At 68.1% G+C, this 56,949-nt stretch carries 56 protein-coding genes and 1 pseudogene (1 of these 57 running past the window's edge); 36 read left to right on the top strand and 21 right to left on the bottom strand.

Annotated features, from left to right (window positions below; translation table 11 throughout):
• The 4 genes from LFM09_RS34185 to LFM09_RS34170 form a co-directional block, all read left to right on the top strand.
• On the top strand, positions 1-424 hold the 3' portion of the coding sequence (locus LFM09_RS34185; protein WP_414100717.1) for a hypothetical protein. The gene continues 344 nt to the left of window position 1, outside the view; only the last 424 of its 768 coding nucleotides appear in the window; its start codon lies off the left edge, out of view; the stop codon is at positions 422-424.
• 43 nt (positions 425-467) lie between these two features.
• The gene (locus LFM09_RS34180) at positions 468-1,670 is read left to right on the top strand and encodes a hypothetical protein (protein ID WP_414100716.1); all 1,203 of its coding nucleotides are present in this window, start codon (positions 468-470) and stop codon (positions 1,668-1,670) included.
• Positions 1,671-1,956: 286 nt separating this feature from the next.
• Positions 1,957-2,241 carry a hypothetical protein gene (locus LFM09_RS34175; RefSeq protein ID WP_414100715.1) on the top strand — a complete coding sequence of 95 codons (285 nt, stop codon included), beginning with the start codon at positions 1,957-1,959 and terminating at the stop codon, positions 2,239-2,241.
• 187 nt (positions 2,242-2,428) lie between these two features.
• The gene (locus LFM09_RS34170; RefSeq protein WP_414100714.1) at positions 2,429-3,160 is read left to right on the top strand and encodes an FAD-dependent monooxygenase; all 732 of its coding nucleotides are present in this window, start codon (positions 2,429-2,431) and stop codon (positions 3,158-3,160) included.
• A 38-nt stretch (positions 3,161-3,198) separates the two neighbouring features.
• On the opposite strand, the gene LFM09_RS34165 is transcribed toward LFM09_RS34170, so the two are convergent.
• Both LFM09_RS34165 and LFM09_RS34160 read right to left on the bottom strand, forming a co-directional pair.
• A complete protein-coding gene (locus LFM09_RS34165; RefSeq protein ID WP_414100713.1) occupies positions 3,199-3,834 on the bottom strand; it encodes a DUF4360 domain-containing protein in 636 nt (211 codons plus the stop codon).
• 54 nt (positions 3,835-3,888) lie between these two features.
• Entirely contained in the window at positions 3,889-4,485 is a 597-nt protein-coding gene (locus LFM09_RS34160; protein WP_414100757.1) for a DUF4360 domain-containing protein, read from the bottom strand.
• A 140-nt stretch (positions 4,486-4,625) separates the two neighbouring features.
• On the opposite strand from LFM09_RS34160, the gene LFM09_RS34155 reads away from it, so the two are divergent.
• Positions 4,626-4,997 carry a hypothetical protein gene (locus LFM09_RS34155; protein WP_414100712.1) on the top strand — a complete coding sequence of 124 codons (372 nt, stop codon included), beginning with the start codon at positions 4,626-4,628 and terminating at the stop codon, positions 4,995-4,997.
• Between the two features lie 5 nt (positions 4,998-5,002).
• Here the strand turns inward: LFM09_RS34155 and LFM09_RS34150 are convergent, their stop codons facing one another.
• The 4 genes from LFM09_RS34150 to LFM09_RS34135 form a co-directional block, all read right to left on the bottom strand.
• A complete protein-coding gene (locus tag LFM09_RS34150) occupies positions 5,003-5,485 on the bottom strand; it encodes a MarR family winged helix-turn-helix transcriptional regulator (protein ID WP_414100711.1) in 483 nt (160 codons plus the stop codon).
• 32 nt (positions 5,486-5,517) lie between these two features.
• Positions 5,518-5,967 carry an SRPBCC family protein gene (locus LFM09_RS34145; RefSeq protein WP_414100710.1) on the bottom strand — a complete coding sequence of 150 codons (450 nt, stop codon included), beginning with the start codon at positions 5,965-5,967 and terminating at the stop codon, positions 5,518-5,520.
• Between the two features lie 249 nt (positions 5,968-6,216).
• The gene (locus LFM09_RS34140; RefSeq protein WP_414100709.1) at positions 6,217-7,581 is read right to left on the bottom strand and encodes an ATP-binding protein; all 1,365 of its coding nucleotides are present in this window, start codon (positions 7,579-7,581) and stop codon (positions 6,217-6,219) included.
• Positions 7,581-8,264, bottom strand: coding sequence for a response regulator (locus LFM09_RS34135; protein ID WP_414100708.1), 684 nt, complete (start codon positions 8,262-8,264; stop codon positions 7,581-7,583). Before LFM09_RS34135 ends, LFM09_RS34140 begins: the two co-directional genes overlap by 1 nt.
• 259 nt (positions 8,265-8,523) lie before the next feature.
• Here LFM09_RS34135 and LFM09_RS34130 point away from each other — a divergent pair, with 259 nt between their 5' ends.
• The 3 genes from LFM09_RS34130 (at position 8,524) to LFM09_RS34120 (ending at position 10,397) form a co-directional block, all read left to right on the top strand.
• On the top strand, positions 8,524-8,715 hold the full coding sequence (locus LFM09_RS34130) for a hypothetical protein (protein WP_414100707.1): 192 nt from the start codon (positions 8,524-8,526) through the stop codon (positions 8,713-8,715).
• 99 nt (positions 8,716-8,814) lie between these two features.
• Positions 8,815-9,609 (top strand): DUF4142 domain-containing protein, encoded by a 795-nt coding sequence (locus LFM09_RS34125; RefSeq protein WP_414100706.1) that lies wholly within the window; start codon positions 8,815-8,817, stop codon positions 9,607-9,609.
• Positions 9,610-9,782: 173 nt separating this feature from the next.
• Positions 9,783-10,397, top strand: a complete 615-nt coding sequence (locus LFM09_RS34120) for a potassium channel family protein (protein ID WP_414100705.1) — start codon at positions 9,783-9,785, stop codon at positions 10,395-10,397.
• Between the two features lie 338 nt (positions 10,398-10,735).
• On the opposite strand, the gene LFM09_RS34115 is transcribed toward LFM09_RS34120, so the two are convergent.
• From LFM09_RS34115 to LFM09_RS34105, 3 genes are all read right to left on the bottom strand, one after another.
• The gene (locus tag LFM09_RS34115; RefSeq protein WP_414100704.1) at positions 10,736-11,230 is read right to left on the bottom strand and encodes a methyltransferase family protein; all 495 of its coding nucleotides are present in this window, start codon (positions 11,228-11,230) and stop codon (positions 10,736-10,738) included.
• An 82-nt stretch (positions 11,231-11,312) separates the two neighbouring features.
• The gene (locus LFM09_RS34110; RefSeq protein ID WP_414100703.1) at positions 11,313-11,654 is read right to left on the bottom strand and encodes a DUF3040 domain-containing protein; all 342 of its coding nucleotides are present in this window, start codon (positions 11,652-11,654) and stop codon (positions 11,313-11,315) included.
• Positions 11,575-12,291 carry an FAD-dependent oxidoreductase gene (locus LFM09_RS34105; protein WP_414100702.1) on the bottom strand — a complete coding sequence of 239 codons (717 nt, stop codon included), beginning with the start codon at positions 12,289-12,291 and terminating at the stop codon, positions 11,575-11,577. The genes LFM09_RS34110 and LFM09_RS34105 overlap by 80 nt, the downstream gene beginning before the upstream one ends.
• Positions 12,292-12,315: 24 nt before the next feature.
• On the opposite strand from LFM09_RS34105, the gene LFM09_RS34100 reads away from it, so the two are divergent.
• From LFM09_RS34100 to LFM09_RS34070, 7 genes are all read left to right on the top strand, one after another.
• Positions 12,316-12,747: a potassium channel family protein gene (locus LFM09_RS34100; protein WP_414100701.1), complete on the top strand. Its 432-nt coding sequence runs from the start codon at positions 12,316-12,318 to the stop codon at positions 12,745-12,747.
• Positions 12,720-13,001: a TrkA C-terminal domain-containing protein gene (locus LFM09_RS34095; RefSeq protein ID WP_414100700.1), complete on the top strand. Its 282-nt coding sequence runs from the start codon at positions 12,720-12,722 to the stop codon at positions 12,999-13,001. The genes LFM09_RS34100 and LFM09_RS34095 overlap by 28 nt, the downstream gene beginning before the upstream one ends.
• Before the next feature lie 120 nt (positions 13,002-13,121).
• Entirely contained in the window at positions 13,122-13,301 is a 180-nt protein-coding gene (locus LFM09_RS34090) for a hypothetical protein (protein WP_414100699.1), read from the top strand.
• A gap of 271 nt (positions 13,302-13,572) precedes the next feature.
• On the top strand, positions 13,573-14,193 hold the full coding sequence (locus tag LFM09_RS34085) for an NAD(P)-binding protein (protein ID WP_414100698.1): 621 nt from the start codon (positions 13,573-13,575) through the stop codon (positions 14,191-14,193).
• 148 nt (positions 14,194-14,341) lie between these two features.
• Positions 14,342-14,752 carry an ATP-binding protein gene (locus LFM09_RS34080; RefSeq protein WP_414100697.1) on the top strand — a complete coding sequence of 137 codons (411 nt, stop codon included), beginning with the start codon at positions 14,342-14,344 and terminating at the stop codon, positions 14,750-14,752.
• A gap of 22 nt (positions 14,753-14,774) precedes the next feature.
• Entirely contained in the window at positions 14,775-15,023 is a 249-nt protein-coding gene (locus tag LFM09_RS34075) for a hypothetical protein (protein WP_414100696.1), read from the top strand.
• Positions 15,024-15,240: 217 nt separating this feature from the next.
• Positions 15,241-18,027 (top strand): LuxR C-terminal-related transcriptional regulator, encoded by a 2,787-nt coding sequence (locus LFM09_RS34070; protein ID WP_414100695.1) that lies wholly within the window; start codon positions 15,241-15,243, stop codon positions 18,025-18,027.
• A 47-nt stretch (positions 18,028-18,074) separates the two neighbouring features.
• Here LFM09_RS34070 and LFM09_RS34065 read toward each other — a convergent pair whose 3' ends face one another.
• Entirely contained in the window at positions 18,075-19,295 is a 1,221-nt protein-coding gene (locus LFM09_RS34065; RefSeq protein ID WP_414100694.1) for a cytochrome P450, read from the bottom strand.
• Positions 19,292-20,590 carry a glycosyltransferase gene (locus LFM09_RS34060; RefSeq protein ID WP_414100756.1) on the bottom strand — a complete coding sequence of 433 codons (1,299 nt, stop codon included), beginning with the start codon at positions 20,588-20,590 and terminating at the stop codon, positions 19,292-19,294. The genes LFM09_RS34065 and LFM09_RS34060 overlap by 4 nt, the downstream gene beginning before the upstream one ends.
• Before the next feature lie 288 nt (positions 20,591-20,878).
• Between LFM09_RS34060 and LFM09_RS34055 the strand changes: the two genes are divergently transcribed.
• The 11 genes from LFM09_RS34055 (at position 20,879) to LFM09_RS34005 (ending at position 36,631) form a co-directional block, all read left to right on the top strand.
• Complete coding sequence (locus tag LFM09_RS34055) at positions 20,879-22,357, top strand: flavin monoamine oxidase family protein (RefSeq protein ID WP_414100693.1); 1,479 nt, start codon at positions 20,879-20,881, stop codon at positions 22,355-22,357.
• Positions 22,354-25,380 carry a ferritin-like domain-containing protein gene (locus LFM09_RS34050; RefSeq protein WP_414100692.1) on the top strand — a complete coding sequence of 1,009 codons (3,027 nt, stop codon included), beginning with the start codon at positions 22,354-22,356 and terminating at the stop codon, positions 25,378-25,380. Before LFM09_RS34055 ends, LFM09_RS34050 begins: the two co-directional genes overlap by 4 nt.
• On the top strand, positions 25,368-26,558 hold the full coding sequence (locus tag LFM09_RS34045) for a cytochrome P450 (protein WP_414100691.1): 1,191 nt from the start codon (positions 25,368-25,370) through the stop codon (positions 26,556-26,558). Before LFM09_RS34050 ends, LFM09_RS34045 begins: the two co-directional genes overlap by 13 nt.
• Positions 26,555-27,988 carry an NDP-hexose 2,3-dehydratase family protein gene (locus tag LFM09_RS34040; RefSeq protein ID WP_414100690.1) on the top strand — a complete coding sequence of 478 codons (1,434 nt, stop codon included), beginning with the start codon at positions 26,555-26,557 and terminating at the stop codon, positions 27,986-27,988. The genes LFM09_RS34045 and LFM09_RS34040 overlap by 4 nt, the downstream gene beginning before the upstream one ends.
• A 1-nt stretch (position 27,989) precedes the next feature.
• Complete coding sequence (locus tag LFM09_RS34035; RefSeq protein ID WP_414100689.1) at positions 27,990-28,958, top strand: NAD-dependent epimerase/dehydratase family protein; 969 nt, start codon at positions 27,990-27,992, stop codon at positions 28,956-28,958.
• A complete protein-coding gene (locus LFM09_RS34030) occupies positions 28,955-30,064 on the top strand; it encodes a DegT/DnrJ/EryC1/StrS family aminotransferase (RefSeq protein WP_414100688.1) in 1,110 nt (369 codons plus the stop codon). The genes LFM09_RS34035 and LFM09_RS34030 overlap by 4 nt, the downstream gene beginning before the upstream one ends.
• Before the next feature lie 31 nt (positions 30,065-30,095).
• Positions 30,096-30,707, top strand: a complete 612-nt coding sequence (locus LFM09_RS34025; RefSeq protein ID WP_414100687.1) for a dTDP-4-dehydrorhamnose 3,5-epimerase family protein — start codon at positions 30,096-30,098, stop codon at positions 30,705-30,707.
• 30 nt (positions 30,708-30,737) lie between these two features.
• Positions 30,738-31,583 (top strand): SAM-dependent methyltransferase, encoded by an 846-nt coding sequence (locus tag LFM09_RS34020; RefSeq protein ID WP_414100686.1) that lies wholly within the window; start codon positions 30,738-30,740, stop codon positions 31,581-31,583.
• A 70-nt stretch (positions 31,584-31,653) separates the two neighbouring features.
• Positions 31,654-33,261, top strand: coding sequence for an FAD-dependent monooxygenase (locus LFM09_RS34015; RefSeq protein WP_414100685.1), 1,608 nt, complete (start codon positions 31,654-31,656; stop codon positions 33,259-33,261).
• Between the two features lie 181 nt (positions 33,262-33,442).
• Positions 33,443-35,341 carry a fatty acid--CoA ligase FadD11 gene (fadD11, locus tag LFM09_RS34010; RefSeq protein ID WP_414100684.1) on the top strand — a complete coding sequence of 633 codons (1,899 nt, stop codon included), beginning with the start codon at positions 33,443-33,445 and terminating at the stop codon, positions 35,339-35,341.
• Positions 35,342-35,350: 9 nt separating this feature from the next.
• Positions 35,351-36,631: an FAD-dependent oxidoreductase gene (locus LFM09_RS34005; protein ID WP_414100683.1), complete on the top strand. Its 1,281-nt coding sequence runs from the start codon at positions 35,351-35,353 to the stop codon at positions 36,629-36,631.
• Here the strand turns inward: LFM09_RS34005 and LFM09_RS34000 are convergent.
• The 4 genes from LFM09_RS34000 to LFM09_RS33985 form a co-directional block, all read right to left on the bottom strand.
• On the bottom strand, positions 36,609-37,805 hold the full coding sequence (locus tag LFM09_RS34000; RefSeq protein WP_414100682.1) for an alpha/beta fold hydrolase: 1,197 nt from the start codon (positions 37,803-37,805) through the stop codon (positions 36,609-36,611). The two genes, LFM09_RS34005 and LFM09_RS34000, sit on opposite strands and share 23 nt — an antisense overlap.
• A gap of 9 nt (positions 37,806-37,814) precedes the next feature.
• The gene (locus LFM09_RS33995; protein ID WP_414100681.1) at positions 37,815-39,026 is read right to left on the bottom strand and encodes an alpha/beta fold hydrolase; all 1,212 of its coding nucleotides are present in this window, start codon (positions 39,024-39,026) and stop codon (positions 37,815-37,817) included.
• 331 nt (positions 39,027-39,357) lie between these two features.
• A complete protein-coding gene (locus tag LFM09_RS33990) occupies positions 39,358-40,146 on the bottom strand; it encodes an SDR family oxidoreductase (RefSeq protein WP_414100680.1) in 789 nt (262 codons plus the stop codon).
• 38 nt (positions 40,147-40,184) lie between these two features.
• A complete protein-coding gene (locus LFM09_RS33985; RefSeq protein WP_414100679.1) occupies positions 40,185-40,547 on the bottom strand; it encodes a nuclear transport factor 2 family protein in 363 nt (120 codons plus the stop codon).
• Between the two features lie 78 nt (positions 40,548-40,625).
• Here LFM09_RS33985 and LFM09_RS33980 point away from each other — a divergent pair, with 78 nt between their 5' ends.
• The 9 genes from LFM09_RS33980 (at position 40,626) to LFM09_RS33940 (ending at position 50,947) form a co-directional block, all read left to right on the top strand.
• A complete protein-coding gene (locus tag LFM09_RS33980) occupies positions 40,626-41,420 on the top strand; it encodes a MerR family transcriptional regulator (protein ID WP_414100678.1) in 795 nt (264 codons plus the stop codon).
• 976 nt (positions 41,421-42,396) lie between these two features.
• A complete protein-coding gene (locus tag LFM09_RS33975; protein WP_414100677.1) occupies positions 42,397-42,723 on the top strand; it encodes a hypothetical protein in 327 nt (108 codons plus the stop codon).
• Between the two features lie 76 nt (positions 42,724-42,799).
• Complete coding sequence (locus tag LFM09_RS33970) at positions 42,800-43,972, top strand: pyridoxal phosphate-dependent aminotransferase (protein ID WP_414100676.1); 1,173 nt, start codon at positions 42,800-42,802, stop codon at positions 43,970-43,972.
• Between the two features lie 23 nt (positions 43,973-43,995).
• Entirely contained in the window at positions 43,996-44,646 is a 651-nt protein-coding gene (locus LFM09_RS33965; RefSeq protein WP_414100675.1) for an SDR family NAD(P)-dependent oxidoreductase, read from the top strand.
• The gene (locus tag LFM09_RS33960; protein ID WP_414100674.1) at positions 44,643-45,983 is read left to right on the top strand and encodes an aldehyde dehydrogenase family protein; all 1,341 of its coding nucleotides are present in this window, start codon (positions 44,643-44,645) and stop codon (positions 45,981-45,983) included. Before LFM09_RS33965 ends, LFM09_RS33960 begins: the two co-directional genes overlap by 4 nt.
• A gap of 141 nt (positions 45,984-46,124) precedes the next feature.
• Positions 46,125-48,950, top strand: a complete 2,826-nt coding sequence (locus LFM09_RS33955) for a helix-turn-helix transcriptional regulator (protein ID WP_414100755.1) — start codon at positions 46,125-46,127, stop codon at positions 48,948-48,950.
• 151 nt (positions 48,951-49,101) lie between these two features.
• Positions 49,102-49,641 carry a sigma-70 family RNA polymerase sigma factor gene (locus LFM09_RS33950; RefSeq protein ID WP_414100673.1) on the top strand — a complete coding sequence of 180 codons (540 nt, stop codon included), beginning with the start codon at positions 49,102-49,104 and terminating at the stop codon, positions 49,639-49,641.
• A 137-nt stretch (positions 49,642-49,778) separates the two neighbouring features.
• Complete coding sequence (locus LFM09_RS33945) at positions 49,779-50,450, top strand: response regulator (RefSeq protein ID WP_414100672.1); 672 nt, start codon at positions 49,779-49,781, stop codon at positions 50,448-50,450.
• Positions 50,451-50,752: 302 nt separating this feature from the next.
• Positions 50,753-50,947, top strand: a complete 195-nt coding sequence (locus LFM09_RS33940; protein WP_414100671.1) for a hypothetical protein — start codon at positions 50,753-50,755, stop codon at positions 50,945-50,947.
• A gap of 383 nt (positions 50,948-51,330) precedes the next feature.
• Here the strand turns inward: LFM09_RS33940 and LFM09_RS33935 are convergent.
• From LFM09_RS33935 to LFM09_RS33910, 6 genes and pseudogenes are all read right to left on the bottom strand, one after another.
• Positions 51,331-51,594: pseudogene (locus LFM09_RS33935) on the bottom strand (Atu4866 domain-containing protein); the annotation flags it as partial.
• Between the two features lie 24 nt (positions 51,595-51,618).
• Positions 51,619-52,995 (bottom strand): amidohydrolase family protein, encoded by a 1,377-nt coding sequence (locus LFM09_RS33930; protein WP_414100670.1) that lies wholly within the window; start codon positions 52,993-52,995, stop codon positions 51,619-51,621.
• A gap of 21 nt (positions 52,996-53,016) precedes the next feature.
• Complete coding sequence (locus tag LFM09_RS33925) at positions 53,017-53,595, bottom strand: flavin reductase family protein (RefSeq protein WP_414100669.1); 579 nt, start codon at positions 53,593-53,595, stop codon at positions 53,017-53,019.
• An 82-nt stretch (positions 53,596-53,677) separates the two neighbouring features.
• Positions 53,678-54,454, bottom strand: coding sequence for an SDR family oxidoreductase (locus LFM09_RS33920; RefSeq protein ID WP_414100668.1), 777 nt, complete (start codon positions 54,452-54,454; stop codon positions 53,678-53,680).
• A 38-nt stretch (positions 54,455-54,492) separates the two neighbouring features.
• On the bottom strand, positions 54,493-55,341 hold the full coding sequence (locus tag LFM09_RS33915) for an SDR family NAD(P)-dependent oxidoreductase (RefSeq protein WP_414100667.1): 849 nt from the start codon (positions 55,339-55,341) through the stop codon (positions 54,493-54,495).
• A 146-nt stretch (positions 55,342-55,487) separates the two neighbouring features.
• Positions 55,488-56,342, bottom strand: a complete 855-nt coding sequence (locus tag LFM09_RS33910) for a helix-turn-helix transcriptional regulator (RefSeq protein WP_414100666.1) — start codon at positions 56,340-56,342, stop codon at positions 55,488-55,490.
• Between the two features lie 102 nt (positions 56,343-56,444).
• On the opposite strand from LFM09_RS33910, the gene LFM09_RS33905 reads away from it, so the two are divergent.
• On the top strand, positions 56,445-56,949 hold a 505-nt coding region (locus LFM09_RS33905), incomplete at its 3' end, for a helix-turn-helix domain-containing protein (RefSeq protein WP_414100665.1).

The following is a 56,949-nucleotide window of genomic DNA, read 5'->3' as shown; positions in this document are numbered from 1 at the left end:
GATCCGGCAGGACCTCCGGAAGCTGACGGAGTCCGTGCGGCTCAACCCCGGTGCGCACAACGGGAATCCGATTTCCGCGAGCGAACGTAGGGTGCTGGAGACCACCCGCGAGTTGATCAGACACCACTACGAGGACCTGAGGGGCGAGAGTCCGGACGAAGAGATCATCGGCCGCGTCCTCGGTCGTGTTGTGGTCGTGGTGCTGGACGTCGAGACCGGTGGTGCACATGAGCGGGTGGCGGTGGTGGCCATCGCAAGCCGGTCCGAGGTCGCGGCCCCTGATTGTGTGGCGCAGCCTCATCGCCTCCTGCCTGTCCTTGGCCAAGAACCGGCAGTCGGTCACGGCAGAGCGGCTCGTGGAGATGATGGGCGCCTACTTCGGCGGCGACGCTGCCACATCCGAGTCCACCGATCTACCGATTGATCTGGCTGGCCAAACCCTGCGGTCAGGGCGCGAGGTCGTGCTCGTGGACTTCGAGAGAAAGCTGTTGCTGGCGGAGATGATCCGCTTCGGCGACGACGGCGCCAAGCGCGTGCGGTTCGCGGACGGTCGCGTGAACATCGGAGGCAATCCACACCGGGTGCTGAGGCGGGCATCCTCGACCGATGGCGTGTTGCGGCTGATCAACGCGAACCCGGAGCTGATCGAGGGACGTGAAATCTTCGCGTCCGGCATCAACTCGGACACCGACCCCGACGGTTCGCCGACCGCCCTCGCCCGCACCGCGCTCTGCCAGCAGCTCTGGCAACGGAACGTTGCGCCGCCCTCATGTCTGGTGTGCAATCGGCCCGTGTCCGATGCCAAAGCTCACCTCGTCGAGGTCGACGAGGAGGACATAGACCCTGCGGTCGGTCTTGTGCACGGCTTGTGCCTGCGGCCGACGCATCGGGTGATGGGTCAGCTCCGGAGCGAGCTGTTCGAGACCTCTCCGCACTTGAAGGATTTCGACTACAACACCTGGTTTCGCGTGCGCCCCACTGGTCAGGGCGTCTTCAACAGCAAGGAGTCGGTCTCGCGCGGGCCCGTTCTGATCGGCTGGAAACCGGATAGGGACCGCTACACCTTCGGTACCTGGGGAGTGGCGCACGAGTTGGAGGACGGCAGACGGTACTACCTGCGCAACCGAGGTCGTGTGCAGCGCTACTCGAGAGCAGGTGCGCTTGAAGCGGCCGGCACCATGAACGAGCACATCGCCGGGGCGCTGCTCCGCGACGACCCGTTCTGTGTCGGGAGGGACGACACCTTCGGGCTCTACTCCCACCTGGTCCGGGTCGCTGGCGGCAGCCAGCCTGTCCGAGTGGGAGAAGCGTTCGTCGTCGAGCTCGACCGGGCCACCATGATCGCTCACCGGACGACCGAGAACTACTACGCGCCACTCGTCGTGCTCATCGATCGCGTCAACGACGTGCGGTTCACCTTGCTGGGCAGCTTCGTGTTGCTCACCGATCCGCTGGCGATGAGCGATGCCGGCGCGAACTGGACCGCGGCGGGCTTCGACGTACCGGAACTCGCGACCGTTCTGATCGAGTCCGACGACCAGTTCGACGCCTTCGTCGCCGGAGCGTTCCTCGACGGAACCGGCGTGGTGGTCGATCCCCGGTTCGACCAGAAACAGACGCTCGTGGGCGGTGCGGTTGTCGAGCAGTTCAGTGCTGTGGCTCAGCTCTGATCGGCTCGATCGGTCCACGCCGGATGACCCCGCGGCGTTCTCCCGGCAGCGGCGGAAATCGAGTGTTCAGAGACTGTCCTGAGCGGACTGGGTGCGAAGGTCTTCCAGAAGGCTCACGCGGAGGGCGCCACCCATGACAGCCCAGGCCTGGCCATCGCCTATGCGCTGAGCCTCGGCGCCCGACTGGTCGCCCCCGCCTTCGCGCCGAGCCAACTGACCCTGTGCGTGCCGAGAAGTACGTCCGTGCAGGTCAGCGGCATCGGCAGGGTGTCGATCATCATCCGGCATGATCGCGGCCGTGCTGGTCCGCTTTGCCTACCTCGCAGTCTCCCAAGCCTTCGCTTCGCTATGGCTGTTGCGCATGAGCAATCGTGAAAAGGACATCGAGATTCTCGCGCTACGCCATCAGCTTGAGATCTTGCGCAGACTGCTCGGCGATCAGCGCCCGCGACTGCGGCCTGAGGACAGGGCGTTGCTTGCCGCCTTTCTCGAGCCCTTGACCCGCGAGGCGTTGCGCCGATTCCGACTGCTGGTTAGCCCGGACACGGTGCTGAGTGGCATCGCGACTTGATGAAGGGTCGGCATACCTGTGCGAGCGTGAACCGGGCGCCCGCGCACGGTCGCTTCGATCCGCCGGCTTGTCCTACGGCTGGCAGGCGAGAACCCGTCGTGGGGATGTCGACGTATCCACAGTGAACTCGCGCTGCTTGGTGTCGCCATCGCGGCTTCCACGGTGTGGGAGATCCTCAAGACCGCCGGTGTCGATCCGGCACCGCGCCGGACGAGTGCGGGAGCTGGCGTTCGGGTCCGAGGAGCAGTTCGTCCGCTATCTGGGCTATCACGTGGCGGCGTTTTCGGCACAGGACGTCGGCCTGAGCAGGCGCATCGGCGAGCGGTACCAGATGCTCACGATGCCGAACCGCATGATCGGCTGTTACGCCGTGGGCGAAGGCGGGTTCGCCTCGTTCTTCCTCTACCGGACCGACGACTGGCGGCTGCCGGACGACCCGGCGGCTGCGCTCCGCGACCGGTTCGGTGACCTCGGCTGGGTGGTGCCCGAGCTGTTGGAGGCGTCGTCCGGAGACGTGTACTTCGACCAGGCGGCACAGGTGGAGATGGACAACTGGCACCGTGATCGGATCGTCCTGGTGGGGGATGCCTGCGGAGCGGTGTCGTTGTTCGCAGGGCATGGTGCGTCGCTGGCGATGACAGGCGCGTACGTGCTGGCAGAGGAGCTGGCCGACGGCAATGTGGAGGAGGCGCTGGCGCGGTACCAGGCACGGATGCGACCACCGGTCACGCGCACGCAGGAGTTCGGCCGCCGGTTCACCGAGTGGATGGCGCCTTCGTCGAGGTGGCGGATCGTTCTGCGCGACTGGATGTTCCGGCTGGCAGGTCTTCCGTTCGTCCGCACGCGGATACTCGCCTCCGTGCTGCCACCGACCGGCAACGTGCTCGACCGTCCACAACAGGACCGTGCGCTGTCCTGAACCCCTGCAGTCCAGAACAGCGCACGGCGGCTTGTGTTCTACGTGCAGCGCTTCCACGCGAAGTGGTAGGTGGTGTTGATGGAGCCGTCGGTGGAGTCCATCGTCATGAAACTCGTGGTCGTCTTGGGATCCGAGGAGCCTGCGCTCACCCGCAGCTCGGTGTTGATGTTGAAGTTTCTCCTCTCTCCGCACGGGTGGTAGACGATCGCGGCGACCTCGACCTTGTCGGTTGCCTGCCAGTCGTCGCTGAGCGGACCTCGCCAGTTGTGCGTCTTGCGCCTGGTGTCCGACATGCCTTGGAAGTAGTAGCTGGCGCGTTGCACACCGCTCGCGCCGCGTTCGAGGTGGCCGAAGCCGCGGTAGTCGGTCTGGGCGATGCCGTAGGTGAAGCCCTGTGGGACGTTGACTCTGAGGTTGAGCTGGCAGTTCTTGCGGAAGTCGGTGGGCTTGGCGCCAACGCCGACCTGGGCCAGGTACTCGCTGTAGGTGACGGTGAACGCCTTGTTGTCCGGTGAGACCGCGACGGCCGCGGTGCCCGCGGGGCAGCCGGATCCGTTGACGGTCACCACGTCGATGGTGATGTGATCGGGCGGGGGAGTGTCACCGGGGGCGCCGCCGGGCGGGATGACGATCGTCGACATGGCCATGGCCGCTGCGGCCAGGGTGTGCAGCATGGGGAAACCACCTTCGTCTCGTTCGCGAGGAATGGCGGCGGAAGGTGACGAACGTCAGCACTTCTTCCAGGAGAAGTGGTACTTGGAGCTGAAGCTCGCGTCGGTGGAGTCCATGGTCATGAAGCTGGCGCCTCCCTGGACCCGCAGCTGGGTGTTGACGTTCAGCATTCGCTGCTCACCGCACGGTGCGTACACGATCTTGCCCACCTCGGCGCGGTCGGTGGCCTGCCAGTTGTCGCTCATCGGGCCGTTGAAGGTGTGGGTACGGGGCGTGTTCTGAGACTCACCCTGGAAGTAGTAGTTCGCGCGTTCCACACCGTGTGCGCCAGCGGCGAGGTGCGCGAACCCGCGGTAGTCGGCCTGAGCGATGCCGAAGGTGAATCCCTGCGGATAGTTCACGCGCAGCACGAGCTGGCAGTTCTTGCGGAAGTCGGTGGGATCGGCGCCGGCACCGGTCTGGGCCAGGTAGTCGCTGTAGGTCACGGTGAAAGCCGTGTTGTCGGCGGCGGCCGCGACGGCCGTCGTTCCGGCCGGGCAACCGGAACCGTTGACCGTCACGACGTCGATCGTGACTTTCCCAGAAGGAGCGGCGGCCGGTGTGGGGGTGAGCGCGGCCAGCGTGAGGGCCGCTGCCGTCATCGCGGTCAGCATGGTCATCCTCTCGGATCTCAAGCTGTGTGACGGCGGATAGCGGTAAGGCTATTGACGAATCGCGCGGCCGTCCCTTGCGAACTCCCTACGATCCACGCAACGCCTCGTAAGCTTCACTTGCTCATAGCAAAGATTGCTGTGTGCGTGAAGAACAGCGTTGTCGATCGGAAGCCAGAACAGGAACTCTCACGTTCCTCGCGGGCGTGTGGCTGATCGCGGCTCCTCCACTGCTCGATTTCCAAGCCGCACAGCATGTTTTCCGGCCTTACTGGACTTCGCTGGGCCTCGCCGTGGTGATCATGCTGGCGGGGATGCTGCGCGCAGTGGCGCCCTTGGACGTTCCATGGCTGCGCACGGTCAACATCGGTCTGGCGGCAGCGCTTGTCGCGGCGGCGTTCCTCGCACGCGCCGACGTCAGCTCTGTTGTCCAGATCAACCAGATCGTGATCGGGACGATGATTGCGCTGGTATCGCTGGTAGTCGCCATCGACGCTGGGAAGTGGCTGGGCTGAGGTGGTCAGATCCAGCCGAGGTCTCCAGCGGTCACTGCAGGTTCGTCGCCTGCTTCGGTGAACGCGGTCAACGCCTCGACGAGTCCCCGTCGTTCATCCTCGGACATCGTCGCGACGATCCTCCCGATCACCGCGCGGCGCCGCCGCGTCACGCCGCGCACGACGCGGCGACCTGCGTCGGTCAGCTCGGCGACGACCTCGCGGCGCGTAGCCGGGTTGGGCTGCCGGGCGATCATTCCCGTCGCCACGAGGCGGTCGACCATGCGGGTCGCGGTGGACGGGTTGACGTCCAGCAGTTCGGCCAGCGAGCTGAGCTTCAACGGTCCTCGGCTGTCCAGGATGACGAGCATCCGGAACTGCGGCAGGGTGATCGTGTCCTCGACCGCAGCGAGCGAGCGCGCGGACACGGCGACCAGCAGGCGTGACGCGGTGAGCACGGCGTCCGCGAGCGCGTCGATGTCATTCGCACTGGCCTTGGACCGAGTCATGCGACTGTTGTACCGCAACCACGGTGCTGTGATCACCGAGCGGGTTGGTGCACTGCCTGTTTTGTGCGTCTTTCGGCGGCAACGACTGTTTGCAGTGCGTCCAGTGCTGCCTCGACCCAAGCGTCGACCGAGCTCACTGATGCACCGGGCGGGCCGGTGAGTCGCACGCTGACCGCGCTCCGATCGAGGGTGAGCCGCAGCACCTGCAGGGTGCCTGAGCAGCTGGTCGTGGTTTCGCTTCCCCACGTGATGCGCAGCCGGTCCCAGTCGACGGTGACCCTGCGCTCGACGTCGACATCGTTGTGGCGGCCGGGAAACCAGAGCCGGATGAGGTTGGGGCCGGACAGCTCGACCTCCACGGCGTCGGGCAGCCAGGTGGTCATGTTGTCGAGGTCGGAGACGACGTCGAAGACGGCCTCCGCGTCGGCAGGCATGGAACGGCTTCGGGTCAAAACGAGGTCCTTCCGGCGGATTCCTCCCATCCTGTCCGAATTTGCGCGGGACCGAACCTGACGAGTCGCTAACGATCGCTCACGGAGTGGGCGTCGGCGCCGTCGACGTGGCGGGAGTGCTCGAACTCGATGCGGGCGTCGAGTGGTGCGGGCGCTGCGTCACGACGGGGGTGGGTGCCTCGCCGGACACCGTCGGTGTGCCAAGAGGCTCAGGTTCGTCCTGAGTGGACACCCCGCACGAGGCGATCAGTAGGCACGCCACGACGGCCATGACGGTTCTCATGCAGCTGCCTCCGGGAGTTCCACGATGAACCGCGCTCCACCACCGGGTCGATCTTCGATCCACACGCGACCGTGATGACGGCGGACGTGCTCGGCGACGAGCGCCAGACCGAGCCCGCTGCCGGTGTCGGCGCCGCGGCTGCCTGCTCTGGCGCCGCGGGTGAACCGCTCGAACACCTGCGTCCGCATGTCACTGGGGACACCGGGGCCCGCGTCGTCGACCTCCAGCCGGACGTTCCCGCGGTGATGGAGCACCGCGAGCCGGACAGCACCTCCTGCGTGCTGTTCGGCGTTCTCGATCAGGTTGCCGATCACCCGATCCAGCCTGCGCCTGTCTCCGAGCACAAGCGGGGGTGGCGGCTCGACGACGATCTCGACGTCCGGATCCAGTCGCAGGCTCGCGGCGCCTCGGACGAGTGCGCCGACATCCAGCGGCTCGAAGTCCTCACGGTCGGCCTCCTGGTCAGCGCGGCTGATCTCCATCAGGTCGACCACCATGCGTGCGAACCTGTCCACCTCGGAGGTGAGCAGGCTGAGTGCCTTGCCCGCGGTGCCGGGCAGCTCGGCCTGTCTGCGACGCAACACGGCGGCCGCGTTGACCATCGTCGTGAGCGGTGACCGGAGTTCGTGGCTGACGTCGCCGGCGAACCTGGCGTCGCGCAGCACTCGTTGCTCCAGTGCGTCGGCCGTGGAGTTGAACGTGTTCGCCAACGGGCCGAGGTCCGGGTCGGCCTGGTCCGGCAGCCGTGCTTTCAGATCTCCGCCGGCGATGCGGGAGGCCGCGGCAGTGAGCTCGGTGAGCGGCCTCAGTGCGCGTCTGCTGGCCCACGAACCGAGCCCTACGCCGATCAGTCCGCTGAGCACCGTTCCGGCGATCAGCAGGCCGCTGAGGAACCGGAACGTGCGGTCCAGCTGGACCAGCTGGAAGAGCTCTACGTACACACCCCGCCCGTCGGCCAGCGACTGGGCCACCGCGATCACCGGTATTCCGTCCGCGCGCAGACGTTGCCTGGCCGGAGTGCCGTCGCGGGCCATCGCGAGCAGGTCGCCGGGCACGACGGCGGGGTCGACCTGCCGTCCGCTGGTCAGCACCTCGTCCGCGCGGAACAGCATGATCGTGGAGTCCGGATTGGTGGTGAGCCCGGTCAGCAGTTCGGTCAGTCCGTCCGAGTTCGTGCGGACGGCCTCCTCGACCAGGCGGAGGTTGACCTGTGCCTGGCGGGTCGTGGCCTGCAGGCGCTGTCTGAGCATGTAGTCCGACGCCAGGTTCCAGGTGGCGATCGCCAGCAGACTGGTGACGAGCACCGAGCCGAGGCCGAGCGCGGCGGCTACCCGCCAGCGCAGCGACGGACGGCGAGACATCACCTCGGCGGCCCGATCTTGTAACCGGAGCCGCGCACGGTCAGCACGAACACCGGGTCTTCAGGATTGTGCTCGACCTTGGTCCTGAGCCGGCGGATGTGCACGTCAAGCAGCCGGGTGTCGCCGTAGTAGTCGTATCCCCACACCCGCTGCAGCAGTTGTTCCCTGGTCACGATCCGGCCGCCCGCTGAGGCCAGTTCGGCGAGCAGGCGGAACTCGGTGCGGGTGAGCCGGATTTCCTCGTCGCCGCGTTTGACGACGCCTTCGTCCGGCCAGATTTCGAGGTCCTCGACGCGGTAGGAGATGTTCTGCCTCGGGCCGCCGCGCCGTCGCAACAGCGCTCGGATGCGCGCGGCCAATTCGCTTGCGACCAGAGGTTTGGTCACGTAGTCGTCGGCGCCTGCTTCCAGACCGGCGATGACGTCGGGTGTGTCGGTGCGCGCGGTGACGATGATGATCGGCAGATCTCCCTGCGCCCGCAGGCTTCGGCACACCTGAAGACCGTCCACACCGGGCAGCATGAGATCGAGCAGCACGACGTCGAACGTGTCGGTGTCGAGGCGGCTCAACGCGTCCTCGCCGGAGACGGCCTCGTCGACGTCGAAGCCCTCATCGGCGAGGGCGAGTCCGAGTGCCTGGCGGATGCGCTCGTCGTCGTCCACGAGCAGCACGGAGAAATCCATGTCCTGCTTTTCCTCGTTGGTTTCTAGTGCTGCTTCTATCACGTTGCCATGGTGACCGCATCTCGACGGAAATGCGTGTCTTCGGAAGGAGTTCGTAAGGTTGCACAGTGCACGCGTCCGGCATGCTTATCGCCGCGGGTGAACGCCCGTAGTGGGCGCGTGCCTGCGCGCGCTTTCGGGGAAGGTCAGGCGTCGGCCGTCGAGACGCGGCTGACGCTTGTCTCGGGACGACGAAAGGTCATCACGAGTCGTGACGGGCATGCCCACCACCGACGACGGCCTCACGGGAACCATTCTCGTGTGCGACGGATGCGGGCGTTCTCGCCGCACCAGCGCCACAGGTCGAATCGCGTGGGACCTGCTCTGGCTGCAGGCCGATCAGGCAGGCTGGACCGGTTCGGATCGCCCGCTGGGCCCGCATTATTGCACCGTCTGTGTTGGTAACGGCTGAGTAACGTTTGCACGGTGCAATAATCGGGATCGTCCGAATCATCCGTATCCCTCCGTGTCGGCACACACGTTCACCGCTGTACGCGGAGGGAGATCCACAGTGCTCACACGTCTCGCCCAGGTGGTGACGGCGATCGCGATCATCTGTTCGCTCTCGGTCCCGCTGGCATCGGCGCAGCCCGACTTCGGGTCGGAGTACACGCAGACCCAGTTCGGTCCCATGGGACCTGCGGGTCGTGACATGCTCGTGAAGGTGCGGTTGGCCGGGCTGTGGGAAGGGCCTGCGGGACGGCTCGGTCTGCAGAAGTCCGCCAACCCGCTCGTCAAGGAAGCCGGTCGGCATCTGATCGACGGGCACGCCGAACTGGACGCCAAAGTCCTCGAACTCGGCCGCACGCTCAACGTTCCGCTGCCCAGCGAGGCCAACGTCGACCAACAGGGCTGGATCGCCGAAATGACCAACGCCCCGGCAGGAAGCGTCGAGTTCGACCGCATTTTCGCCAACCGCCTGCGCGCGGCACACGGAGGTGTCTACAAGTTCCTCGCGGTCGTCCGCACCGGCACCCGCAACACCCTCATCCGCGACTTCGCCAAGCGGTGCATGGAAGTCGTGCTCGACCACATCCAGGTCCTCGAAGCGACCGGCATGGTCGATTTCAACGACACGGAAGCGATTCCGCTCGCCGCCATTGCTGCTCCGCTGGCCAGTTCCGCGCCTGTTCCGACTGTTCCTCAGGCTGTACCGAATGTGCCCAGGACCCAGAACCTCGCCCAGGACAACGACAGCGGCGGCACCGATGCATTGCTCGGAGTCCTCGTGATGGCCGCCGTGGTGGGTGGGATCTATCTGTGGACCGGTGGACGTCCGCGCGGCTCGCGTTCGAAACGACAGTGAGACCTCATCGAAAGGGCCTCGCAAGGTTGCACTGTGCGGGTTTCCGGCAGACTGTCGGAGGCGGACGCGAACCGGTCGGGCGAGCGTCCGCGCCAAACCACCACGGGAGATCCGGGTACCGGCCGGAAGGATCGGCGGCCGGTACCCGCCCGCGCACGATGAAGGAACGTTGGATGCGCTCACACGCCGTGCTCATCGGCTACAGCGCCCGCGGCCGTGTCGTCCTGAGCGCGCTGTTCGCCGGAGGACATGCGACGGACTTCACGGTCGTCGACACCGATCCCGAGCGCGTCGCGCAGGCCGGAGTGGACGGTGTGCATGCCGTGGCAGGTGAGGGCTGGCGCCTCGACGTGCTGTGGTCGGCCGGCGTGCACAACTCGGACCACATCGTCGTCGCCGTCACGGACGACGCCCTGGCCCTGCGCATCACCTCGGTCGTGCGCAGTCTCAACGAGACCGCCACGATCACCACACTGGTCCAAAGCACGCAACTGCACGAGCTCATCGAGTATCTCGGTGCTGACCACGTCCTCGTCGCGGACCGGGTCGGCGAGTGGGCACTCAAGATCGAAAGCCTTCCGTACGAAGAGTTGCCCGACCTGGAGTGGGCCGTGGTGGAGCGGCCGGTGATGCCGGACGAGGTCGGCAGTTCGCCGCTGGAGTGCGGCAACGACGTGCTGGCCGTCGTGCGGGACGGTCGGCGGCTCTGGGTGGAGGACCCGGCGGTCGGGGAGTTGTTCGGCGACGACAGGTTGGTTGTGCTGAGCTGCACGTCGGTGGGCGACTGAGCGGACCTGCGGCTGCACAATCCTCGTCGCGTTGGGGTGCGGACGCACGGATCCTGATGCCCTCGCTGACCTACCTCTGCGTGACGGCGTCCCAGCCTCCCCTGTGTGGCGCCAGCGGCGCGCATGACGGTGAGGCGGTGCCGAGCAAGCCGGTGCAACAGGTCGGCGACCGTCTCGGGCACGTCCCTGCCGTCGAGGTCGCGTCGCGCGTCGAGCACCGCGGTGGTGGGACGTCGGTGGTCATGCTTCCTCTTGCGGACGCTCTCCGTCGTCCTCAGAGAAGACGCGGTGACGAACCTGACAACTCGTAAATCAGCCAAAAAGTTGGTCTATGCAGATCAGCTCTGGCGCCACGGGCGCAGCCGCGGCCACCATCCCGGAACCGCGGCGCGGTAGGTGTCGTACTGGGCACCGAAGTCGCGGCGCAGCACGGGTTCCTCGTGCCAGTGGACCATCGCGGCGAACGCCAGGCTCACGACCACGGCGTAGGGCAGCAGGATCCACTGTCCGAACAGGAGCGCTTGCCCGAGGATGAGCGAGAGCACCGCGAGGTACATCGGGTTGCGCACATGTCGGTACAGCCCGCCGACCACCAGCCGGTCGGGCGGGGCCACGGGTGCGGGCGTGCCGAAGCCCTCAGTGACGAATCGGGCGAAGGCGGAGATCAGCACGGCGAGTGCGATCACCAGCACGACTACGCCGAGAATCCGGAAGGGTAGCCAGAACGGTTGCATCTGCCAGCGGGTGAGCAGCCAGGGGATGAGGCCGGCGACGCCACCCGGTGCCAGCACGAAGAACGCGGCGGAGCCGAGTGCTGCCTTCCTGGTCTGCATGGCGCAAAGGCATACCTGCCGAGAACCATCAGCGGTAGCTCTTGTCCGCGTTCTGGCACGGTTTCTCACCCGGATGGACTACCTAGCGACGGTGGCGATCTCGTACCGCGTGCAGGGTGACCTTCACTGGATAGATGGCCGTTACGGCGGTGCCGAGGGCCGTCAGCGGCCAGGAGGATGCCGTGACGCCCGCGGCCAGCAAGGTCAGTCCGGCGACATAGGTCGTCAGCAAGCCGATGGCGAACAGAGCGGTGCCGGACATCCGGAGATGCCACCGCGGCCTGCTGAGCTTCGTGGCGAATGCTGGGTCTTCTTGCGCGAGGTGTTGTTCTATCGCGTCCAGCTCACGCTTTTCGTGCTCCGTGAGTCCCACCTTGCCTCCCGGTTCTGAGGTGCCCGGTTCCTTGCCCCGCGCGCCGCGCATACGGGCGCAGTGTGCGTTCCCACCAACTCAGAGCCTGATCGGAGTCGGTGAAGATGTCCAGTGCGTCACCCAGCAGTTCGGCGCCGCCGAGTGCGAGCGATACGTAGCGCTCGGCGTGCGGTCCGAGGTACCACGCGGCGTCACCGATCAGCACGATTCGCCTGTGCACCCATCGATCTGTCCGCGCCCAGCCGCTGCTCGGTTCACCGTGCACTCGCGACACGAGTTCGGGTACGAGCCAGCCGAGGTCGGCGAACTGCTGCTGCCGGGGTGTGTCCGGTGCGTGCCGCCAGGCGAAGGACACGGCGGACTGCTTGTCCCGCAGGGGATGCAGTCGAAGGGATCTGGTGGCGAGCTGCATCGACACGGCGCACGACGAAGCCAGCTTGATCCGGCCGGACAGCGTCGACCAGCGCGGCAGATCGTCGCCAGGAGGGGAGAAGACTGCGTCCCTGATGGCGGAGCACGCTCCGTCGGCGCCCACGACCAGGTCGAACCAGTCCTCGTCGCCGTTGGCGAACGTGGCGGTGACGCCGCAATCGTCCGCGACGAGATCAGGCACTCGCGTGTCGCGGCGGCGCGCTGCCGCGCCGATGACGTCGTACAGCACGGCGACGACGTCGTCCCGGTCCAGCACCGGGTGCCGTGGAGAAGGCTTGGGGTGCACCGAGAGCGGTACGTGGGCGCCGTCGACCTGGACGAGAGCGCACCGAGGTTGGTGTGCCTGGGCCGCTTCGGCAGCTCATTGGCGCTCGAGCTCGCCGCCCGCGGAACCGGGGTCCTCGGCATCGACTCCAACCCCAAGATCGTCCAGCAGCACGCACAGGAACTCACCCACGCCGTCGTCGCCGACACCACCGACCCGGAGGTGATGAGACAGCTCGGCGTCGACCAGTTCCAGCGCGCCGTGGTCGGGATCGGAACCGACCTCGAAGCCAGCATCCTCACCACCGCCCTGCTGGTGGACTTCGACATCCCCCACATCTGGGCCAAGGCCGTCAGCCGTCAGCACGGTCGCATCCTGCAACGCATGGGCGCGCACCACGTGTGCTGCCCGAGCACGAGATGGGCGAGCGCGTCGCCCACCGCGTAACCGGCAGAATGCTCGACTTCATCGAGTTCGAGGACGACTACGCGATGGTCAAGACCCGCGCTCCGGCAGAGGCCGTCGGTATGCCGCTGGACCAGAGCCGTCTGCGGTCGAAGTACGGAGTGACAGTGGTCGGAGTGAAGCGACCGGGCGAGGGCTTCTCCTACGCCACCGCAGACACCGTGATCAACCGAGGCGACGTGGTGATCCTGGCCGGCCGGACCTCCGAGGTCGAACGCGTGGCCGACCTGACCTGACACAGGTAGAACAGCATCACCCACGCGATGCCCGACCGGGCGATGCCGAGCATCTGCTTCGTCTGCTGCGCCAGCCCACCCAGGCGAAGGTCGCGACAGGACGTTTGCAAGGCTGTGGAGATGCGCCGATTCGTGTTCGACTCCAGTGGTGTGGTCCGCCCGCGGGCTCTCATCGGCATGTTGGCGGTAGTTCCAGTAGTGGTGCTCGCGCTGGCTTCATGGGGTGGATGGGCGGGGCTCATCACCATTGCCGTGATCCTCGCAGGTGGTCTCGCCGTCATCATGCGCAGTGACGGCTGAGCCGGGCGAGTTGCTCAAAGCGCTTGGTGTGCAGGTGTTGCGGCTGCTGCCCGGGAGGAGCTGATCTTCTCCGTCGGCGCCCTCATCGAAAGGACCTCGCAAGGTTGCACAGTGCAGGCTTCCGGCACACTACCGACGCGGACACATTCGGTCGGGGTGAGGGTCCGTGCCAGACCACTCCGGGGAGAACGGGCACCGGCCGGAGGATCAGAGGCGGGGCTACCTGCGACGCGGAAACGTCGTTGAGGTAGTGGTCGATTGGGGAGCAGTCATGAGTTCGCGCACCGTGCTCATCGGCTACAACGTCCGCGGTCGACGGGTCGTCGCGGCCTTGCGTGAATGTGGGCGCACGACTGGCTTCACCGTGGTCGACTCCGATCCCCAGCGAGCAGAACAGGCCGTCATGGCGGGCGTGCACGCGGTAGTAGGTCCGTGCTGGCGTCTACGCACATTGTGGTTGGCGGGCGCGCACATCGCCGACCACATCGTGGTCGCGGTGCCGGACGACGACATGGCACAACGGATCATCTCCGCGGTGCGTTCGATCAACGACGATGCCACGATCATCACCGTCGCCCGCAGCTCGGAACAACACCAGATGGTCGAGTACCTCGGCGCCGATCACGTCGTGAATGTGAGTCAAGTCGACGAGTGGGTTCCTGATGCGGAGCGCCCGCATGACGGTGGCAAGGCGTTTGCTGATCTCGAGTGGACGGTCATGGAACGCGCGGTGACGCACGACGAGATCGGGTGTTCGCCGCTCGACTGCCGGCATCAAGTGCTCGCCGTGGTGCGACGCGGTCGACGGTTCTGGGCCGAAGACCCGGCTGTCGCGGTGTTGCGTGGCGAGGACAGGTTGCTCGTGGTGAGCCCCGGGTCGCCCAAGGGGTGACGAAGCCGGTTGCATCACCATCGCCAAAGCGCAATGAATTCGCAAGGTGGCCAAGCCTCCGCATCCGTGCTCGAAACCGGTCAGTCGCGGATACCGTGCGAAGAGCGCGCAGCAGGACGGTGCGCGCTTATTCGGAGGCACCCAACTGATGACCGCCGGTGACGGCCCAGCGGCAACGGTGCTCGACCTGGCCGTCGAGCCGACCATCAATCTGTCGGCAGTGCGCGGCCACATAGCCACGGCACTGCACGATCTGGGCGAAGACCACCTCTACGACGTCGTGCTCGTCGTCACCGAACTGGTGAGCAACGTCCTGGACCACACACCCGGCACGGGGCGACTCCGCGTCTTCTGGCACACCACACGGTGCGAGATCACGATCGAAGTCGACGACCAGTCGCCGGCGCAGCCGGTGCACGGGCATTCACGACTCGGCGACACCAGAGGCCGGGGCATCGTGGTTGTCGACAACCTCGCACGCGAGTGGGGCACCCGTCCACTGCCTGACGGCGGCAAAACGGTGTTCGCGTCGGTCCCTTGCCCAGACGACGAGAACTAGCCCGATTCACCAGCGCTCGATCATGTTCACCATCCGCACACCGGTCGAGAAGCTCGACCCGCGCCCAGGCGCCAACGGCCACATGACCGGCAGCCACACGATGCTGCTCCCGGCCACCCATCTGCACCTCGTGGAGTCGGCGGGCACGTTGATCGACGGCGGGCTGACGTTCTGTTCGGTGTTCGCCGAACGCGGTGAGTACCGGCTGTTCCTGGAGTTCTCCCACGGCGGCAGGCCGCACACCGCCGTCTTCACCGTCGCGGCCGGGTAGCCGCCTCACCTCTGTCCTCAGCGCGTCCCAACAGGTTGCTCAGAACTCCCTCAAGTGTTGGCAGGACCCACGCCCGACGATGAGTGGTGTCGGTGAACGGGGGAGCCGTTCCCGGTGTGGATGCCCGCGTGCATGAGCAGGTCAGCGCCGAGTGGTGAGGTCGCCGGCACGCCGGGCATCCCGGGAACGACGGATGCTTCATGGGGAGACAACAACTGTGAACAAGGCTGCACGCAAGCCAAGTGCCGCACCCGTGGTCGAGGCGAAAGCGGTGCACGGCCGCGAGGAGCACATCGCACAGATCACCGCGAACCTGGGGAGGGTGAGTTGCGACCGGCGGAGCAGGGTGCTGCTGGTCAAGGCCGCACCTGGAGGCGGGAAGACCCGACTTCTCACGGAGGCGACGAAGGTTGCCCGAGGGAAGGGTTTCGCACTCGTCGATGCCACCGGTTCCACTCCTGCTCAGCTGATCGCGCGCCGGCCTGCTAGCGCGCCGGACGTGGCCGAGACTGCGTGGAATCGGCTCCGTGACGTGCCGGAGCACCTGCCTGTTCTCATCACCTTGGACGACCTGCACCTGTCCAGCGCTTCGGTGCTCACCGCGCTGTGCGACCTGATCGTGGCGGTCAGGGGCAGGTCGATTCTTTGGCTGCTCTCCTTCACCTCGGAGCCCGGCGGTGCGCCGTCCGAGCCGGTCAGGACCTGCCTGAGCAAGCTTCGGGGCAGAATCGCCGTGGAACCGGTGCGCAGGCTTGGTCCGCTGTCGGGCGACGAGTTGGCGCAGCTGGTCACCGACCACACCGGCGCTACCCCCGACCCGGCGCTGCTCGCGCTGGTGGAGAGCGTCAACATCACGCCTTGTGTGGTGATCGAGTTGGTGCGCGGCCTGCTCGAGGACGGCGACATCCGGGTGGCCGACGGCCGCTCGCAGCTGGTGTCGGCCACGTTGGCGGGGAACGGAATCGGCCTGCCCTCTCCGGTACCGAGACGCGTGTCGCTGCTGATCGAGAACAGCCTTCGGTGGCTCTCCGAACCCACTGTCAGAACTCTCCGGCTGGCGGCCGTGCTCGGATCGCCGTTCGCCCCGGAGGATCTGTCGGCCATGCTCGACGAGTCACCGGTCAGCCTGCTGTCCGCTGTGGACGAAGCCGTCGATCGCGGGTTTCTGGTCTGTGGCGAGGACAACCTCGCGTTCAGAGCCGAGCCGATCTGGCGCGTTCTGCTCGACTCCGTGCCGACCCCCGTCCGGGCATTGCTGCGCCGGCAGGCAGCGGAGCTGATGCTGTCGCGCCCAGACGGTGTCGAACGTGCCGCGCTGCAACTTGCGCACGTCGCCCGGCCCGGCAACTCCGAGGAACTGGACGTCATCGCCGAGGGCGCCCGCAGAATGGTCGTCGGCGACCCCTCGACAGCCGCGTCGCTGGCGACCCGCTGCATGCAGTTGCTGGAGCCCGAACAGGCCGCACGGGTGCGACTTGCCAGCACGGCGGTCCAGGCACTCACCAGGGCGGGTGAGCTGGACGAGGCCGTAGCCGTGGCGAAGAGCACGATCGAGGAGGCCACTGACCCGGCTGTGCCAGGGGACGCCGAAGACATCGCGGTGTTGCGAGCCTCCATGTCAACCGCGCTGTTGCTGCAGGGCGACACGAAGTCCGCTGTCCGTACGGCCGACGAGGCGCTCGTTCAGCAGGACGCCCCGTCCCGCGAGGCCGTGGCCGCCCACCTCGCTGCCTCTCACCTGAGTGGCGACAGCTCGGCGGTCGAACGAGCACGGGAGATCCTCCGCGCACCCGATCGCCACGACAACGCCGTACGGGTCGGTGCGATGACCGTTGTTGCGTTGGATCAATGGGGTAGCGGCCACGTGGGGGATGCCGTGAGCACCCTGCGTGGCGCCGTCGCGCTCAACCACGCGGCAGGGGACGCGCAGATCCTCGATCCACGTTGGTACCTCGCCCTTTCTCTCGTGAGGATCGGTGAGTACGAGAACGCCGAGGTGGTCGTGCAGGGATTTGCCCGAGCCACGACCCCCACGGCTGAGGCCGCACTCCGAGCGAGGCTGTACCTCGTCACGGGGCAGCTGGACGAGGCTGAAGCGGCCGCGAAAGCCGTGGTCGGTCCGGACGACCGGCAGCCGTCTCTGCTCGCTCCGCAAGCCTGGCTGACGCTGGGCCATGTGGCGTTGCGCCGGGGTGCGCTCGCCGAAGCGGAGAACTGCCTGCGGGCTGTGGAGAAGGACTGCTGGCAGCTCGGCACCCGCCCCTGGCGGGCGGCCTGTCTGTGGTTGCGAGCGCAGGTTGTCGCGGCACAGGAAGGCCCTGCGGCGGCGGTCGAAGTGCTGGCAGGAACCGGGTTGCGAGACGGGGCGCTGCACTGGGTCGTGATGGAGGAACCCGCGGCAGCGTCTTGGCTGGTCCGCTGCGCGCTCGCGGTGCACCGGAAGGACGTCGCCCGAGCGGTGGTCGACACGACGGAGTACATCGCTGCGCGCAACCCGCTCATTCCCGCGGTGCGTGCGGTGGCCGCACATGCGCGCGCGCTCGTCGACAGGGACGTGGATGCGGTGGCCGAGGCAGGCCGGTCGCACCGGAATCCGTGGGCTCAGGCCGCGGCGGCTGAGGATCACGCCGATCTCCTCGCCGTCCGCGGTGATCACGAGACGGCGATCGCCGAGCTGGACCGTGCCATGAACGCCTACAGCGGGCTCGGCGGAGAACGGGACGCCACCAGGGTGCGGGCGCGGCTGCGTGAGCTCGGGGTGTTGCGCAGGCACTGGAAGCACGCGAAGCGTCCTGTCTCCGGCTGGGAGAGTCTCACCCAGACCGAGCGGAAGGTCGCGGAGGTCGTGGCGAGCGGGCTCACCAACCAGCAGACGGCCAGGCACCTGTTCATCTCGCCGAACACGGTCGGGACGCACCTGCGGCAGGTCTACCGCAAGCTCGGGATCCGATCCCGTGCGGCCCTGATCCGACTCGAGACCTCGCGTGTCGTGAACTCGTCGTGAGTACTTCAGGCCTCCTGGCGGAGCGCTGAAGTACTCACGACCACGACCTAGCCGGTCAGCAGTGCGGGCAGGACGCTCATCCGGCGGATCATCCACTCGGACTCCCACTCGACGGCGGTGTCGGCGCTCAGCCGCGCCTGCGGAAACCGGCCCAGGAAGCCGCTGACGGCGAGCTGTGCCTCCAACCGGACCAGTGAGGCGCCGATGCAGTAGTGCGCACCGAGTCCGAAGGAGAGGTGTCCGAGTCCCTGTCGCGCGGCGTCGAAGCTGTCGGCCTCCTCACCGGGTTCGCGGTTGGCCGCCGCGATGCTGACCTGCACGGCGGCACCCTTGGGGATCAGGTAGCCGCCGAGCTCGATGTCCTCCAGGGGGAAGCGCCAGGTCGGGTGCGGGAACGGTGGATGCACCCGCAGGGTCTCCTCGATCCACGCCTTGATGTCCTCTTCGGTCCGCGGCCGTTCCGTCGGGGGCCGGCGCAGGGCCTCGTACAGCGCCGCGGAGATCAGGCTCCCGGTCGTCTCATAGCCGGTGATGATCATCCCGAGGGTCCAGACGATGACCTCGCCCTCCGTGACCGCGGCGTCCGGCCCGTCCGACGAGGCCAGCAGGCCCGTGATCACGCCGTCGCGCAGCGCGGACGGGTCACGCACCCAGTCCTCGACAGCGCCGAACAGCGCTCCGATCGCCTCTTTGCGTGCGGGGTAGTCGGCGGAGTACAGCATGACATCGGTGATGCCGCGCAGTCGTCGCTCCGCCACCTCCGGCAGGCCCAGCATCTCGGAGATGAACGCCAGCGGGATCTTGTGCGTGAAGTCCGTGACCACGTTGACCTCGGTGGCCGCTGTTCGTTCGAGCTCGTCGAGGAACCCCTCGACCTTGACGGCGACCCGCTCGCCCCACCGCTCGGTGTTGCGTGGACTCAGCACCGGCGCGTGGATGCGGCGGATGCGCGCGTGGTCGGCGCCGTCGCTCATGATCATCGCGCGGGCGTACTCCGGGGGTGGCTGAGAGCCGACCATCAGGCCCGGCTTGCGCATCCAGTCCGGAACGAGCGTGATGTCCTTGCCCATCATGGGATGCGTGAGCGCGGTCTTTGCGAGTTCGCGGTCGCACACGACCCACGCGTGCCGGTCGAGGTAGGGGATCCGCACGACCGGTGCAACCCGCGCGGCCGCGAGCAGTTCGGGCATGCAGTCGAACGGTCCGGGATCGACGGGCATCGTCGTCAGTGGCGCTTCGGCCAGGTCTGCATTCGTGTTGACACTCACTGAGCGGTACCTCCGGTGGGGACTCGGCCTCGGGCGGCCAGGGATTCGACGAGGTCAGCTGCCAGCTGTGGGGCGTCGGCGTCTTGGTGCTCCTCAGCCAGTGCGCGCGCCCGCCGCCGATAGCGTTCGTTGTGCAGAACGGTGGTCACGGCGTCACGCAGGCTGGTCTCGGACACCGCTCGCCGGGGCAGCACGACGCCCGTCCCCGACCAGTCGATCCGGGCCGCGACGTCGGGGTTCTCCTCGGTGGCCGGCGCGGCGACGAGGGGCACACCGTGGGCGAGGGCGGCGTTGACGCCGTTGTAGCCGCCGTTGGTCACCATCACGTCCACACGCGGCAGCAGGTGGTGGTAGGGGATGAACCGCTCCAGCCGCACGTTGGCAGGCAGCGGTCGCAGCAAGTCGACGTCCAGGTCGCTGCCCGTGGTGACGACGACGAGGAGGTCCTGTCCTGCCAGTGCCCTGACGGCTGGCACGAGCAGCCGCTGGACGTCGTTGGCGGTGGTGCCCTGGGTGATCAGCACCACCGGCCGGTCTCCGTCCAGGTCCTCCCACCAGCCGGGCGGATCGAACCTCTCCGGCGGAAGCCCGAAGAGCCCGCCGACGAAGTGGGTGCCAGGCAGCAGGTCGCGGCGGGGGAACTCGAACGAGGGCACCGTGCTCACCAGGTAGAGGTCCGGTGGGCGCGCGATGTTCTCCATCGCTCGCGACCGCAGGCGCGGGAGGCCTGCCTCGGCCCTGGTTCGATCGGCCTCCCGCCTGAGATCCCGCAGGGCCACCTGATCTCCGGTGAACCGCAGGAGGGTGTTGCGGACTCGGCGCAACGGTGAGGTGCTCGGCGGCAGCCCCATGCCCAGCGGCCCGGTGTCCGTGCTGCCGAGGATGTAGATCGAGTTGCTCAGCCAGGCGAGGGGAATCCCAGTGCGTTCGCTGGCGAAGCACGCGCCGTAGCACATGTCGTCGGCCAGGATGCAGTCAGCGGGAAAGCGGTCCAGCAGGGCGAGCAGGTCGGCCAGCTGTCCGGGCGCCGTGCGGTAGAAGATGTCCCGGATACCGATCTTGAAGCTGGCGAGCCCGGTCAGCCCGGCGTGGCCGGGGAAGGCCTCCTCCCGGCTCCTGCCGCCGAAGTCGAGCCCGGCGCTCATGGGCTCGAAGATCGCCCCGGCCTGTTCGACCTGTCGCTGGAAAGCCCGTCCGGTGTACCAGCGCACCTCGTGGCCGCGCTGGGTCAGCTCGCGGGCCACCTCGACCATGCTGACGACATGGCCGGGCGCCGGTGTGGTCGCGATCAACACTCGCGTCAACGTGGCCTCCGTCGGATTTGGGTTGTCCTGGGCCAGTTTCAGCCCACCCGCCTCCCGCGGAAGGGGGTGCGGCGAAACCTCACGCGACCAAGTGAGATGCAGCCCCTCGGCTCCCTCGAACGCCTCTGCTGGGCACCCGGCGAATCACCTGTCGTCCTGCCCCGCAGGTGATGTGGACAGGCTCTCCTGGCGCGAAAAATGGTTGGCGAGTCGATCCGACATCGCCATTTCTTGAGCCCATCCGCTCATGTCCTGGCCGCGCCTAGTGGAGGAATCTGAGTGACGCCCTTGCAGGAGAGAGGTGGGCGAAAGCGGGTTACCGTCATCGGTGCCGGCATCGCCGGCCTGGTGACGGCCTACGAACTGGAGCGGCTCGGACACCAGGTCGAGATCGTCGAGGCGAGCCACGACATCGGTGGCCGCATCGCCACACATCGTTTCGTCGGCCGCGACGGCTCGGGGCCGTTCGCCGAACTCGGGGCGATGCGGATCCCCGCCGGGCACAGGCTGACCAGGCACTACATCGCACAACTCGGTCTGCAGCACCAGGTTCGCCCGTTCCTGACGTTGTTCTCCGACGACGCCGCGTACCTGCCGGGGCCCGCCGGCCACATCCGGGTGAGGGACGCGCACGCCACGCTCGTGAAGGAGTTCGCCGCCGGATTGCCGAACCGGTCTTACCGGGAGAACACGCTTCTTTTCGGTGCCTGGCTGGACGCCACCATCAAAGCGGTGGCCCCGCGTCAGTTCTACGACGATGTGCACAACGAGATCGGCGCGGAACTGCTCGACCTCATCGACAGGATCGACTTGACTCCCTTCCGATGCGGGAGCACGGGCAACAGGATCGACCTGCCCGCCTTCTACGCCGCCAACCCCTTGATCAGATCGCTGTGCCCGCCACACCTCGAGCGCTTCCTCGACGACGTGCTCGACGAGACGGGTCCGGGCATCGTGCGGCTGCGCGACGGGATGGACCTGCTGCCGCGCGGGCTCGCCGCCCGCATCCGGGGCCCGATCTCCACCGGCAGCATCGTGGAGGGCATCGACGTTCGTGGCGACGCCGTGGTGCTGCAGGTCCGCCAGGGAGACAAGACTTTCGCCAGCACCTGCGACTACGTGGTCTGCACCGTTCCGTTCACGGTGCTGAGGACCATGCGGCTGACCGGTTTCGACCAGGACAAGCTCGACATCGTCCACCAGACGAAGTACTGGGCTGGGACGAAGATCGCCCTGCACTGCCGGGAGGCGTTCTGGGAGGCCGACGGGATCAGCGGCGGAGCGTCCTTCACCGGTGGCCACGTGCGCCAGACCTACTACCCGCCGGTCGAAGGTGACCCGGCGCTGGGCGCCGTGTTGCTCGCGAGCTACAGCATCGGACCGGATGCCGACGATCTCGGCCTGCGCAGCGATGAGGACCGCACCGCACTGGTCATCGACGAACTGGGCAGGATGCACCCCGAGCTGCGCCGGCCGGGCATGATTCTCGGGACGGCCGGCCGGGCCTGGGGCGACCATCGCTGGTCTCGTGGCGCGGCCACGGTCCGTTGGGGTCAGGAAGCCGCCGTGCGCGAGGCCGAGCGGCGGGAGGCGACTCGTCCGCAGCAGCGACTTTTCTTCGCGGGTGAGCACTGTTCGTCGAAACCCGCGTGGATCGAGGGCGCCATCGAGTCGGCGATCGACGCCGCGCACGAGGTCGAGTGGTACGAGCCCTGGTCGAGCCACGTGTTCGCCACCGCCTGGGAGCGACCGGCATGAGCGTCTTCGACCTGCCTCGGCTCCATTTCCGCGGAACGGCCGTCTCGCACCTGCCCACCGGACCCCGCAACGGCCTGCTGGACCTCGCCACGAACACCGCGCTCACCGCGGACGGCACGCCGTTCCCGGCGGAACGTCCCGCCGGGGAGTACCACGACCACCTCGACCGGTCGGGACCTCGCTACGACGCCACCGGCCGCCCGAACACGGACGGTCCCTTCAGTGCCGCCAAGGGCACGAACTTCGCGGGCAGCGGGCATTTCTCGATCGACGCGCGGATCGTCGCCGCCGAGGTGCGCGCGGGTGAGATCGACACCTCGGACCCGGTCATCGGACGTGCGGTTGACATGTGGGGCCACTACAACCCTTATCTCGCGACCACGGCGAACCGCGCCCGTGTGTTCGACGTCGACCCGTCGTCCGACCGCACCACGACGCTCGTGGTGGGGCAGTTCGGTTTCGGGCGGGACGGACGCTCCCACGACGTCGGGTACCTGGCCACCGGAACCGTGCGGGGCTTCCAGCCTCCGCGCTGGCACAACGACTTCCACGGCCCGGACGCCGGCGACCACTGGCTGGCGAAGGAGCTGCGCAGGTCCGTGGTTCACCAGTTCGTCGTGACCGAGGACGACCTGACGTGGCTCGACGATGCCGCGGTTTCCCCTGTCGTGCAACGGTTCCTGGAGGCAGAGGCGGCAGGCCTGGCGGTGCAGTTCGCACTCAGCCACCTGTCCGCGCCCGCCGCGCCCGACCAGCCGGGGCGCTGGCTGCTGCGTGGAACCATCGCCCCCTGGCACGAGCACGAGCTCCGCACGTACCCGGCAGGCCGCCTGCTCCTCCCGGAGGCCGAAGAGGCAGGCGCTCTGCACAGCGCGTCCGTCGAGCTGGCCGACGACCACGTCACCCTCAACCTGATCACCGCGCTGCCCACCTCCTCGGCCGGTTCGCCGGTCGACGTCGGAGATCTCGAACTGCGCACGGTCAGCGGCAGGCTGGTGGCCAGGGTGCCCAGGCAGGCCTATCTCGGCCCGGACTACGACCTGGCCTGTGGAGTCGTGACGGTCGCGGCGGAGTCCGCGGCCGACGAGGGACTGTTGCTGGTGGCCGTCGATTCCCGGATGTCGTTGCGGGAGCAGGAAGTCAACATTCAGACCGACGACGCGAGCCTTGTTCTTGAACATCCGCGCACCCCGGACGACGCGGACCACGACGCCGAGGTCCTGGTGCGGTCCTACGTCCGCGGCCGTCCGCGCGCGGTCCACGGGATCACCGTGCGATCGGACGTCGACATCGTCCGCCTGGGCGCCGAGCCAGGCTCCTCCTTCGTGGACACCGACGACACCGGCCTGGGCCGGTTCACATTGAGGGGCGCGAAACCCGGTACCACCACGGTCCGGTTGCCGATGGGCGCCGGGTGCCTCGCGGTCCGGGTCCTGCCCGACGACTGGCGACTGGACGCGATCGACGACGACGAGGTGAACTTCGAGCTGGTCCATCGGGAGGTCTTCGCCTTCTACGAGCACATGTTCTCGTTCATGAAGGAGGAGGTCTTCAGCCTCGCGGACCGGTGCAAGGTGGAGACCTACGCGAAGTTGATCTGGCAGATGTGCGATCCGCGCAACAAGGCGATGACCTACTACATGCCGCCGACGCGCGACCTGTCCGAGCCCAAGGCACGGCTGCTGCTGAAATACCTGCGGGCTCAGCAGAAACCGGACGCCGTCCTGCTGACGGTGCCGACGGCGGACCGCAGTGGGCACACCCGGATCACCACACGGGATGAGCTCGTCCGCGTGTTGCGCGAAGCGGCGGCCGTCGAACTGGCCGTCATGCTCCAGTACCTGTACGCGGCCTACTCCGTGCCGACCCATGGCGCAGGTCTGGAGTACGTGCGGCGCGACGTCTGGACACCCGAGCAACTCCAGCTCGCCTGTGGTGACGGTGGCGAAACGCTCGACGAGGGCATCCGCAGCATGCTGCTCACCATCGCCAGGGAAGAGATGATCCACTTCCTGCTGGTCAACAACATCCTCATCGCGCTGGGCGAGCCGTTCCACGTGCCGTGCATCGACTTCGGCACCATCAACCACGAGCTGCCGGTGCCACTGGACTTCTCCCTCGAACGGCTCGGGCTCGGCAGCGTCGAGCGGTTCACGCTGATCGAACAGCCGGAGAACCTCGTCGACGACCTGCGGCGAGGAGACACCGTGTCGCCGGACGACCCTCACCCGTACGGCTCGCTGAGCGAGCTGTACGCCGCCATTCGCGACGGACTGCGGCACATTCCGGACCTCTTCGGAGTCGAGAAGGGCAGGGGAGGAGGGGAACACCACCTCTTCCTGCGGGAGTCGATCAACCAGCACCATCCCGATTACCAGCTCGAGGTCGACGACCTGCCCAGCGCACTGTTCGCGATCGACGTCATCACTGAGCAGGGCGAGGGAGGCGTCCTCGAACCCGGAGCGGACGAGGAGTCGCACTACACCTCGTTCCTGCGGATCGGAGAACTGCTGCGCGACGCGCCGACCAGCGGCGCCGGACCGTGGCGCCCTGCCTACCCGGTGATGCGGAACCCGACGCTGCGGCACGGAGATCCCGCCAGGGAGACCGTGACCGACCCGGACGCCCGCACGGTCATGGAGCTGTTCAACCGCGCGTACTTCCTGACGTTGCAGCTCATGGCCCAGCACTTCGCCGAACGCCCGGACGGCAGCCTGCGGCGTTCCGACCTGATGAACGCGGCGATCGACATGATGACAGGCTTGATGCGCCCGCTGGCCGAGTTGCTGGTGACCATGCCGTCGGGACGGCGTGGCAGGACCGCCGGGCCGTCGTTCGAGCTGACCGAGCAGCCGGCACCGGTGTCGCGTCCGGACGTGGCCAGGCGCGCCCTCGTGCGGCGCCTTGACGAACTCGCGGCCGACTGCGGCAAGTGCGCGCTGGTGCCGGCGAAGGTCGGGGAGATGAGCGCTTTCTGGGCGGACCACTTCCGTTCGCAGGGAGCGAACCCGTGTTCGGCCTGACCGGCTGGAGCCGGGAGGACATCGCCGATCCCTACCCGGTGTACCGGCGTTGCCGCGAGGCCGCCTCGGTCCACAAGGGACAGTCTGGTGCCTTCTACGTGTTCTCCTACGACGAGGTCTCCCAGGTGCTGTCGAGCAGGTCCTTCGGTCGTGAGGTGCCTGTCCCCGCCGAGGGGCGGGCACTGCGGGCGATCGTGGAGAACTGGCTGGTGTTCATGGACCCGCCGCGCCACACCGAACTGCGCTCCCAGCTCGCCAAGGAGTTCTCCCCGGCGGTCGTCGCCGGACTACGGCCCCGCATCACGCAGATCGCGCACGAGCTCCTGGCGCGACTGAACGGGCAGCGGGAAGCCGACCTCGTCGAAGGGTTCGCCGCACCACTGCCGATTCTCGTCATCTCCGAACTGCTCGGCCTTCCGGCGGAGCACCACGCCTGGCTTCGCGCCACCGCGATGGCGCTCCAGGAAGGCAGCAGCTCCCGGCGCAGCAGCGCTGGCCAGGCGCGAGCCGAGGCGGCCGCCCAGGAGTTCGCGGCCTACTTCCGCGAGCTGGTGCGGCTGCGGCGCGGCGAGGATCGCGGCGACCTGCTCACGATCCTCGTGCGTGCCAGGGACAACGGCGTGCCGCTGAGCGTGGACGCCATCGTGGGTACCTGCGTTCACCTGCTCACCGCCGGGCACGAGACCACAACCAACTCTCTGACGAAAGCGGTGCTGGCTCTGCGGGCGCACCCCGGCGTGCTCGACGACCTGCGTGAGTCCCCCGAGTTGACGCGGGCCGCGGTCGAAGAGCTCCTGCGGTACGACCCTCCTGTCCAGGCCGTGACGCGGTGGTCGAGGCAGGACCTCCGCCTCGGCGGGCACGAGGTACCCACCGGCAGCCGGGTGGTGGCACTGCTGGGGTCGGCGAACCGGGATCCCGCACGATTCCCGCATCCCGATGTGCTGGACGTGCATCGGCGGGCTGACCGGCATCTGGGCTTCGGCCTGGGCATCCACTACTGCCTCGGTGCGGCTCTCGCGCGTGCCGAGATCGAGATCGGACTCCGGGCGCTGCTCGACGGTGTTCCTGCGCTGGGCCACGGAGACCACCAGGTCGACTACGCCGACGACATGGTCTTCCACGGACCCTCCCGGCTGGTGCTCGACCTGTCCGGCACGAAAGGAAAGCATCCATGACGCAGCCGGCCGCCACGGCCTGCCTCGCTTCACCCCGCGCCGTCGCACGTTCCCGCACCGATCGCGGGCAGGGTGACCGCATCTCCCTCTCCGCCGCGATCACCCACGGGGCGTACCTGTGCACCGAAGACGTCCGCTCATGGCTGGCAGAACGCCGTCTGGCAGGGGACTTCCACGTGGAACGAGTCCCGTTCGACGCGCTCGACCAATGGCGGTTCGAACCCGGCACCGGCAACCTCGGCCACCACAGCGGGCGGTTCTTCACCATCGAGGGCCTGCACGTGGTGGAGCGCGACGGACCGCACGGAGACGGGCCGCGCCGAGAGTGGCAGCAGCCGGTCATCAGGCAGCCAGAGGCAGGCATCCTCGGCATTCTGTGCAAGGAGTTCGACGGGGTGCTGCACTTCCTGATGCAGGCCAAGATGGAACCGGGTAACCCCAACCTGGTGCAGCTGTCCCCGACCGTGCAGGCCACCCGCAGCAACTACACCAGGGCCCACGGCGGCACGGACGTCAAGCTGATCGAGCACTTCCTCCGGCCGGAGCGCGTCATCGCCGACGTGCTCCAGTCCGAACAGGGCTCGTGGTTCTTCCGCAAGGTCAACCGCAACATGATCGTGGAGACCGTCGACGAGATCGAGGCGGACGACGACTTCCAATGGCTCACCCTCGGCCAGATCGCCGCGTTGCTGCACGAGGACCTGACGGTGAACATGAACGCCAGGAGCGTTCTGTCCTGCCTGCCCTTCCCGGACAGCATGCCGGAAGCGCTGTTCTCCGACACCCAGCTCCTGTCATGGTTCACCGGTGAACGGTCGCGCCACGATGTGCGCGCCCGCCGCATCCCTCTCTCGTCGGTGTGCGGCTGGAAACAGGGTCCGGAAAGCATCGAGCACGAGGAGGGCCGCTACTTCAAGGCCGTTGCCGTCGCCGTTCGAGCGGGGAACCGCGAGCGGGTCCAGTGGACCCAGCCGCTGTTCGAGGCAGTCGGTGTGGGAGTGGTGGCATTTCTCCTGCGCGACATCGGTGGCGTACCGCACGTGCTGGTGCACGCCCGTGCCGACGGTGGCTTCCTCGACACGGTCGAGCTGGCCCCGACCGTCCAGTGCACGCCACGCAACTACGCTCATCTGTCCGCAGTGGATCGACCGCCGTTCCTGGATCTGGTCCTGAACGCGCCGCTGTCACGAATTCGCTACGAGGCCGTCCATTCCGAGGAGGGCGGGCGCTTCCTCAACGCCAACAGCCGTTACCTGGTGGTCGACACGAACGACACCCAGACGCCGCTGAACCCGCCTCCCGGCTACGCCTGGGCCAGTCTGGCCCAGCTCACCGCGCTCACCCGGCACGGGCACTACCTCAACGTGGAGGCCCGCACCCTCCTGGCGTGTCTCAACGCCACGGCGGCACAACCGAGAGGAGGGGCGTGACATGGACAGCACACCAGTCGTCACCGTGCTCGGAGCGTCCGGGTTCATCGGCTCGGCCGTCACCGGCGTCCTGGCGGAGCTTCCGATCCACCTGCGGCTCGTGTCGCGCGGCGCGATCACGCCACCGCCCGGCCGGGCCGAGATGACCGTGCTCACCGCTGACCTGACCGATCGGGCGGCGCTCACGGCGGCGGTCGCCGGCTCCGACGCGGTCATGTACCTGCTGCTGGGTGACGGTGGGTGGCGTGCGGCCGAGACGGACCCGGCCGCCGAACGCGTGAACGTGGGGGTGATGCGGGACCTCGTCGACGTGCTGCGGCCCCGCAGTGACTCTCCTCCTCTGGTCGTGTACGCGGGGGCCGCCTCTCAGGTCGGCGTCCCACCGCGGGAGCCGCTCGACGGGACCGAGCCTGACCGCCCGGCGACCGCCTACGACAGGCAGAAGCTGATGGCCGAGGAGATCCTGATGAAGGCGACGGCGCAGGGACGCGTGCACGGCATCAGCCTGCGCCTGCCGACCGTGTTCGGACCTGCCGGCCATGGTGTGGTGTCCGCGATGGCTCGCCGGGCACTCGACGGCGAGCCGATCACCATGTGGCACGACGGCACCGTGCGACGGGACCTGGTCCACGTCGACGACGTCGCGGCGGCCTTCCTGGCCGCGCTTGCCCATCCGGATCTCCTGGTGGGCGGTCACTGGCTGATCGGTGCCGGCGGAGGAGACGAGCTCGGCGACGTTTTCCGGCTCGTCGCTCAGGCCGTCTCGGAGCGCACCGGGCGAAAGCCCGTCGCCGTGACGTCCGTGGCTCCACCGGAGCAGGCTCCTGTCACGGACTTTCGCAGCGTCACGCTCGACTCGTCGGCGTTCCGGGCGGCCACCGGCTGGATTCCGCGAATTCCGCTTTCCGAAGGGGTGCGCCGCACCGTGGCCGCTCTCACCCACCACAGCGATGGAGAGGTTCGCGCATGACCGTGCGTGTATGGGATTACTTGCCGGAGTACCAGGCCGAGCGGCAGGACATCTTGGAGGCCGTGGAGATGGTCTTCGACTCCGGCCAGCTCGTGCTCGGCGCGAGCGTGCGCGGCTTCGAGGAGGAGTTCGCCGCCTATCACGGGGCGGGGCACTGCGTCGGGGTCGACAACGGTACGAACGCGATCAAGCTCGGCCTGCAGGCGCTGGGCATCGGGCCTGGCGACGAGGTGATCACCGTGTCGAACACCGCCGCGCCGACCGTCGTGGCGATCGACGCCGTGGGCGCGACCCCTGTCTTCGTCGACGTCCGCGAGGACGACTTTCTCATGGACACCAGCCAGGTAGCTGCGGTGATCACCGAACGGACGCGGTGCCTGCTTCCGGTGCACCTGTACGGGCAGTGCGTCGACATGGCCCCGTTGAAGGATCTTGCCAGGCGGCATGGTCTGTCCATTGTGGAGGACTGTGCGCAGGCGCACGGCGCTCGACAGGGTGGCACGATCGCGGGCTCGTTCGGCGACGTGGCGGCCTTCTCCTTCTATCCCACCAAAGTCCTCGGCGCGTACGGCGACGGCGGCGCGACGATCACCTCGGACGAGAGCGTCGCGGAACAACTGCGGCTGCTGCGGTACTACGGGATGAAGGACCGCTACTACACGGTTCAGACCCCCGCCCACAACAGTCGTCTGGACGAGGTTCAGGCCGAGATCCTCCGGCGCAAGCTCAGGCGTCTCGACGCCTACGTCGCCGGCCGCCGCTCCGTCGCCCAGCGGTACGCCGAGGGCCTCTCCGACACCGATCTCGTCCTTCCCGGGATCACTGCGGGCAACGAGCACGTGTACTACGTGTACGTGGTGCGCCACCCCCGGCGTGACGAGATCATCGAGCGTCTCAAGGCCCACGACATCCACCTGAACATCAGCTACCCGTGGCCGGTGCACACCATGACCGGGTTCGCCCACCTCGGGTACGGCAAGGGTGCGCTGCCCGTCACGGAAGCGCTGGCGACCGAGATCTTCTCGCTGCCGATGTACCCCTCGCTCGCCTCCGCCACGCAGGACCGTGTCATCGACGCGTTGCGCGACGTGCTGGCGTCGCTGTGAACCCCTGTCCCACCAAGCCACTGGAGCAGATGTGAAAGCCCGCGAACTCGCCGTCGAAGGGGCGTTCGAGTTCACCCCCACCATCTATCCCGACGACCGGGGGCGGTTCCTCTCGCCGTTCCAGGAGGAAGCGTTCACCGACGCACACGGCGGCCCGCTCTTCCGGGTCGCGCAGACCAACCACAGCGTGTCCCGGTACGGCGTCGTGCGCGGGATCCACTACACCGCAACGCCTCCAGGCTCCGCCAAGTACGTCTACTGCGCGCGGGGCAAGGCCCTGGACATCGTCGTCGATCTCAGGGTCGGCTCGCCCACGTTCGGTCGATGGGACGTGGTGGTGATGGACCAGCAGGACCACCGGGCCACCTACTTCCCCGTGGGGGTCGGCCACGCGTTCGTCGCACTGGAGGACGACACCGTCATGTCGTACATGCTTTCCGGCAGCTACGTACCGGAGAACGAGCTGGCGCTGTCGGTGTTCGATCCGGACCTCCGGCTTCCTCTCCCCGGCGACCTCGAACCGGTTCTCTCCGAACGGGACCGCGCGGCGGTCACGCTCGCCGAGGCGCGGACCCGAGGCCTGCTGCCCGACTACGACCGATGCCGCCAGATCGAGCGGGAACTCCTCCCGCTGGCCGGCTGACCCCCCCAACCAACCCGAAAGGTTCTGATCATGACCCGTGCCGCCCAGACCCTGCCCGTGCCGGACGCCGTCGGCGAGCTGTACGACCGGCTGACGCTCAGCGCGATGAGGGACGGCAGCTTCAACCCCAACGTCCACATCGGATACTGGGACACGCCCGACTCCGAGGCGTCGGTCGACGAGGCGATGGACCGCCTCACCGACGTGTTCATCGAGCGGATGAAGCTGGACGCCTCGTCTCGCGTCCTCGACCTCGGCTGCGGGGTCGGAGGCCCCGCGCTGCGTGTCGTCGAGCGCACCGGTGCACGTGTCACCGGCATCAGCATCAGCCACGAGCAGGTCCGGACCGCGAACCGGCTCGCGTCCGAGGCCGGGTTGGCCGCCCGCGCCGTCTTCGAGCACGGCGACGCGATGAAGCTGCCGTTCGCGGACGCCTCGTTCGACGTTGTGATGGCGCTGGAGTCGATGTGCCACATGCCGGATCGTCAGCAGGTCCTCGCCGAGGTGTGCCGCGTGCTCGCCCCCGGCGGACGGCTCGTGCTGACCGACATCTTCGAGCGCTTCCCGCGCAAGGAGGTTCGGCACGGCGGGATCGACAAGTTCTGCCGCGACCTCATGTCGACCACCGCTGACATCGACGACTACGTCCCGATGCTGCACCGCGCCGGGCTGCGGGTGCGCGAGATCCTCGACGTCACCGAGCAGACCACGTTGCGCCTCGCCGAGGAGCTGGCGAAGCTCGCGCTCGGTGGTGAACGCCCCGCGGCGCTGGACGAGGGCAACTTCCACTTCTCCGACGACGACTTCAAGCCGTCCGACTTGGCGGGGGCCGACGACTTCGGCTGCCTGTTGGTCACCGCGGAACGCCCTCGCTAACCAGCTCGTGGGTGGTTTCCGTTGCCTGAGCGACGGAAACCACCCACGACCCCGAGAAAGGCAGGACCACATGACGGACACCGACGTGCTGATCGTCGGCGGCGGGCCGGTCGGGCTGGCGCTGGCGCTGGACCTCGCCTACCGCGGGATCGGCTGCGTGGTCGCCGATGCCGGTGACGGAGTGGTACGGCACCCCAAGGTGAGCACGATCGGTCCGCGCTCGATGGAGCTGTTCCGCCGCTGGGGTGTCGCAGAGGCCGTCCGCAACGCGGGATGGCCGGTCGACCACCCGCTGGACATCGCGTGGGTCACCAGGGTCGGCGGTCACGAGGTGCACCGGTACCACCGCGGCACCGCAGCGAACCGGCCGGTGTTCACGCACACCCCGGAGCCGGACCAGATCTGTCCTGCCCACTGGCTCAACCCGGTGCTGATGGAGGCGGTGGGAATCCACCCGCACGGTCCGCTCCGGCTCAGGACGACGGTCGAGGACGTGCGGCAGTCCGACGACCGGGTCGAGGCCACTCTCACCGACGGTGCCACGGGCGAGGTCGACACCGTCCGAGCACGGTTCCTGGTCGCGTGTGACGGAGCTTCCTCGCCGATCCGGCAGGCCTGCGGTATCGATGCTCCGCCACGCCACGAGACGCAGGTCTTCCGGAACATCCTCTTCCGCGCCCCGGAACTCAAGCAGCGACTGGGGGACCGGGCCGCCCTCGTCTACTTCCTCATGCAGTCCCAGGCACTGCGTTTCCCGATGCGTTCGCTGAACGGCAGCGACTTGTACAACCTGGTCGTCAGTGCGGATCCCGGCCTCAAGCAACGAGACGCCCGCGAACTGATCAGCGAGGCCGTCGCGCTCGACACCCCGGTGGAACTGGTGAGCGACGGTGACTGGCACCTCACCCACCGGGTCGCCGACAGCTATCGGTCCGGCAGGATCTTCCTCGCGGGCGACGCCGCGCACACGCTCTCACCTTCCGGCGGCTTCGGCCTGAACACCGGCATCGGTGACGCCGCCGACCTGGGCTGGAAACTCGCCGCCGCACTGGAAGACTGGGCCGGAGGTCACCTGCTCGACACGTACGAGACCGAGCGCCGGCCGATCGCGGTGGAGAGCCTGCGGGAGGCCAATCTGAACCTGCGCCGCACCCTGGACAGGACGGTTCCACCCGAGATTCACCTGGATGGCCCGGAGGGGGAGAGGGCGCGTGCGGACCTGGCGCAGCGGCTCGAGAACAGCGGGGCACAGAGGGAGTTCGACGCTCCGGAGATCCACTTCGGACTGTGCTACCTGTCTCCGCTCGTCCTCGACGATCCGCACGCCCCGGCGCACGTGGGCAAGCCGGACGCCGGCTGGCGTCCTGGCAGTGATCCCGGCAGCCGCGCCGCGCACGCGTGGTGGGACGCGTCGACCTCCACACTGGACCTGTTCGGACGCGGTTTCGTGCTGCTGTGCTTCGCCGAGGACCGCGGGCTCGAAGCGGTGGAACGGGCGTTCGCCGATCGGGCTGTGCCCCTGACCGTGTACCGAGGAGGCGACCAGAAAATCTCCGAGCTGTACCAACGGTCCTTCGTCCTGGTCCGTCCCGATGGTCACGTGGCGTGGCGCGGCGACGAGTTGCCTTCGAATCCCGCCGCCCTCGTCGACACCGTGCGTGGAGACCGAGCCCGGTAGTGCTTTGCCGGGCCGGGCAGGCCCGCCAGCCTCGGAGCCGAACTTGCGCCCCACAACGTCGACCGGTCTCAGGACTTCCTCATGGATTCCTCAGAGTTCGACCAAGCGGTGGCCCCACAGACGATCCGAGGATTGAGCCGTCCGGTCCGCCCAGGGCCGGCACGGCACCGGAGGATCGGAATTGAGCATCGACACGAACGCCAGCGCGACGGCCAGCGGAGCCGAAATGGCGGAGCCGCACGGCCACACGGGTCTCGGACGCGGCTCCGTGGTCGGTCCGAGGCGGGCCACGACGTTCTGCGAGGCGTTTCAGCAGACCGCGGTCGTCGCGCCGGACGCGGTGGCGGTGCGGACGGTCGGGGACACGCGGACCTTGACGTGGCGGGAGTACGCGGACGAGGTCCGTGCGGTAGCCGCGGGGTTGAGCGCGCTCGGCGTCGGACGTGGTGACACCGTCGCGCTGATGATGGCAAACCGGGTGGAGTTCTACCCGCTGGAGGTCGGTGCGCAGCATCTGGGCGCCACATCGTTCTCGGTGTACAACACCTTGTCCGCCGAACAACTCGCTCATGTGCTCGCCAACGCCGGTGCGAAGGTGGTGCTGTGCGAGGAGCAGTACGTCGACCTGGTCCGGCGGTCCGGGGTTCCGGTCGAGCACGTGGTGTGCGTCGACGGTGCCCCCGCGGGCGCCATCACCGTCGAGGAACTGGTCGGCCTCGGTTCGTCGGGATTCGACTTCGACGCGGCGTGGCGGGCGGTCCAGCCGGACGACGTGTTGACCCTGATCTACACCTCGGGCACGACAGGCGAGCCCAAGGGCGTGGAGATGACGCACGAAAGCCTGCTGTACGAGGTGTACGCGGTGACCGAGGTGCTGCCGGTGGAGTTCGGTGACCGGATCACGTCGTTCCTGCCTTCCGCACACATCGCGGACCGGGTGTTCTGCCTCTACTTCCACGAGGTGCTGGGCAGCCAGATCACCGTGGTGCCCGATGCGAGGCAGGTCGCCGCCGCGTTGCCCGACTGCCGGCCGACGATCTGGGGCGCAGTGCCCCGCGTGTGGGAGAAGCTCAAGGCGGCCATCGAGGCCGCGGTGGCGGCCGAGCAGGACGAGACCAGAAAGCAGGGGCTGCAGTGGGCGCTCGGGGTCGCGGCGCGCAAGGCCGAAGCCGACCTGGCCGGAGCAGAGCTGTCCGAGGCTGAGCAGATGGCTTACGCCAGGGCGGACGAGCTGGTGCTTTCCGGCCTGCGCACCAAGATCGGGCTGGACCGGGTGAAGTGGACGGTGTCCGGTGCGGCGCCGATCCCGAAGGAGGTGCTGGCCTTCTTCGGCGGGCTCGGCGTGCCGATCTCGGAGCTGTGGGGCATGTCGGAGCTGAGCTGCGTGGCCAGCGTGGTGTCGCCGGCCGAGCACAGGTTGGGCACGGTCGGCAGGCTGCTGCCGGGGATGGAGGGCAGGATCGCCGAGGACGGGGAGTTCCTGGTGCGCGGACCGCTGGTGATGAAGGGGTACCGCAAGGAGCCGGCGAAGACCGCCGAGGCGATCGACAGCGATGGCTGGTTGCACACCGGTGATGTGATGACCATGGACGGCGATGGTCACCTCTCTGTCGTCGATCGCAAGAAGGAGCTCATCATCAGCGCCGCCGGCAAGAACATGTCGCCCGCGCACATCGAGAACGTCATGAAGGCCGCTTGCCCCTTGATCGGCGGCATCGCCGCGACAGGCGACAGGAGGCCCTACAACACCGCCCTGATCGTGCTGGACGCCGAGACCGCGGCCGCCTACGCCGTCCGGCGCGGGCTCCAGGACGTGTCTGCCGCGGCGCTGGTTGCCGACGCGGACGTGATCGCCCGGATCGGGGCGGGGATCGCCGGCGGCAACACCAGGCTGTCGCGCTCCGAACAGGTCAAGCGGTTCCAGATCCTGCCGACCTTCTGGGAGCCGGGCGGGGACGAGCTCACCCTGACCTCGAAGCTGCGGCGCAAGCCCATCGCGGAGAAGTACGCGATCGAGATCGATGCGCTGTACGCCGACTCCGCGGGAGTGGGCGTGCACGAACCCGCACCAGCTCACTAGGCGGACACCATGGGTGTGCGTGCGGGCACCAGCGCGATCGTCATCGGTGCGGGGCTGGCAGGTCTGGCGACCGCCCGGGTACTGAGCGACCACGTCGACGACGTGCGCGTCCTGGAACGGGACCGCCTGCCCCTGGAGGCCGTCCCGCGCCCCAGCGTCCCGCAGGGGCGGCATGCCCATGTGCTGCTTGCCTCCGGTCAGAGGCAGTTGGACGACTGGTTTCCGGGACTCGCCGACGAACTGACGGCGGGCGGCGCGGTCAGTGTGCCGGCTGATCTCGGCTTCATCTCCTCGTCCATGAGCCAGCCTCTGCTGGAGCGAACGATCCGCGGGCTGCTGTTGCGACAACGGCCCAACGTGTCGGTCAGTGACGAGACGGCGGTGGACGGCCTGCTCGTGGAGGACGGCCGGGTGGTCGGCGTCGAGGTCGACGGTGTGCGGCACCGGGCCGACCTGGTGGTGGCCTGTTCCGGTCGCCACACCCGTTTCCTCGACCAGTTGGCCGGAACAGGGTTCCCGGCACCGCCGGTGTCCGAAGTCCGCATCGACGTGGCGTGCGGAACTTGCGTTGTGCCGCGGCAGCCGGACGATTTCGCCGGTGCGCTCGCCGTCGCCGTCGATGATCCGGCCCTCGGCCACCGAGTCGGCCTGATGGTGCCGGCGGAGGGCGACCGGTGGATCATCACCCTCGCTTCCTTCCACGACGACGGACCCCCGGCCGATCCGGCCGCCTACGAGGACTTCGCCCGGTCCCTGCCGTTGCCGCTGATCGCCGACGTCCTGGCACAGGCCGAGGCCGCGACACCGGTCATGACCTACCGGATGCCCACCAGCCAGCGTCGCCACGTGGAACGGTTGAAGCAGACCCCAGCGGGGTTCCTCGTGCTCGGCGACGCCATCTGCAGCTTCAACCCCCTTCACGCGCAAGGGATGTCGTCTGCGGCTCTCCAGGCCCGAGCTCTCGGACATGCCATCTCCCGGCACGGCTCCGCCTCACCGCGCTTGCCCGGTGCTTTCTACCGGCGGGCCGCCAGGGTGATCGACCTGCCGTGGCGGATCGCGGCAAGAGCAGATCTCGCCGACCCCCGCATCAGTGGGCCCGACCTCGTCGGCACCGACCTCGTCGACCGCTACCTCGACAAGGCGTTGTGGGCAGGCCACACGTCGGTTCCGGTGGCACGTCGAACGATGCAGGTGCAGCATCTGCTGGCCCGGCCGGAAACTCTGATTACCCCGGCCATGATCGTCCGGGTGCTGCTGACCGCGGTCACTCGGCCACGAAGGCGTTGAGGTGGGACAGGAATTCGGGCCAGGCCGGTTCGGACGCGGTGAGCAGATGGTTGCCGCTGTCTAGAAGGACCAACTGGCTGTTGGGAATGAGGGCGGCCAACTCGCTGGCCTGTGTGGCCGGGACACGTGCGTCGTTGCGGGAGTGCAGGATCAGCGTCGGGCACTGCACCCGATGGGCGATGCGGGAGACGTCGATGTCGGCGAACTCCTCCAGGAACCGCACTCCGTTGGACGGTGAGGTCGTCTGCCGCTGGAAGGCGGTGAAGTCGTCCCAGTCCTGCGTTGTGCCATCGGGCAGGAACTGCGAGGCGAAGATCCGCAGGAAGCCGGGATCCTGGTGACGCCACCCCACTCGGGCCACCTCCAGGTCGATACCCGCCGCCTCACGTTCGTCGTCGTCGCGGGCCCGGACCAGCCGCCCGCGGGCATACGCCCCGGCCAGGATCAGGTGGCTGACCCGCTCGGGACGGCGTACGGCGTAGGCGACGGCCACCGCACCTCCTTGTGACACCCCGAGCAGCGGGAACCGGTCGAGTCCGGCCGCCTCCACCACGGTGTCGAGGTCGTCGACCCAGTCGTCGAACGTGAAGCTGGGCACGTCCCAGTCCGACATCCCGCATCCCCGCTCGTCATAGCGGATCAACTGCCGGTCGCGGGCGAGACCGGACAACCAGTGCGACCACACCGGGGTGGTCCACTCCAGATCGAGGTGGGTCATCCAGTTCGCCGCCTTCAGCAGCGGTGGGCCGGAGCCGACAGTGGCATAGGCGATCCGGGTGCCGTCCTCGGCCCGGCAGAAGCGGATCACCTGACGGCTCGCACCGTCCGGCACTACGGTGCCCGCGGGCCTGGGCCGGGCCACCGCGGCCGGAGCCACGAACTGGTAGCCGCGCCGGTGCACCGTTCGAATCGACTGCTGCTGTTCGCCGGTGTCCCCGATGGCGAGACGCACGGTCCGCAGGGCCGTGGTCAGCGCGGCCTCGCTGACGAAACGGTCGCCCCACACCACGTCGAGCAGCTCATTCTTCGGCACCACCCGATCCCGGTGCGTCACCAGGTGACACAGCAGATCGAAGGCACGCGGCTCCACGTGGACCAGCTCGCCCGCTCGACACAGCTGGTGACCCGCGATGTCCAGCTCGTACTCGCCGAAGCGCAACACTTCCCCCGCCATCGACGCAGCTTACTGATCTTGCTCGGCCAGGAAGGTGTGCAGCTCTTCCAGGAACCGCGGCCAGGCGGGCTCGTCGGCGGTCAACAGGTGGTTGCGGCCGTCGAGAACGACCAACCGGCTGTCGGGGATGAGCTCGGCCAGTTCCGTCGCCTGCGAGAGCGGAATTCGCGGGTCGTCGCGGGAGTGGACGATCAGCGTCGGGCAGCGGACCCGCCGAGCCAGGTCCGCTACGTCGAGTCGGGTTTGTTCCTCCAGGAACCGGGCTCCGTTGGCCGCTGAGACCGAGCGCCTCTGGAAGCTGGTGAACGTGTCCCACTTCTCCGGAGTGTCGTCGGCGAAGAACTGGGCTCCGAAGAACCGCTGATAGCTGTGGTTCTGGGCGTGCCACCCGGCGAGGGTGAGCTTCAGGTCGAGTGCGGCCTCGGCCCGTTCGGTGGCGTCGCGTGCCTGGGCGATCCGGCCGCGCGCGTAAGCCGCGTTCAGCACCAGTCGGCTGACTCTCTCCGGCCTGAGTGCGGCGTAGGCCGCCGCCAGAGGACCGCCCTGCGAGACGCCGAGCAGCGGGAAGCGGTCGAGTCCCGCCGCGTCGGCGACGGCGTCGATGTCCTCGATCCACTCGTCGAGCGTGAAAGTCGTTGTCCAGTCGGACAAGCCGTATCCCCGCTCGTCGTACCGGATCAGTCGGCGGCCACGAGTGAGGCCCTCGAACCAGTGCGCGAACTCGGGCACGGTCCGTTCCAGGTCCATCTGGCTCAGCCAGTTGGCGGTTCTCATGAGGGGCGGTCCCTCGCCGGTGGCGGCCCAGGCGAGACGCGTGCCGTCCGCCGTCCGGCAGAACCGGATGACGTCGCGGGACCAAGAGGTTTCGACAGCGGCATTGGTCGAAACAGGGGGCTCGGCTACCTCTGTGTTCGTCGAAGCCACGAACTGATAGCCGCGGCGGTGCACGGTGCGGATCAACTGTTGTTGACTGCCGGTGTCACCGATGGCCAGGCGAACGGTGCGCAGTCCGGTGGCGAGGGCTGCGTCGGAGACCGGCTCCCCACTCCACACGGTCGTCAGCAGTTCCTTTTTGGACACCACCCGGTCGCGATGCGCCACTAGATAGCACAGCAGGGCAAGGGCTTTGGGCTCGATGCGGACGGGTTGCCCGTCGTGGCGGAGCCGACCAAGGCCCGGGTCGAGGTCGAACCGTCCGAAACGGTAGATCGCCGAGCTCACAACCAAAGCCTACTGTCTCGGCAGTCGTAGACTCGTCCGCCGGATGCCGGTAGCGCACTGCTGCGTCCGCGACTTACAGCGGGTGGGCCACGCCTTCGCATGACCCACCCGACCTGTGCGTGCCGAGAAGTACGTCCGTGCAGGTCAACGGGCATCGATGGGTGGTGGTCGTCATCCGGCATGATCGCGGCCGTGTTGGCCCGTTTCGCCTATCTCGCCGTTTCCCACGCCTTCGCCGCGCTATGCCTGCGTTCGAGTCCTGCTTGCGCAGGAGGGGCTCGGCAGCCGGATCGAGCTGTCAGCGAGTGGCCGCTCGGAACCGCCTCCTGGCTCAGACGGTCGGAACAGTCCCGCCGTCGATCACGTACTCGGCGCCCACGATCGCCGAGGCGCGGTCCGACACCAGGAACCCGACCAGGTCCGCGATTTCCTCGGTGTTCGCGAATCGCCCCAGGGGTACTCCTCCCAGGGAGTCGTAGATGGTCTGCTTGGCCGCTTCACGCGTGAGTCCGTTGCCTTCGGCGATCCGGTCCACGAATCGTTCGTAGGCTTCGGTCTCGATCCCGCCGGGGCTGATCGCGTTGACCCGCACGCCACGCGGCGCGAGCTCGTTGGCAAGTCCCTTGCTGTACGTGCGCAGAGCGGCCTTCGCTGCCGCGTACGCCAGGGACGCGTCGTACTGGGGTAGTTCACGCTGGATCGAGGTGAAGTGCAGCACCACGCCCGCCCCAGACTCGATCATCGCCGGGAGAAGAGTTCGATCGAGCCGCACCGCTCCCAGGAAGTTGAGGTTCAGCTCGGTGAGCCACTGATCATCGGTGATGACCGCGAATCCACCGGCCGGCGTCGACGCACCTCCGACGACGTGCACCAGGATGTCGAGGGCGCCGCCTGCCTCAGCGATTCGAGCGGCCACGGCATCGGTGCCCTCGATCGTCGTCACGTCCGCTTCGACGAATCGGTCAGGGTGCTCGTACCCGTCGGGCATCGTTCGCGCCGTCACGTACACGTCGGCACCCATTTCTCGCAGCCTCTCTGCGACGGCCTTGCCCGAGCCCTTCGAACCGCCCGTGACCAGCGCCCGGCGACCGTCGAGACGATCGCGATCTGAACCAGACAATTTTCTCTCCACTGAAGATCGACGTGGCGCCAGTTCGGTCAGGCTGTGTGGTTGGCGATGACGAGTTCGGCGACGAGGCCATCCCGCAACGCGAACCGGTAGTCGAGTTCGGCGACGCCGCCCGGGAAGGTGCCCTCGAGCCGCACGGTCACCACCCAGTGGTTGTCGTCGATTCGGTGAGCGCCGATCTGTTCGGTCGTGTACTCGAACTCGAACCCGGCGTCCCGCAGGAACGCGTGGACCTCTTCTCGGCCTCGGAAGGTCTCGCCCTGGTCGACGATCACCGCGTCCTCGGTGAGGAACGACGAGGCGGTGTCGGCGTCGTGGACGACGTGGGCGGCGAAGAACTCGCGCACGGTGGTCGGGAGCAGATCGGACGGGAGATCGGTGTGCTGTGTCATGAGCCCATCGTGTGACCTCACGGTGCGGGAGGGTCAAGCCGTGGACTCTCCCCCTGGGAGAGAGTCCAGAATGCGGGGGTGCTGACCATCGGGGAGTTCTCGCGGCTGACCCACTTGAGCGTGCGGACCCTGCGTCGGTATCACGAGGCGGCCCTGCTGGAACCCGCCGTGGTGGACGAGACCACCGGTTACCGCTACTACGGCGTCGACCAGATCCCGACCGCGCAGGTCATCCACCGGCTCCGCGAACTCGACGTCCCTCTGAGCGATGTTCAGCGAATCCTGCGGACCCCCGACCCCGGTGTCCGGGCGGCTCTGGTCGCGGACCACCTGCAACGCCTCGAGGACGAGCTCGACCGCACCCGGGCCGCGGTCGTGTCGCTGCGCCGCCTGCTCCGGCCCGACCCCGCGCCGATCGACGTCGAGCTGCGTGCGGAGCCTGCCCGTACTGTCGCGGCGGTGGAGGCCGTAGTCAGAGGTCGCGACGTCGCGACCTGGTTCGCAGGCGCGATGGCCGAACTGGAGGCGGCTGTTGGCGCCGCCGTGACCGGACCGCCGGGCGGCTGCTACGACAACGCCCTTTTCGAACAGGAGCGCGGTCACGCGCTCGTCTACCTGCCGACCGCTGCGCCACCTCGCACCGGACGCGTGCACCCCGCAACTCTCCCGGCCGCGGAACTGGCCGTCACCACCCACATCGGCGAGCACGACGGCATCGAGGTCACGTACGGCGCACTCGGGACCTGGGTGGTGGAGAACGCGATGTCGGTGGCCGGGCCGGTGCGGGAGGTCTACGCCGTCGGCCCTCGTGACGCAAGCGATCCCGCTGCGTGGCGCACCGAGATCGGCTGGCCGGTCTTTCGCGTCACCTGAAGCGGTCAGTGCGGAGCGGAGTCTTGGAACAACGAGACAACCGCCTTGATCGCGGAATCACCGCCGAGGTGAGCCTCGAGTCATGTCAAGAGGCCAGGGGTGGCGGCATTTCCTCAGTCGGTTAGTGATCCAGGTACGTGTCGCCGCCCTGGCCGGACCTCGGGGAGGGCACCACCCTGCGCGAGGTCGTTGTGTGGAGGGCCAGACGGGTCTGACCTGCGGATTCGTACCGGCAGCTTGGTTGTGGAGGCGCGCTTCGCGCTGGTGCGACCGGATGTGTCAGGAGCCGGCGGAGGGTAGGTGCTGACCCGCTCGGCAGGACCAGTCGTTACGGACACGCCTTAGCTCCGTGTGCCGTGAACGTCCGCTTCTGCCGATGAGCGGATGTTCCGCACACAGGCTCCGGGCGTCCTTGCATTCGTGACGCGGTCCGGGTTGCGACGTTCGGTGACCGCGGCCGGTCCGCGTCAGTGTTCCGAACGCGCCTACGTCGGCAAGGCGGCTGCGGAGAGGGCGCGTAGATCGTCGAAGGCTTGGGAGAGGTACACGTCCAGGCTCGGCGCGGGGGGTCGTTGATCCAGGCTTCGACAGCGTGCTGGCGGCGTGGTGTGCCCATCCGGACTTCCACGTGATCAAGTAGATGCCGCGGCGCGGTCCGCTTCGGGCTGAGCAGGCGCGGGCGCGCGGGTTCACCGGCCCGAGGAGGACTTCACCGAGTTCCAATGGCTGACGTCACGGAGCACGCCCAGTGAGTTCCCGTTTTGACGCTCGCACCAGGGCGCGGTGGTGAACTGACAATGCTCATCGATATCGGATCTCTCTTCGAGTAGTCGGATCCGGCCAATTAGCGCGCTGATCAAGCCCTGCTCGGCCAGTTGCGCGGAATGTCCGTCACACGCAGAGTGATGCTGATCGGTTCGAAAGGATTCACGAATCGAGACGACGCTGCGCGTGATTGTTCAGGGCTGTCTGGTCGGTGAGACGCGTAATTCCGATCAACGGGAACGGCACCGCGGCGCTCAAAGCGGTCGCTGGCCATCTGGCCACGCAGTTCCCCGACCTGAAGTACGACATCAAGCCCGTGATCGCCGAAGGTGACCTGGTGCGGGTGCGCTCCAACGTGATCCTCACGCCGGGCAGCCGGGGAACAGCGGTGGTCGACATCTTCCGGGCCGAGCCGCAGGACGCGATCAATGGCCGCGCCGCCGAACCGATCGTCCGCGATGCCGACCAGCTGCGTCGACTCCGCTCGCACGCCGCGAAATGTTCTCTGTCGGTGCCCGTCCGCGCGGTGTTGGTGTGAAACCATCGGCCATTCTGAGTGGGCCGTTGGATGCCAGTGCTGGATTCGATCAGGCCGGAACACAACTCTTCACCCCATGACAAAAGGGTTGTCCAGTCGAACATCGCATTTCTTCCTGCCGAAGCAGTGGGCGTCGATGCGCCGCGCCGAGCAACTGGAGCGCGCTACCGGCAGGCATGTCATCCACCTGGAGAAGGGAGACTTCCAGGGAGAGGAGTTCCGGCCGGCGCCGCACATCCTGGAAGCGTGCGCGAAGGCGTTGCGCGACGGTCACGTGCGGTACGTGCCCGGTCCAGGTCTGCCGGAGCTGCGCGACGCCATCGCCGAGGAGGTCACGCGCCGGGGCAGGCCGACCAGGAGGGAGGAGGTCCTGGTCACGATGGGCGCGAAGCACGCGTTGACGCAGAGCCTGCTCACGCTCGTCGACCAGAGCGACGAGGTGATCTTCTCGAACCCCGGCTACCCGCCGGACGAGTTCTGGATCACCTACGCCGGTGGGGTGGTGAGGTACGCGCCGCTGCTGGAGCCGGACTTCCGGTTCGACCTCGACGCGCTCGCGAGGCTGATGACGGCGAAGACGAAGCTGCTGATCATCAACACGCCGCAGCGGCCGAACGGCATGGTCGTCGGGGAGCTGGAAAAGATCGCCGCTCTGTGCATGGAACGCGACGTGATGGTGATCTCCGATGAGATCTTCAGCCACATGGTGTACCCGCCCGCCGCGCACCGGACGATCGCCGCGGTGGACGGCATGGCCAAACGGACCGTGCTGGTCGACACGTTCAGCAAGAGCTACATCATGACCGGGTTCCGGATCGGCTGGTGCGTCGCCGACGCCGACCTGATCAGGACCATGGACATCTTCCAGCAGAACTCGGTCACGAACGTGCCGGCGTTCGTGCAGACGGCCGCGCTCGCCGCGTTGACAGGGCCGCAGGACCACGTGCTGGCCACGCGCGCACGGCTACAGGCCAAGCGGGACAAGGTGGTCGCGGCGCTCAACGCGTTACCCGGCGTCACGTGCCCGACACCGGAAGGATCGTTCTACGTGTTCCCCGACATCCGAGGCACCGGCATGACCGCCCAGCAGTTCACCGACCATCTGATCGACCACTACTCGGTGGGCGTCGTGGCGGGAACGGCGTTCGGCAGTCTCGGTGAAGGACACGTGCGGATCACCTACGCGCTGCCGGACGACCTGCTCGACGCAGGGTTGGAGCGGATCAACCGGGCAGTGAACGACCTGTGACCTTCGGCGGTAAAACCGTTCTCGTGACCGGTGCGGGCGGCGGTATCGGTGCCGAATACGTCAGCGCCTTCACCGCGCACGGGGCGGCCGTCGTGGCACTGGACCTGCCGGAGTTCGACGTCACGTCCGAACGGGACTGGCAGCTGGCGGTGACGAAAGCGGGCCCGGTGGACGTGCTGGTCAACAACGCCGCGGTGTACGGCGACATCGGGCACAAGCGGCCGTTGACCGAACTCACCGTCTCCGACTGGGACCGGGTGCTGACGGTCAACGTGCGCGGCACCTGGCAGGGCATCAAGGCCGTGGTGCCCGCGCTCACCGAGGGCGGCAGCATCGTCAACATCTCGTCGGTGGTGGGCCGGATCGGCGCACCGGGCTTCGCGCACTACGTCGCCTCGAAGAGCGCGATCGAAGGCCTGACGCGCGCGGCGGCGCGGGAGCTCGGTCCACTGGGAATCCGGGTGAACACCGTCGCACCGGGGCTGGTCAGCACCGACGCCACCCGCAGTTTGAACACGCCCGACTACGTCGCGGCGGCAGCGCAGCGCCGGTCGCTGCGACGCGAGATGACACCGCACGACCTGGTGGGCGCGGTGTTGTGGCTGGCCTCGCCCGCCTCGGCGTTCGTCACCGGACAGACCCTGATCGTCGACGGCGGGGAGGTGTTCACGTGACCGTGCGGCCGATCAACCCCGCCACACTCGAACCACTCGAGACCGTTGAGTCCACGACGATCGAGCAGCTCGACGTGGCGGCGTCCCGTGCCGAGGCCGCACTCGCGGGAGCGTGGCCTGTCGACGCCAGGCGACGCGCCCGAGTGCTGCTCGACTGGGCGTCCGTGCTCGAAGCGCACACCGGCAAGATCGTGCACGCGCTGGTCACCGAGACCGGCAAGCCGATCATCGAGGCACACGTCGAAGTGCGCGCGTCCCTGGATGCCCTGCGCTACAACGCAGGCCTCGCCGCACACCTCGGCGGCCACGCGGGGACGCTGCCGGACGGGACGGCGTCGCACCTGGTGCGCGAACCCGTCGGGGTGACGACCTTCATCGTGCCGTGGAACTGGCCCTTGCTCCTGCTGTTGCGTGACCTCGCTCCCGCGTTCGCCGCCGGGGTGACCGCGTTGGTCAAGCCCGCGCCGCAAACGACACTCGTCACCGACTTGGTGCTGTCGCTGGGTTTCCAGGCCGGATTGCCCACTGACGTCGCCCACCTGATCGTCGGGCACGCGGACGTGGGACAGGTCGTGGTCGAGCATCCGCTCGTGCGTGCCGTTGCGTTCACCGGCTCCTCGACGACCGGGGCGGAGATCCTGCGGGCGTGCGCGACGGGCTTCAAGCGGCCGCTGCTGGAGATGGGCGGCAAAGGCGCGGTGGTCATCTGCGCGGATGCGGATGTCGGCCTCGCCGTGAGCGCGGCGGTCCAGGCGGCGGTGATCACGTCGGGCCAGATGTGCATGGCGTGCACCAGAATTCTCGTCGACCGATCGCTGTACCAGGCGGTGCTGGTGAAGGTGCGAGCAGAACTGGAGACAGTGCGGGTCGGCGACCCCGCCGACCCGCGCACCCAGCTCGGGCCGCTCATCTCCCCGGCCGCGGGCGAACGCGTCGAGCGATACCTCGGCAGGTCGTGTCGTCTGCCCGGATTCGCCGGCTATTTCATGCGCCCGGTAGTCGTGACCGATGTCGATGTCGACTCGCCGCTCGTGCAGGAGGAGGTGTTCGGCCCGGTCATGACCGTCGAGCCGTTCATCGACGAGGCGGACGCGGTGCGGCTGGCGAACGCGACGCGGTTCGGCCTGGCGACCGGTGTCTGGACCCGCGACATCGGCCGCGCCTGGCGATTCGCACGGGCGATCCAGGCGGGCACGGTGTGGGTGAACGGCTACAACCACTCCTATCCCGAGGTGCCCAGCGGTGGGTTCAAGTCGTCCGGGCTCGGGCGCACCCGCGGCGTGGCCGGGGTGGAGCAGTTCACCGAGCTGAAGCACGTGCACTTCTCCCTGAAGTGACGGCGATGGCCGCAGGCCAACCGAGGGGGAATTGGCACCCCCGTACCGCTTGCGCTGCACCAACCGGGCCGCGCCTTCGTGACGATCGTCCAAAATGGACAGAACTGGCGGCTCGGCGATCGAGAGGACTAGCATTGCCGTCTGAGTGGACGTGCTGTTCCGGACTCACGTCTGGAGGGTGGTGCAGGAACGTCCGATAACGAACCTCCGCCAGGCCAGCTGGTCGGCCGCGATCACGAGATCGGCCGGTTGCGCGGTCTGCTGGCCGCGCTGAAGACAGGCCGCGGAAGTGTCGTGTGGATCGAAGGCGAACCCGGCGTGGGGAAGTCCGCGCTGATCGCCACAGTGCTCGCGGAGGCTGCCGAGGCCGGCTGCCGGACAGCCCTCGCGGTCGGCGACCAACTCGTCCAGGGTCTTCCAGTGCGTGCGCTGCTCGACGGTCTCGGCCGTGCCGGCGACGTGGCCGAGCTGGACTGGGATGTGGCGGTTGGCGGCGATCCCGTTCCCGTCGCGGTGGAGCGGTTGCTGTCGCTGGTGGATCGCTGGTGTGCGCGGGCGCCGGTCGTGCTGGCTTTCGACGACCTGCAGTGGGCTGACGAGGCGAGTCTCCTCGCCTGGCGTGAACTCGGCCGGCTCGCGGATCAGAACCGGCTGTCGCTCGTCAGCGCCTGCCGGCCGGTGCCGGTGAGGCCTGTGATCGCGCGCCTGCGCAGAACCACATTGCAGCGTCGTGCCGTGCACCTGCCTCTGGGACCGCTCGACCCCACTGCGGTCGTTGCCCTGACCGCGCTGCTGGCCGGAGGCCAGCCGGGGCCGGGACTGCGCGCGGTCGCGACGCAGGCCGGCGGAAATCCGCTGTACGTTCGTGAGCTGGTCGACGCCTTGCTGCGGGACGGGCTGCTGCGGCTCGCCCGTGGAAGCGCGGAACTGTTGTCCGACGGCGAGTTCGCCGGGATGTCACCGGCGGGCGCGATCGCAGCCCGGATGGACTTTCTCACCTCTGAGGCGACGAACACCCTCCGGATGGCCGCGGTGCTCGGTCACGGGTTCTCCGTGTCGGATCTCGCCACCGTCACCGGACAGCAGGCCAGTGAGCTGTTGCCTGTTGTGGACGAAGCGATAGCGGCCGGCGTGCTGGCCGAGGACGACGACCGGCTGGTCTTCCGTCACGGTCTGATCCGTACCGCCCTGTACGAGGCCGCGCCCGTCAGCGCTCGGCTGGCGATGCACCGACAGGCGGCACAGGCGCTCGCGGAGGCGGGGTTGCCCGTCGACCGCGTGGCGGGCCACCTGCTGTTGTCACCGGAGTCCTTCGACGGGTGGGTGCTGGACTGGCTGGTCGATCACGCGGTCGAACTTGCCCACCGCGTGCCGCAGGTCGCTGCGGAGCTGTTGCACGTCGCCGTCGAAAGGTGTGGTGGTGAACCCCGGCAGGCGAAGTTGCTGTACGGGCTGGCCACCGCGCTGCTGTTGCTGAACAGGTTGCACGACGCCGAACGGGTCGCCAGGCAAGCTCTCGCGCAGGCGGCTGAACCAGAGGCGATGGCGGAAGTCGCGTGGGTTCTCGGCCGGACGCTCGCCCGGCTGCGGCGCCACTCCGAAGCGTTGCTGGTGTGCGAGCAGGTCGCGGCACAACCCCGGATACCGGCGGTGTGGCGGGCCAGGCTGAATGCGTGCCGCGCCTACGCGCTGGCGATCTCGGAACAAGGCGTGGCGGCGAAGGCGGCGGCCGAGCGAGCCCTGACGGAGGGCCAGCGTCTGGCGGACGGGACGACCACCGGGTACGCCGCGCTGTCGTTGTACATGCTGCTCGACTACGCGAGCGGCCTCGTGTGTTTGGAACAGGCACTCGCTGACATCGGTGAGGCGCCGGAGACGATGGATCTGCGCGTGCCGCTCTTGGTGAACCGCAGCACGTGTCTCGACGAGCTCGGCCGTCACGATGAGGCCGAGGCGGTCATGGGAGAAGCGCTGACGCTGACTCAGCGACGGGTCACCTGGCGGTTGGCGACCGTGCGCTGCACGGCTGGCTGGCAGTATCTCGACATCGGCCGCTGGGACGACGCGAAGGCGGAGTTCGAGTCGCTGGCCGATGAACCCGACGAATACGTGCGCTGGGTGCTTCTCGGTGGTTTGGCGTTCATCGCGTGCCACCGCGACGAGAAGGCTCTCACTGTGGAGCTGTTGGCCGCCGCGGACCGCATGCCCCAGCCGACAGGTTTTCTGCTCGGAGCTACCAGCCACCTGTGGATGGCACGTGCGGTCGACGCAGAACAACGCCGCAACATCGCGCAGGCCGCGAAGATCTTCATCAGGACGGTCGGCATCGAGGATGGTGTCCGTTACTACGACAGGCATCTCTGGTTGCCCGATGTCGTCCGGCTTGCCCTCGCGATCGGCGATGCCGATCTCGCACACGCGGCGGTGGCGGCCGCCGAGGCCGACGTCGCCGCGGAGCAGCTGCCGAAGCGGCACCTGGCTGCCCGCCGGGCCAGAGCCGTGCTCGACGGCGACATCGCGCGCCTGATGGAGGTGGCCGACGACTACCGCGTCGTGGGACGACCGCTCGAGCTGGGTCAGACGTGCGAGGAGGCAGCGGTCCTGCTCGCCAGGGAGGGAGAGCGAGCATCGGCTCGTGCCTGGTTGACCGACGCGGTGTCGGCCTACCTCCAACTCGGTGCCACGTGGGATGTTCGTCGTGCCGACGGTCGGCTGAGACAGCTGGGAGTGCGGCGCGGCCCGCGGGCGATCCGGCATCGCCCTGCAACCGGGTGGGAGGCGTTGACCCCGACCGAGCAACGAGTCGCCGAGCTCGTGACCGAGGGTCTTTCCAACCCGGACATCGCTGCCGAGATGTTCCTGTCCCGGCGCACCGTGCAGACCCACGTGTCCAATGCGCTCGCGAAACTCGGTGTCGCGTCGAGAACCGAGATCGCCCGCGAAGCGGCTCGGCGCAACCCTCGGTGAGGCTCGTTCGGTGTCAGGGCGCGAACTGAGACGGCGCGCAATGCAATAACTCGGCGAGGTGGCGGATACGAACATCCTCGGCGTTCACGAAGCTCCAGGTCTACCGACAGCGTGGTCGGCTATCGGTTGTCGTGGCCGTCGAGGAGCGTGGATGTCCAGTTTGTGGCCCCGCACGCACGAGCACGTACGGGACGAGGCGTTCATCCGCGCACTCTACGAGGAACACAGCTGCTGGCTCATGGCTTATGCGGTACGCGCTACCGGCGACCACTGGCTGGCGGAGGACCTGGTGCAGGAGACATTCCTGCGCGCCTGGCTACATCCGGAGTCGTTCACCGGGGACGCCGAGGCACATGGCTGGCTGTACGTCGTCTTGCGCAACCTGATCTTCGATCGCGCCCGCTCACGAGCAGTGCGTGCGGCGGAGATGTCGACGCCCGGTGACTCGCCCTCGACCACGCCGGTGCAGCTGAACCACGTACAGACCACAGTGGACTCGATAGTGGTGTACCAAGCGGTGAGGCGGCTGTCCGAAGACCAGCGCCGGGTCCTCTACGAGTTCTACTTCCAAGGAAGAACCAGCGCCGAGACAGCCGCCGTGCTCGGTGTTCCGGAGGGAACGGTCAAGTCCCGAATCCACTCCGCACTGAGAGTTCTCCGCAGGATGGTCGTCGACCGGCGGACGGACTGACGGACCCTCATCCGCTCGCCTGCATTCGGCGACCGATCACCGCACGCAGCGACCGCTCAGCGCGGAGACCAATCCGGCCACCGGGTATCCCCGGTGTTCTGTCCATTCGCAACAACGAAACCCTGAGCAGGAGAAAAGTGGAGCAGGACAACAGGATCACTGTCGGGATCGCTGATGACGAGAGGTCGACCCACGTCGGAGTGCGGGACGTGTTGCAGCGCACCGAGGATGTCGTCGTGGTCGGGGAGGCTCGGGACGGCGCGGCTGCCGTCGAACTCGCCAGAAGGTGCCGGCCGCGGGTGCTGCTACTGGACGCGGACGTGCTGGGATCGGGCGGCCCCGCGGCCATCCGCCTTGTGCGGCGCGACGTCCCGACCACCAAGATCATCATGCTGGGCGCATCGGCGACGAGCGACGTGACCGTTCCCGCTTTGCGCGCCGGCGCGGCGGGCTTCCTGCGCAAGAGTGCTTTGCCGGACGATTTCGTCCGCGCGGTGCGGAGTGTCGCCGCCGGTGGTGTAACGTTGTGCCCAACTGCCACGCGCAATCTGATCGATCAACTACTCGCGGCCGAGACGGAGCCGCCGCAACGCGTGTACGAACGGGTGGGCACGCTCACCGAACGCGAACGTGAAGTGTTGATCCACGTCGCCCGTGGCATGACCAACGCAGCTATCGCTCGCGCCCTTTGGATGAGCAACAGCTCCGTCAAGGCCTACGTCAGCCGTATTCTTATCAAACTTCGTTGCGACAGCCGTCTCCTTGCCGCGCTGATGGCACACGACGCCGGGTTGATCAATCGCCCGTGAGGCTCGTCCGCGCCTTCCGTGGCAATGGTGTCGGTGGTGCCCGCCAGGGCGTCCAGGCTCATCACGGCCAGGACACCGGTGGGATTGATGTTCTTTCCGGTGTCCGATCTGGATGGTGCTGCCGCACGAGCGAGAGCAGTCTTGACGAACTCGATCAGCTCGTCGGCCTCGCGGGAAGCTTGCCACGGCAGACAGAACAGGGAGTCCTGATAGAACGGTGGCCGGTGCGATCGCGGCCGGTCGCGAGACGCTGAGCGAACTCCGCCGCTCCGTTGACGTCCGATGGGAACGTGTCGGCAGCGATGACGACGCGCCGCGCGCTGGAGGTGGAGGCCGCGGGCGGTTCGGCGGAGGTCGAGGCGGTGAAGTTGGAGAACGCGCCGGAGGTGGTGCGCGCGGAGGTGCTTCGCCTGGCCGGCCTGCTGGGCACGACGCCACTGCCGGAACCGCGCGTCGGCTTCGCTCAGGTCGACGCTCGACGCTCGACGTTCGGCTGACGCGGTCGAGCACGGGTGGGTGGTCAAGCTGTTGGACACGGGATCCCCTCGCTTTGGTGCTCACCGAGCACACTGCGCGAATTCCTTGGTACCGCTTGGAAAAAACTCCAGGCCAGAAGCCGAAGGGCTCATGACCCGAAACGGGGAAGTTGTCTGCTTCAACGTCACCGGCTTCGCAGATCGCGAAGAAGTACTCGAGTTGGCGCAGGCGCACGACAGCGGTCAGTTCACGAGTTCGGGTAGGAGGTGGTCCGCCGATTCCTGGAGTTCTCCTCGCAGTACGTCGAGGTCGACGTCGACGAGGGCGCGATGCCGTCTCGGATGAGCGTCGCGGCGGTGAGGTCGAGCGCCTCCTGCGCCGTTCTCGTGTGGACCTCGCACCGTTCACGGTGCAGTACGAGGTGTTCGTGGTAGAGGATTCCGTCGCGGACGTCGCCCGTCGCGGTGAACCCGAGGTCGTCGAAGTAGTCGATGTGGTCGCCGTCGACGGTGTACCGGCCGGTGTAGGCGCGTTTGCGGCCGTCGCGCTCCTCCTCGTAGCGACCGGTGGGCAGGAGTTCCTGGCGGATGCGGCCCTCGGCTGTGACCCACATGCCGACGTGGGGGTGCGGCGCGGTGGCCGGGGGGCGGGTCGCGTCCTCGAACATGGTCTTGGCCCTTCTGCGGTGTGTTCAGCGCGGGTGAGCGGCTGTGAAGATGCGGTCGCGTGAGGCTCGGACGTCCTGCCTGAGCGCGGGCACGTCGACGTCCAGGACGGTGCCGTTCCACTTGCGGACGTGTCCCGCGATGAAGACGCCGTGGATGTTGCGGGGGTCGGAGCCCAGGACGAGCGTGCCGATCGGGTCGTTGAGCGGCATGTTGTTGAGGTCTTCGGCGTTCACGAGCAGCAGATCGGCCTGTTTGCCCGGGGTGACGGAGCCGGTGACGTCGCCGAGGCCGATGCTCTTGGCGCCGTGCAGGGTGGCGAAGTCGAGGACGTCGTGGACGCCGATCCGGGACGGCGTGGTGGTGGTGCCGTAGGCGGCGTTGACGGCGCTCATGCGCTGGATCGCGTGCAGGGCCCGCATCTGCGTGAACATGTCGCTCGCCAGGGCGACCTCGACGTCGATGCTCAGGCCGGGGCGGATGCCGGCGGCGAGTGCCTCGTCGATGGCGGGGACGGCGGTCTCGAGCCCGATCTGCGCTTCGGAGGTGGGTGCGAGGGAGACGCCGGCGCCGGCGTCGGCCACGGCCTGCCAGGCCGCGCCGGTGAGGCCGGTGCAGTGGATCAGGGAGACGTCCGGGCCGAGGACGCCTTCCTCCTCCCAGCGGAGGATCGCTTCCGAGGAGGAGGTGCCGAAGACGGCGTCGACGCTGACGCCGATGTCGAGGTCGCGTGCGATCCGGGCGAGGCGGGGGCCGTAGGCGAGGTCGGGTCCGGCGATCTCGTCGGTGGCCAGCGAGGCGAGGCGCAGGGTGACCAGGCTGTCGCGGGCGGAGAAGTAGGTGTTCTTCAACCGCGTGAGGTCAGCTGGCCACTGGCCTTCCCACTCACCGAAGTGCGGGCGCATCGAGGCGTGCACGCCGCGGATGCCGGTGTCGATCAGGGCCTGGACGGCGGCGTCCGAGTGGGCGGGTGTGCGGGAGTTGTGGGAGAAGTCGAGCATCGTGGTGATGCCGCTGTCGATGGCGGTCAGCGCGGCCAGTTTCGTCCCGATGTACATGTCGTCGGGCTGGTAGACCGGGGCGATGCCGGCCAGGGTGGACATGACGTACTCGCCGAGGTCGTTGACATCGGGCATGACGCGGCGCAGTTGCGCCTCCCAGGCGTGGCGGTGGGTGTCGACGAAGCCGGGGGCGATGATCGAGCCGGTGGCGCCGACGACGATCGCGTCGGTGACGGGCAGTTCGGTGGCGACGGCGGTGATCGTGTCGCCCTCGACGAGCACGTCGCCTCTGGTCAGGATGCCCAGTCCGGGGTCCATGGTGACAACGGTGGCGCCGGTGAACAGGACGCGGCGTCGGGGATCAGAGGCGTGCCGGCGCAGCAGTTCGAGCGTGCTGGACATGGTGGTCCTGCCTTCTGGAGTTCAGCGGGTGAGGTGGTGCCACTTGGTCATGCGGTCGCGCAGGTCCACAGTGGACGCGTTGGCGGAGAACGTGCCGTCGCCGCGGTGGTGGAACTCGCCGGCTCCCCGCTTGGCGGCGTCGAACCACGCCCGCTCCCCGCGCAGGATCCACAGGTGGTAGTCGTCGACGAGCCGGTCGTCGGCCACTGTGCACTCGATGTTGGCGAAGCACTCCGCGACCAGTGGCGCTCGCACCACGGTGGCGGGGGAGGGGGTGAGGCCGAACCGCCGCCACTTGTCGGTGCCCCTGCCGGAGGTGTTGCCCACGCCGACCACGCGCTCGGCGAGGTCGATGGACGGGATCGCGATGACGCACTCCCCGGTCGAGCGCAGTGCGTCGTAGCTGTGGTCCCAGGGGCCGACGATCAGCCCGATCAACGCACCGTGGGCGATCGGCATGTTGAAGCCGTTGGTCATCAGGTTCGCGCGGTGTCCGTCGAAAGTGGACACCATGACGACAGGGCCGGGCTCGATCAACCGGTGCACGTCGCTGATCGGGTACTCGGTGAACCCCTGGCGGTCGAGACTGGCGGTGGTCATGGGTCGGAGCCCTTCTGGTGGAGGCGCGGGCGGTGACGGCGAGCTCGCTCCCGCCGTCACCGGCAGCGCGCACCGCATCCGGCTAGATCGCCTGTGCGGTCGGGAGGATCGTGATCTCGGTGAGGTTGACGTGGCGCGGCACGGAGGCCATGAACGCCACGGTCTCGGCGACGTCCGAGGACTGCAGCACGTCGATCTGGTCGATGAGATCGGCCATCAGCTTGCTGGCGTCCGGGTCGGTGACGTGGTCGGGCAGCTCCGTGTCGACCATGCCGGGCTCGATCGTCGCGACCCGGATGTTCTTGCGGCCGAGCTCGACGCGCAGCAGCCGGGTCAGGTGGCTGATGTAGGCCTTGGTGCCGGAGTAGACCGAGAACTTCTCCAGGATCCGGGTGGCCGCGATCGAGGAGGTGGTGATCAGGTCGGCCGGCTTGCCCGCCTCCGCGGCGGAGGTGAGGTGCGGCACGAACGCGCCGATGACGTTCATGACCCCGGTGACGTTCAGGTCGATCTGGCGCTGCCACTCGTCCTGGCGCAGGTCGGCGATCGGCGAGATGAGCTGCACGCCGGCGTTGTTGAAGACGAGGTCGGCCGTCCCGAGCTGGTCGGCGACCTGGCGGGCCGCGGCGTGCACGGCTTCCCGGTCGGTGACGTCGACCGGGACGGCGATCGCGGTGCCGCCGGTGCTGGTGATCGACTCGACCAGGGCGTCGAGCTTGTCCTTGCGGCGGGCGAGCACGGCGACCTTCGCGCCGAGCTCGGCCAGGCGGGTGGCGGTGGCGGCGCCGATGCCGCTGGAGGCGCCCGACACGACGGCCACGCGGCCGGCCAGCGGGGTGTTGGTGAGCAGAGCAGACATGGTGGATGTCCTCTTCTGGGAAAGCGGGTGGTTGAGGGTCAGACCGCGACGACGACGTCTTCGTGGGCGGTGGCGGCGGACTTGTCCCGCCACGGCGCCAGGTCCTGCTCGATCTGGGCGAGCTTCACCTGCAGGCGGTCGATCGTGTCGGGGCCGAGGTACAGGTGGGTGGGCAGCGTGTCGCCGCTGGTCACCTCGTGGATCAGGGCGGCGCCCTTGACCGGGTCGCCGAGCTGGGTGTGGTTGGCCGTGCCGACCCAGTCCAGCGTCACGTGCGCGGGCGTGCCGTCGTAGTCGGCGATGCGCTCGGCCGCGAGCGACAGCGAGCTGGCGTCGAGGAAGTCGGTGCGCAGCACGCCCGGCTCGACCACCATGGACTGGATGCCGAACGGTGCCAGCTCTGCCGACAGGGCCTCGCTGATCCCGGCCACGGCGAACTTGGAGGCGCTGTACAGGCTCACGCCCGGTTCGCCCTCGAAACCCGACCGGGAGCCGATGTGGACGACCTTGCCGGAGCCCTGCCGACGCATGCCGGGCAGTACCGCGCGGGTCATGTTGATCAGGCCGAAGACGTTGAGGTCGAACAGGGACCGCGCCTCGGCGTCGGTGATCTCCTCCAGCGCGCCAAGCAGGCCGCGGCCCGCGTTGTTGACCAGCACGTCGATGCCGCCGAAGCGGTCCGTGGCGGTCTGCACCGCGCCGGGGATGGCCTGGGCGTCGGTGACGTCCAGCGCGACCACCAACGCGTTCGCCGCCGCCTTCAGGTCTTCCGGCACGCGGTCCGGGTTGCGCACGGCGACCACGACGTTGTCGCCGCCGCGCAGGGCGGCGCGGGCGATCTCCGCTCCGAGGCCGCGGGATGCTCCGGTGATGAACCAGGTGGACATGGGGATCTCGTTCCTTCCGGCTGTTCTGCCTGTGCGGCGGGCGTTTCCCGCTGCTGACAGGAACGAGTTTGTCCACGTGGGACAGCCGGAAGAAGGCCGCGGGTTTCCTGGGAGAAACGCACCCACCCAAGGCACCGCGCCGAGATCTAGACGAGCGGAACCCCCGTCACGGGGGAGGCGAGTGCGGCGTCGGCGTGGGTGCGCAGCCGCCGGAACGCCTCCGCGGTCGGGGAAGTGGGCTCGGCCTGGTAGACGACCAGCTGCTGGTGCGGAGCGCCGCTGACGGTGAAGGTGGCGAACTGGATCTCCAGGTCGCCCACCCGCGGGTGGTGCAGGTGCTTGCTCTCCTGGGTCTTCGGCTTGACGTCGTGCCGGGCCCACAGCTCGGCGAACTCCGGACTGCGCTCGGACAGCGCGGCCACGACCTCGGCGATGCGCGCGTTGCCGGGATCATGCCCGTACGCGGCGCGGATCTCGGCGACGCAGGAGTGCGCCGCGCGATCCCACTGCCGGTAGAACTCGCGCCCGGCCGGATCGAGGAACACCATGCGGGCCAGGTTGTCCGCCGGGGTGAAGCCCGCGTGCAGCGCGTCGGCCATGGCGTTGCCCGCCAGGACGTCCAGCGCGGGTCCGACGACGAACGCCGGTGAGTCGGACCAGCTGTCCATGAGCTGCCGCAGCTGCGCGCTGACCGGCAGGCGGCCGTTGCCGAGCCACGCCCTGGCCTCCGCCGGTCGCACCAGCAGCCAGAGGTGCTCGGTGGTCGCGGCGTCGAGCTTGAGCGCCCGTGCCACCGCCTCCACGACCTGCGCCGACGGGCTGGACTCACGGCCCTGTTCCAGACGCATGTAGTAGTCGCTGCTCACCCCCGCGAGGATCGCGACCTCTTCACGGCGCAGGCCCTTGACGCGGCGGCGCCCGTGCTCGGGCAGTCCGACGTCGTGAGGCGTGAGGGCTGCACGACGGGCACGGAGGAAGTCGCCGAGAGGTGTGCCGCTCATGACGGCAGACTCAACCCGTGCGGCGGCCGCCCGTCAACCGCGGCGACCCTGGGTGAGACGCACCCAGGCTGAGCATCCTGCTCCTGTCCTAGCCTCGGTCGCATGAACCACGAGCGGAACACGGCGCTGGGCGCGTTCCTGCGCACGCACCGTGCTCTTGTTCGTCCCGAGCAGGCAGGGCTGAGCACCGAGGGGCGCCGTCGGGTTCCCGGACTGCGCCGGGACGAGGTCGCCCTGCTCGCCGGGCTGAGCGCGGGCTACTACGCCCGACTGGAGCAGGGACACGAGCGCCCGACCCTCCAGACCGTCGAGAGCCTGAAGCGTGCGTTGCGCCTGGACGAGAGCGCCGCCGTCGAGCTGCACCGGCTGGCGCGTCCCGCCACCCGCGACCGGCCCGAGCGCGTCAGTCCGCACCTGCTGGTCCTGCTCGACGACTGGACCGCGGCGCCCGCCTATGTCCTCGGCCGGTCCGGTGACGTCCTGGCGCGTAACGCCCTCGCGAACGCACTGCACTCGCGTTTCGTCCACCGGGACAACCTGTACCGCATGATCTTCCTCGACCCCGCGGGACTCGAGTTCTTCCGCGACTGGACCGCCACGGCCCGCG

This window comes from Lentzea alba, assembly GCF_047445655.1.
GTDB lineage: Bacteria > Actinomycetota > Actinomycetes > Mycobacteriales > Pseudonocardiaceae > Lentzea > Lentzea alba_A.
This window is presented reverse-complemented; position numbering and strand designations above follow the sequence as displayed.

What these genes read in the sequence shown, in the direction of transcription:
- LFM09_RS34145 (WP_414100710.1), bottom strand. Translation starts at nt 5,967, where the DNA reads ATGGGAGGAATCCGCCGGAAGGACCTCGTTTTGACCCGAAGCCGTTCC.
- LFM09_RS33970 (WP_414100676.1), top strand. Translation starts at nt 42,800, where the DNA reads ATGACAAAAGGGTTGTCCAGTCGAACATCGCATTTCTTCCTGCCGAAG.
- LFM09_RS34015 (WP_414100685.1), top strand. Translation starts at nt 31,654, where the DNA reads ATGACGGACACCGACGTGCTGATCGTCGGCGGCGGGCCGGTCGGGCTG.
- LFM09_RS34030 (WP_414100688.1), top strand. Translation starts at nt 28,955, where the DNA reads ATGACCGTGCGTGTATGGGATTACTTGCCGGAGTACCAGGCCGAGCGG.
- LFM09_RS34040 (WP_414100690.1), top strand. Translation starts at nt 26,555, where the DNA reads ATGACGCAGCCGGCCGCCACGGCCTGCCTCGCTTCACCCCGCGCCGTC.
- LFM09_RS34120 (WP_414100705.1), top strand. Translation starts at nt 9,783, where the DNA reads ATGCGCTCACACGCCGTGCTCATCGGCTACAGCGCCCGCGGCCGTGTC.
- LFM09_RS34000 (WP_414100682.1), bottom strand. Translation starts at nt 37,805, where the DNA reads ATGGCGGGGGAAGTGTTGCGCTTCGGCGAGTACGAGCTGGACATCGCG.
- LFM09_RS33910 (WP_414100666.1), bottom strand. Translation starts at nt 56,342, where the DNA reads ATGAGCGGCACACCTCTCGGCGACTTCCTCCGTGCCCGTCGTGCAGCC.
- LFM09_RS34080 (WP_414100697.1), top strand. Translation starts at nt 14,342, where the DNA reads ATGACCGCCGGTGACGGCCCAGCGGCAACGGTGCTCGACCTGGCCGTC.
- LFM09_RS33920 (WP_414100668.1), bottom strand. Translation starts at nt 54,454, where the DNA reads ATGTCTGCTCTGCTCACCAACACCCCGCTGGCCGGCCGCGTGGCCGTC.
- LFM09_RS34175 (WP_414100715.1), top strand. Translation starts at nt 1,957, where the DNA reads ATGATCGCGGCCGTGCTGGTCCGCTTTGCCTACCTCGCAGTCTCCCAA.
- LFM09_RS34160 (WP_414100757.1), bottom strand. Translation starts at nt 4,485, where the DNA reads ATGCTGACCGCGATGACGGCAGCGGCCCTCACGCTGGCCGCGCTCACC.
- LFM09_RS34050 (WP_414100692.1), top strand. Translation starts at nt 22,354, where the DNA reads ATGAGCGTCTTCGACCTGCCTCGGCTCCATTTCCGCGGAACGGCCGTC.
- LFM09_RS33925 (WP_414100669.1), bottom strand. Translation starts at nt 53,595, where the DNA reads ATGACCACCGCCAGTCTCGACCGCCAGGGGTTCACCGAGTACCCGATC.
- LFM09_RS34035 (WP_414100689.1), top strand. Translation starts at nt 27,990, where the DNA reads ATGGACAGCACACCAGTCGTCACCGTGCTCGGAGCGTCCGGGTTCATC.
- LFM09_RS34020 (WP_414100686.1), top strand. Translation starts at nt 30,738, where the DNA reads ATGACCCGTGCCGCCCAGACCCTGCCCGTGCCGGACGCCGTCGGCGAG.
- LFM09_RS34110 (WP_414100703.1), bottom strand. Translation starts at nt 11,654, where the DNA reads ATGCGCGGCGCGCGGGGCAAGGAACCGGGCACCTCAGAACCGGGAGGC.
- LFM09_RS34130 (WP_414100707.1), top strand. Translation starts at nt 8,524, where the DNA reads ATGCCCACCACCGACGACGGCCTCACGGGAACCATTCTCGTGTGCGAC.
- LFM09_RS34115 (WP_414100704.1), bottom strand. Translation starts at nt 11,230, where the DNA reads ATGCAGACCAGGAAGGCAGCACTCGGCTCCGCCGCGTTCTTCGTGCTG.
- LFM09_RS34095 (WP_414100700.1), top strand. Translation starts at nt 12,720, where the DNA reads ATGGGCGAGCGCGTCGCCCACCGCGTAACCGGCAGAATGCTCGACTTC.
- LFM09_RS33930 (WP_414100670.1), bottom strand. Translation starts at nt 52,995, where the DNA reads ATGTCCAGCACGCTCGAACTGCTGCGCCGGCACGCCTCTGATCCCCGA.
- LFM09_RS33915 (WP_414100667.1), bottom strand. Translation starts at nt 55,341, where the DNA reads ATGTCCACCTGGTTCATCACCGGAGCATCCCGCGGCCTCGGAGCGGAG.
- LFM09_RS34150 (WP_414100711.1), bottom strand. Translation starts at nt 5,485, where the DNA reads ATGACTCGGTCCAAGGCCAGTGCGAATGACATCGACGCGCTCGCGGAC.
- LFM09_RS34165 (WP_414100713.1), bottom strand. Translation starts at nt 3,834, where the DNA reads ATGCTGCACACCCTGGCCGCAGCGGCCATGGCCATGTCGACGATCGTC.
- LFM09_RS34075 (WP_414100696.1), top strand. Translation starts at nt 14,775, where the DNA reads ATGTTCACCATCCGCACACCGGTCGAGAAGCTCGACCCGCGCCCAGGC.
- LFM09_RS34135 (WP_414100708.1), bottom strand. Translation starts at nt 8,264, where the DNA reads ATGGATTTCTCCGTGCTGCTCGTGGACGACGACGAGCGCATCCGCCAG.
- LFM09_RS34085 (WP_414100698.1), top strand. Translation starts at nt 13,573, where the DNA reads ATGAGTTCGCGCACCGTGCTCATCGGCTACAACGTCCGCGGTCGACGG.
- LFM09_RS33985 (WP_414100679.1), bottom strand. Translation starts at nt 40,547, where the DNA reads ATGACACAGCACACCGATCTCCCGTCCGATCTGCTCCCGACCACCGTG.
- LFM09_RS34005 (WP_414100683.1), top strand. Translation starts at nt 35,351, where the DNA reads ATGGGTGTGCGTGCGGGCACCAGCGCGATCGTCATCGGTGCGGGGCTG.
- LFM09_RS34090 (WP_414100699.1), top strand. Translation starts at nt 13,122, where the DNA reads ATGCGCCGATTCGTGTTCGACTCCAGTGGTGTGGTCCGCCCGCGGGCT.
- LFM09_RS33940 (WP_414100671.1), top strand. Translation starts at nt 50,753, where the DNA reads ATGACGACGCGCCGCGCGCTGGAGGTGGAGGCCGCGGGCGGTTCGGCG.
- LFM09_RS34140 (WP_414100709.1), bottom strand. Translation starts at nt 7,581, where the DNA reads ATGTCTCGCCGTCCGTCGCTGCGCTGGCGGGTAGCCGCCGCGCTCGGC.
- LFM09_RS33950 (WP_414100673.1), top strand. Translation starts at nt 49,102, where the DNA reads ATGTCCAGTTTGTGGCCCCGCACGCACGAGCACGTACGGGACGAGGCG.